The sequence below is a fragment of the Prosthecobacter sp. genome (assembly GCF_044227185.1).
Classification (GTDB): Bacteria; Verrucomicrobiota; Verrucomicrobiia; order Verrucomicrobiales; family Verrucomicrobiaceae; genus Prosthecobacter.
The window spans coordinates 57,672-109,885 of the sequence record NZ_JBGAFO010000020.1; the positions used below are offsets into that span (position 1 = coordinate 57,672).

Annotated in this window: 37 protein-coding genes (1 of these 37 only partly in view); 20 read left to right on the forward strand and 17 right to left on the reverse strand. The window is 62.0% G+C overall.

Features of this window, described 5'->3' with window-relative positions; genetic code table 11:
• From ACILSQ_RS30145 to ACILSQ_RS30160, 4 genes are all read right to left on the reverse strand, one after another.
• A protein-coding gene (locus ACILSQ_RS30145) for a DUF1549 and DUF1553 domain-containing protein (protein WP_395747420.1) crosses the window boundary here: on the reverse strand, positions 1-540 show its beginning. Its footprint begins 1,272 nt before the window's first position; the window shows 540 of its 1,812 coding nt (coding positions 1-540); it begins with the start codon at positions 538-540; the stop codon falls past the left edge of the window.
• 111 nt (positions 541-651) lie between these two features.
• Positions 652-1,476: an ankyrin repeat domain-containing protein gene (locus ACILSQ_RS30150; RefSeq protein WP_395747421.1), complete on the reverse strand. Its 825-nt coding sequence runs from the start codon at positions 1,474-1,476 to the stop codon at positions 652-654.
• 160 nt (positions 1,477-1,636) lie between these two features.
• Positions 1,637-2,278, reverse strand: coding sequence for an RNA polymerase sigma factor (locus ACILSQ_RS30155; protein ID WP_395747422.1), 642 nt, complete (start codon positions 2,276-2,278; stop codon positions 1,637-1,639).
• Between the two features lie 1,630 nt (positions 2,279-3,908).
• Entirely contained in the window at positions 3,909-4,790 is an 882-nt protein-coding gene (locus ACILSQ_RS30160) for an alpha/beta hydrolase fold domain-containing protein (protein ID WP_395747423.1), read from the reverse strand.
• A 152-nt stretch (positions 4,791-4,942) separates the two neighbouring features.
• Here ACILSQ_RS30160 and ACILSQ_RS30165 point away from each other — a divergent pair, with 152 nt between their 5' ends.
• The 3 genes from ACILSQ_RS30165 to ACILSQ_RS30175 all read left to right on the forward strand — a co-directional run bounded on the left by ACILSQ_RS30165 (position 4,943) and on the right by ACILSQ_RS30175 (position 9,103).
• Positions 4,943-5,377, forward strand: a complete 435-nt coding sequence (locus ACILSQ_RS30165) for a hypothetical protein (RefSeq protein ID WP_395747424.1) — start codon at positions 4,943-4,945, stop codon at positions 5,375-5,377.
• A 156-nt stretch (positions 5,378-5,533) separates the two neighbouring features.
• Positions 5,534-8,863 (forward strand): PAS domain-containing protein, encoded by a 3,330-nt coding sequence (locus ACILSQ_RS30170; protein WP_395747425.1) that lies wholly within the window; start codon positions 5,534-5,536, stop codon positions 8,861-8,863.
• A 72-nt stretch (positions 8,864-8,935) separates the two neighbouring features.
• Positions 8,936-9,103: a DUF1328 domain-containing protein gene (locus ACILSQ_RS30175; protein WP_395747426.1), complete on the forward strand. Its 168-nt coding sequence runs from the start codon at positions 8,936-8,938 to the stop codon at positions 9,101-9,103.
• 107 nt (positions 9,104-9,210) lie between these two features.
• On the opposite strand, the gene ACILSQ_RS30180 is transcribed toward ACILSQ_RS30175, so the two are convergent.
• The 7 genes from ACILSQ_RS30180 to ACILSQ_RS30210 all read right to left on the reverse strand — a co-directional run bounded on the left by ACILSQ_RS30180 (position 9,211) and on the right by ACILSQ_RS30210 (position 24,253).
• Complete coding sequence (locus ACILSQ_RS30180) at positions 9,211-9,825, reverse strand: NTP transferase domain-containing protein (RefSeq protein ID WP_395747427.1); 615 nt, start codon at positions 9,823-9,825, stop codon at positions 9,211-9,213.
• Positions 9,804-10,715 carry an XdhC family protein gene (locus ACILSQ_RS30185; RefSeq protein WP_395747428.1) on the reverse strand — a complete coding sequence of 304 codons (912 nt, stop codon included), beginning with the start codon at positions 10,713-10,715 and terminating at the stop codon, positions 9,804-9,806. Before ACILSQ_RS30185 ends, ACILSQ_RS30180 begins: the two co-directional genes overlap by 22 nt.
• Positions 10,712-12,925, reverse strand: a complete 2,214-nt coding sequence (gene paoC / locus ACILSQ_RS30190; RefSeq protein ID WP_395747429.1) for an aldehyde oxidoreductase molybdenum-binding subunit PaoC — start codon at positions 12,923-12,925, stop codon at positions 10,712-10,714. The genes ACILSQ_RS30185 and paoC overlap by 4 nt, the downstream gene beginning before the upstream one ends.
• A 1,813-nt stretch (positions 12,926-14,738) precedes the next feature.
• On the reverse strand, positions 14,739-19,766 hold the full coding sequence (locus tag ACILSQ_RS30195; RefSeq protein ID WP_395747430.1) for a hypothetical protein: 5,028 nt from the start codon (positions 19,764-19,766) through the stop codon (positions 14,739-14,741).
• Between the two features lie 488 nt (positions 19,767-20,254).
• On the reverse strand, positions 20,255-21,247 hold the full coding sequence (locus ACILSQ_RS30200; protein WP_395747431.1) for an FAD binding domain-containing protein: 993 nt from the start codon (positions 21,245-21,247) through the stop codon (positions 20,255-20,257).
• Positions 21,244-21,876, reverse strand: a complete 633-nt coding sequence (paoA, locus tag ACILSQ_RS30205) for an aldehyde dehydrogenase iron-sulfur subunit PaoA (protein WP_395747432.1) — start codon at positions 21,874-21,876, stop codon at positions 21,244-21,246. Before paoA ends, ACILSQ_RS30200 begins: the two co-directional genes overlap by 4 nt.
• Before the next feature lie 1,090 nt (positions 21,877-22,966).
• Entirely contained in the window at positions 22,967-24,253 is a 1,287-nt protein-coding gene (locus ACILSQ_RS30210) for a hypothetical protein (RefSeq protein WP_395747433.1), read from the reverse strand.
• Between the two features lie 297 nt (positions 24,254-24,550).
• Between ACILSQ_RS30210 and ACILSQ_RS30215 the strand changes: the two genes are divergently transcribed.
• Positions 24,551-25,942 (forward strand): NAD(+)/NADH kinase, encoded by a 1,392-nt coding sequence (locus ACILSQ_RS30215; protein ID WP_395747434.1) that lies wholly within the window; start codon positions 24,551-24,553, stop codon positions 25,940-25,942.
• Positions 25,939-26,787 (forward strand): MBL fold metallo-hydrolase, encoded by an 849-nt coding sequence (locus tag ACILSQ_RS30220; RefSeq protein WP_395747435.1) that lies wholly within the window; start codon positions 25,939-25,941, stop codon positions 26,785-26,787. Before ACILSQ_RS30215 ends, ACILSQ_RS30220 begins: the two co-directional genes overlap by 4 nt.
• A gap of 100 nt (positions 26,788-26,887) precedes the next feature.
• On the opposite strand, the gene ACILSQ_RS30225 is transcribed toward ACILSQ_RS30220, so the two are convergent.
• Positions 26,888-28,513, reverse strand: coding sequence for a phosphoethanolamine transferase (locus tag ACILSQ_RS30225; RefSeq protein WP_395747436.1), 1,626 nt, complete (start codon positions 28,511-28,513; stop codon positions 26,888-26,890).
• A gap of 1,091 nt (positions 28,514-29,604) precedes the next feature.
• On the opposite strand from ACILSQ_RS30225, the gene ACILSQ_RS30230 reads away from it, so the two are divergent.
• Positions 29,605-30,087: a hypothetical protein gene (locus ACILSQ_RS30230; RefSeq protein ID WP_395747437.1), complete on the forward strand. Its 483-nt coding sequence runs from the start codon at positions 29,605-29,607 to the stop codon at positions 30,085-30,087.
• Between the two features lie 58 nt (positions 30,088-30,145).
• Positions 30,146-30,976 carry an IS1 family transposase gene (locus ACILSQ_RS30235; RefSeq protein ID WP_395747438.1) on the forward strand — a complete coding sequence of 277 codons (831 nt, stop codon included), beginning with the start codon at positions 30,146-30,148 and terminating at the stop codon, positions 30,974-30,976.
• Between the two features lie 64 nt (positions 30,977-31,040).
• Here ACILSQ_RS30235 and ACILSQ_RS30240 read toward each other — a convergent pair whose 3' ends face one another.
• The 3 genes from ACILSQ_RS30240 to ACILSQ_RS30250 form a co-directional block, all read right to left on the reverse strand.
• Positions 31,041-31,481, reverse strand: a complete 441-nt coding sequence (locus tag ACILSQ_RS30240) for a rhodanese-like domain-containing protein (protein ID WP_395747439.1) — start codon at positions 31,479-31,481, stop codon at positions 31,041-31,043.
• A gap of 155 nt (positions 31,482-31,636) precedes the next feature.
• Positions 31,637-32,773 carry a transposase gene (locus ACILSQ_RS30245; protein ID WP_395747440.1) on the reverse strand — a complete coding sequence of 379 codons (1,137 nt, stop codon included), beginning with the start codon at positions 32,771-32,773 and terminating at the stop codon, positions 31,637-31,639.
• Positions 32,774-32,920: 147 nt separating this feature from the next.
• Positions 32,921-34,924, reverse strand: a complete 2,004-nt coding sequence (locus ACILSQ_RS30250; protein WP_395747441.1) for a phosphoethanolamine transferase — start codon at positions 34,922-34,924, stop codon at positions 32,921-32,923.
• A gap of 545 nt (positions 34,925-35,469) precedes the next feature.
• Between ACILSQ_RS30250 and ACILSQ_RS30255 the strand changes: the two genes are divergently transcribed.
• On the forward strand, positions 35,470-35,865 hold the full coding sequence (locus ACILSQ_RS30255; RefSeq protein ID WP_395747442.1) for a prepilin-type N-terminal cleavage/methylation domain-containing protein: 396 nt from the start codon (positions 35,470-35,472) through the stop codon (positions 35,863-35,865).
• Here ACILSQ_RS30255 and ACILSQ_RS30260 read toward each other — a convergent pair.
• A complete protein-coding gene (locus ACILSQ_RS30260; protein WP_395747443.1) occupies positions 35,862-36,071 on the reverse strand; it encodes a hypothetical protein in 210 nt (69 codons plus the stop codon). The two genes, ACILSQ_RS30255 and ACILSQ_RS30260, sit on opposite strands and share 4 nt — an antisense overlap.
• Here ACILSQ_RS30260 and ACILSQ_RS30265 point away from each other — a divergent pair.
• Genes ACILSQ_RS30265 through ACILSQ_RS30290 form a run of 6 tightly spaced genes read left to right on the forward strand, consistent with a single transcriptional unit; the run spans position 36,061 to position 43,173 of the window.
• Entirely contained in the window at positions 36,061-36,468 is a 408-nt protein-coding gene (locus ACILSQ_RS30265) for a hypothetical protein (RefSeq protein WP_395747444.1), read from the forward strand. The genes ACILSQ_RS30260 and ACILSQ_RS30265 overlap by 11 nt on opposite strands.
• Before the next feature lie 58 nt (positions 36,469-36,526).
• Entirely contained in the window at positions 36,527-36,934 is a 408-nt protein-coding gene (locus ACILSQ_RS30270) for a type IV pilin protein (RefSeq protein ID WP_395747445.1), read from the forward strand.
• Between the two features lie 22 nt (positions 36,935-36,956).
• Positions 36,957-37,481, forward strand: coding sequence for a type II secretion system protein (locus ACILSQ_RS30275; protein WP_395747446.1), 525 nt, complete (start codon positions 36,957-36,959; stop codon positions 37,479-37,481).
• Between the two features lie 17 nt (positions 37,482-37,498).
• Positions 37,499-39,673 (forward strand): GspE/PulE family protein, encoded by a 2,175-nt coding sequence (locus tag ACILSQ_RS30280; protein WP_395747447.1) that lies wholly within the window; start codon positions 37,499-37,501, stop codon positions 39,671-39,673.
• Between the two features lie 39 nt (positions 39,674-39,712).
• On the forward strand, positions 39,713-40,192 hold the full coding sequence (locus tag ACILSQ_RS30285) for a response regulator (RefSeq protein ID WP_395747448.1): 480 nt from the start codon (positions 39,713-39,715) through the stop codon (positions 40,190-40,192).
• A complete protein-coding gene (locus ACILSQ_RS30290; protein ID WP_395747449.1) occupies positions 40,189-43,173 on the forward strand; it encodes an ATP-binding protein in 2,985 nt (994 codons plus the stop codon). The genes ACILSQ_RS30285 and ACILSQ_RS30290 overlap by 4 nt, the downstream gene beginning before the upstream one ends.
• Before the next feature lie 213 nt (positions 43,174-43,386).
• On the opposite strand, the gene ACILSQ_RS30295 is transcribed toward ACILSQ_RS30290, so the two are convergent.
• Positions 43,387-43,644 (reverse strand): hypothetical protein, encoded by a 258-nt coding sequence (locus tag ACILSQ_RS30295; protein WP_395747450.1) that lies wholly within the window; start codon positions 43,642-43,644, stop codon positions 43,387-43,389.
• A gap of 440 nt (positions 43,645-44,084) precedes the next feature.
• Here ACILSQ_RS30295 and ACILSQ_RS30300 point away from each other — a divergent pair, with 440 nt between their 5' ends.
• The 6 genes from ACILSQ_RS30300 to ACILSQ_RS30325 form a co-directional block, all read left to right on the forward strand.
• Positions 44,085-44,675, forward strand: a complete 591-nt coding sequence (locus tag ACILSQ_RS30300; protein ID WP_395747451.1) for a L,D-transpeptidase — start codon at positions 44,085-44,087, stop codon at positions 44,673-44,675.
• Between the two features lie 297 nt (positions 44,676-44,972).
• A complete protein-coding gene (locus tag ACILSQ_RS30305) occupies positions 44,973-47,165 on the forward strand; it encodes a sulfatase-like hydrolase/transferase (protein ID WP_395747452.1) in 2,193 nt (730 codons plus the stop codon).
• Positions 47,162-47,566 (forward strand): GxxExxY protein, encoded by a 405-nt coding sequence (locus ACILSQ_RS30310; RefSeq protein WP_395747453.1) that lies wholly within the window; start codon positions 47,162-47,164, stop codon positions 47,564-47,566. The genes ACILSQ_RS30305 and ACILSQ_RS30310 overlap by 4 nt, the downstream gene beginning before the upstream one ends.
• Before the next feature lie 301 nt (positions 47,567-47,867).
• The gene (locus ACILSQ_RS30315; protein ID WP_395747454.1) at positions 47,868-50,360 is read left to right on the forward strand and encodes a DUF1549 domain-containing protein; all 2,493 of its coding nucleotides are present in this window, start codon (positions 47,868-47,870) and stop codon (positions 50,358-50,360) included.
• Between the two features lie 57 nt (positions 50,361-50,417).
• Positions 50,418-51,740, forward strand: coding sequence for a DUF1501 domain-containing protein (locus ACILSQ_RS30320; RefSeq protein ID WP_395747455.1), 1,323 nt, complete (start codon positions 50,418-50,420; stop codon positions 51,738-51,740).
• A 66-nt stretch (positions 51,741-51,806) separates the two neighbouring features.
• Positions 51,807-52,214: hypothetical protein (locus tag ACILSQ_RS30325; RefSeq protein ID WP_395747456.1), on the forward strand; the 408-nt coding region annotated here is incomplete at its 3' end.

A 52,214-nucleotide genomic window follows, 5' to 3' on the forward strand; every position in this document is an offset into this window, starting at 1 on the left:
CACAAAGGCATCATACGGCAGGTCCGCATTGAAGGCGGCGATCACCCAGTCGCGATAGCGCCACGCATTCGGATAAGCGAAGGACGAATTGTTCCCCACCTGGTGCGCCTGATCTTCCGCATACCGCGCCAGGTTCAGCCACATCGCCGCCATGCGCTCGCCAAAGGCCCGCCGGCTCAGCAGCCCGTCCACCAGCCGTGCGTAGGCATCCGCGCGCCTGTCATTCACAAACGCCTGCACCTCCTCCGGCGTCGGCGGCAGCCCGGTCAGATCAAAAGTCACCCGGCGGATCAGCGTGCGCGCATCCGCCTCGCGTGAAGGCGTCAGCTCCGCCGCCTCCAGGCTCGCCAGGATGAAATGATCCACCCGCTCCCGCGGCCACGCCGCATCCTTCACCTTCGGCAGCACCTGCGGCTTCGGCGGCACAAAGGACCAGTGCTGCCGCGCCTTCGCCCAGTCAATCGCCACGGGCTGTCCGGCCCGCGCGGTGGCGCAGAGCAGCAGCAGGCTGGCGGTGATTTTGAGGGGGACGTTTGGCACCCGGAGATTACGTTCGCAGACGGCGCGTTTTGCGCTGGAAGCAGTTTTTGTGGCTGGGCCCGCACCAGCCCAAAGCCCCTGCCGATGCTTTCTTGCCTCCCCCCTGGGCTTCTATTCCTTTCCGCCATGCTCCCGCAGGAGAGAAATGACCTCTTGCAGCCGCTTGATCTCGTCGCTGTCGCTGTTTGGGTCGTTGAGTTTCGCCCTTAACAGATCCTGCGCTTCGCCTAGCGGCGTTCTCTGCGCCGCATTCTTCGCATTCACATCCGCCTTGCTGTCCAGAAGAAAAGCCGCCGCTTGCCGGCTCCCGCACCTCGCAGCCAGGTGCAGGGGCTTGAAGTCCTTCCCGCCGTTCACATCTCCTCCCGCGTTGGCCAGCAGCTTCAGGATGGGCACGTTGTTGTCACGTGCGGCGTAGCACAGTGCCGTCATTCCCTCCGAGGATTGGGCGTTCACATCAGCCTTGTATCGCAGCAGCAGTTCGACGGCCTTGCTGAGGTCGCCGGCCGCCGCGGCCATCAGGGGAGTGAAACCAGCAAGGAGGCCTTCCGACCTCGCCTTGTTCGGGTCCGCACCAGCATCCAGGAGAATCCGGGCCACCTCCAGCCGCGCTGCGGATTTTTCTTCGTCCAGCGGTCCTGCTCTGCCTTTGAGCGTACGGGCGCCGAGCACCGCCACCATCAGCACGGACTGCCCCCGGAACGAGTCGTGAGCATTGGGGTTGGCACCTTTGAGCAGCAGCGCCTGGCAGGCCTCGCTGTCTGCCTCCGGCGCGGATACCAGCGCAATCAACGCCGCGGTCGGATCATCCGTTTTGCCAGCCTGCGCCTCTCGTTTCACCAGTCCGGCAGGGACTTGGCTGAAAGCGGCGCCCAGGCCCATGAGGCAAATGGCAGTCCAGGCGGCCTGCTTCAAAGAGGGTGAGCGTGTGATCATGATTTTGCATCCGCACAAGAAATGCAGACGGCTTCGCATTGGATGCCACGGGTCTGCACACTTTGTCGAGCCGAAAACCGCTTCGCGCCCCCGCACAAAAAAAGGCGTGAGCCCTTGCGGACTCACGCCTTTGATGAGGCGGGGGTTTGATGCGGTCAGATCACGCGGCCTCCAGCGTGTGGATGGCGCTGCGGGTGCGGAAGGTCTGCCGCAGCTTTTTCAGTCCCAGTTCCATCCGCGTCTTCACCGTGCCCAGCGGCGTGTGCGTCGCCTCGGCCACTTCGCGCTGGCTCATGCCTTGCAGGAAGGCCAGCTCGATCACCTGCTTCTGCGCGTCCGGCAGCAGCGTCAGGTGCTCTCCCAGCACCCGGCTCAGGTCCGCCTGCTCGCACTCCGCGGCGGAGTCCATGGTGAAGGTCTCTGTCTGCTGGATCGCCTCCTCCATGCGGTCCTTCGCACGGCAGTAGGACATCGAGCGGCGCAGGTGGTCGATCGCGCGGCGCTTGCCCAGCGTCATCAGCCAGGCCAGCGGCCGGCCCTTCAGCGGGGAGTAGTGGTCCGCGTGGCGCCACACTTCCAGGAAGCACTCCTGCACCACGTCCTCCGCACCGGCGTCATCATTGACGGTGCGCAGGATGGCGCTTTTCAGCAGGCGGCGGTAGCGCTGCATCAGTGTTTCCAGCGCCGCGGCATCCTGCTGCTGGATGGCGGCCATGAGGTCTTCGTCCGGCGGCTGCTGGCTGTCCGGATTGTGGATGATGGAGGTGTGGGACTCGGAGGATGAGGTGGTGTGGGTTTTCATAATGGGACTGTCATACAAAAGCAGTCCGCCATGCACAACCCGACCCCGCCCTGTCCGGCTGCTCAGGAAATGCCTGAGGCAAAATCTGAGCCATCAGGCGCTTCTATCAGTGCGTCACAAACACCATTCTCTGCTGAAAAGACGCCTCTGTCAGCACCCGCAAAGCCTCCGTCTTGAAGGTCCGAACGCGTTGAATGCCATAAAGTGGTATGAACGTCCATGGGCCGGCTCCAAAGTCCCCCGCCGCAAATCCCCTCTCCCCGTCGAGCGTGTGTTGGGTCTCAGCATCCTCCGGGGAGAGGCCGGGTGAGGGGCCGGAGCACTCCTCATCGCAGGGTGCATTTCGCAGGCAGGCTGGCTGGAATGGCTCCCCGTCGCCACAAAGCCCAACGCGGAGTCTGGTGCGAAACCACGATCAACCATCTTATGCCACCTGTTCTGGCACCTCAAAAATCAAAAATTGATGGCTCATCATTCGTCAATCAAGCACGCCCCACGCTCTCGAAAGCACATCCATCCGCGCAAAACGGAAAACCGCCGCACATCCGGGTTCTGTCCTTTCCCCACGGCCCATCCTGCGACACGCCCCTCCAGCCTCGTTTTCAACTGCCGATGGTCTTATCAAAACGCCCCACCGCGAACCTCCTCTCCCCGTCGAGCGCGTGTTGGGTCTCACCATCCTCCGGGGAGAGGCCGGGTGAGGGGCCGAGGGAGCCATCCGCACCTCTCCCCAAACCACCCTTGAAGCAACGGTTCTTCGACATGGAAAAGAGAAACGCATGACACCTCCGATTGAGTTCCAATCCAGAGCGCCCCACCGCGAACCTCCTCTCCCCGTCGAGCGCGTGTTGGGTCTCACCATCCTCCGGGGAGAGGCCGGGTGAGGGGCCGGAGCACTTCTCTTCATAAGATGCACTTCGCAGGCAGGAATGACACCCAGTTAAAGGCATGCCTCATGAGATTCCGCATCTCCCATCGCATCGCATCGCATTTTGAACCGCGGAATCTCCCTTTGCCGCTATCCCTCTCAATCTCATTTCAGCCCTGAAGGGGCTGCGGAGCATAGCTTCGCAGACAGGCTGGCAGGCTGGAATGACACCCAGTTAAAGGCATGCCTCATGAGATTCCGCATCTCCCATCGCATCGCATTTTGAACCGCGGAATCTCCCTTTGCCGCTATCCCTCTCAATCTCATTTCAGCCCCGAAAGGGCTGCGGAGCATAGCCCAGGGTCAGCCGAGCCTGAGCGAGGCGACCCTGGGTCCCCGCAAGCAGATCGAAAAGCAAACCCAGCGCTTCGCCGCAGTCTTCCGGGCACCAGCAGCGTCCGCAAAACCCTCCGCCGCACGCTTGCCGGCAGGAGCACCGGAAACCACGATCAACCATCTTATGCCATGTGTTCCGGCACATCAGCAATCAAAAATCGATGGCTCATCAGCGTGTTCTCCGAAGCTCGTAGAGCGAAGGATGAATCGTCAATCGAGCACGCCCCACCTCCCGAAAGCACATCCATCCGCGCAAAACGGAAAACCGCCGGACATCCGGGTTCTGTCGATATTTTCCCAGACCGCGCGCCATTGCAGCACAGCATGCACACACCACCTCACACCGCGCCTCTCTCTCTCTCTCGCTCACCTCTTCAGGTTCACCTGAAAAAACCGCGACACTTCCGCGAACTGCGTGTTATCCAGACGAAACCAGTGCCGCTTTCCCGGCACCACGATGAACTGCGTCTCCACGCCCACATCCGTCAGCGCCAGAAACAGCCGCTCGCTCTGCTCCAGCGGCACCACGCCGTCAAACTCACCGTGAATGATCAGGAACGGCGGCAGTGCCCGGCTGATGTAGTTGAGCGGGCTCGCATTCACCGCCACATCCAGCTTTTGATCCGCGGGCCCGCCCAGAAATTTGTCCACCAGGCTCAGCCTCCCCGGTTTCGAATAGAGCTGCGCCAGCTCCACCATGTCCGTCGGCGCATACAGCGCGCACACCGCGCGGATGCGTGACTTTCCCTCCGCCGCGGCCAGCATCGCCGCGAGCTGCCCGCCGGAGGATTCACCGCTGGCTCCCATGCGCGTGCTGTCGATGCCGTAGCGCGCCCCGTTGTCCCGCAGCCACTGCGCCGCGGCGCGGCAGTCTTCCAGTTGCGCGGGATACACCGCGGTGTGGCTCATGCGGTACTGCACGGAGGCCACCGCGATGCCCGCGGTCGTCAGATCCCGCACATTCACATGGTAGCCCTTGCTGCCAAAGCTCCAGCCCCCGCCAAAGAACCACAGCACCACCGGCGCGGGCTTGCTCTGCCTCGGCACATAAATGTCCATGCGCAGCTTGTGCCCCCCCGGCGCCGCGAATACCACATCCCGGTATATTTTCTCTCCCGGCCTCTCCGGCCCGTAGGTGGCGCACCCGGCCGCCAGCAGCGCCGCGCACACACAGCACCACCGGCCCAGCCGCCTCATGGCTTCTCCGGTGGCGGAAATCAGCGGGAAGGCAGGCGCGCGCGAGGTCATGGTTTGACCAGATAACGCAGCGCGGGAATGCGAACAGCGTCTTTTTTTCGTTTTCTAAAAAGCATCCGGCGGCAGCCTGACTCCTGCGCCAGACCCGCCCCAAAAAACACCGCCGGAGCATCCGCCGCGCCCATCGCTTTCGTTCTCATGGCATGAACGAAAGCCATCATCCAGCATGGCGCTGCATTCCATCCGGCTACCTTCTGCCACCCGCGCAGGAGGTCGTCTGGGGCTGGGGCGGGGACGCCGTGCGCCAGGTCCTCTATCACGATGAGTATCCCTTCACCGGCGGCCACTGGACGGATCTCACCGGCCGCCGTGTGGACACCATCTCCCACTGGATGCCGCTGGCGGAAAATCCCGACCAGCCTCCCCGCCCGCCGGACGTCTGGTCCTCCCGCCATGACGGCCTCTCAGATCCGCCGCAGGATGCCGCGTTTGTGTGGGCCTTCATCGGTGATGACCCGCCCCGCCGCGCCCAGTACATGGACGATCACTGGCTCGATCTCGACGGCCATCCTCTGGACGCCCGCGGCCTGAAGTGGCTCCGCGAGCTCGAGTTCTCCGATCCCGCGCGCCACCCCTGAAAAAAAGAGACGCTGCCGCACGCGCCCCTTCGTGGTTTCTTACGTCCAAACAATGGCCACAGGCGTCATAAGCACTGTTCCCGCCGCTGCGCACTTTTCCCTTGAACCTGAAGGAGCGGCTGGGCTAAAACTCATGCCATCACGCCTTCTGCTTCCATGAGCGCCCGAGTCCTGTCCCAGCCAGATGCTGAGGGGGCGGTGCCTGCCAATGCCTCCTTTTTCGCCGCCCTCATCGATCAGGCGCCCGGCGGCGTGTATGTGGTGGATGACCAGTTCCGTCTGGCCCTGGTGAACGCCGTGGCGCGGCATGTGTTTGCTCCGGTGGAGCCCGTGATCGGCCGTGACTTCGCCGAAGTGGTGCGGGAGCTTCGCGGCGCGGAGCGCAGCGTGCATCTGGAGCGCATTTTCCGCCACACCTTGGCGACCGGTGAGCGCTACATCTCCCCCGGTGCCGAGACCTCCATGGGCCGCAGCTACGAGTGGGAGGTCCAGCGGGTGACCATCCCCGGCGGCGGGCACGGCGTGGCATGCTATTTCACGGACGCCACCGCCCGCGAGCGCGCCCGCACCGACACCCTGCATGAGATTTCCGCCCTCCGCCTGCTGCAGGACTTGAGCGTCAGGCTCTTCCAGCAGGACCATGTCGCCGAGCTCCATCAGCAGATTTTGGACACCGCCGTCGCGATCATGGCCTCGGACATGGCCAGCATGCAGATGTATGATCCCGCGCAGGAGGAGCTCAGGCTGCTGGCCTGGCGTGGTTTTCATCCGCTGTCTGCGGAGCACTGGGCCTCCGTGAGCATTCGTTCGCACACCAGTTGCGGGCAGGCGGGCAGCCAGAGCCTGCGCATCCTGGTGCCGGATGTGGAGGACTGCCCCTCTCTCCACGGCACCGCGGATCTGCACGAGTTCCGCCGCTCGGGCATCCGCGCCTGCCAGTCCACTCCGCTGCTCTCACGCACCGGCAGGCTGCTGGGCATGGTCTCCACCCACTGGCGGCAGCCGCATGAGCCCGCTGAGCATGACCTGCGTCTGTTTGATCTCCTCGCGCGGCAGGCGGCGGACATCATCGAGCGCACCCAGGCCGAGGAAAACCTCCGCGCCAGCGAAAACTTCAACCGCAGCATCGTGGAAAGCAGCCGTGACTGCATCAAGGTGCTCGATCTCGAAGGCCGTCTCATCTCCATGTCCCGCCGTGGGCAGGAGATGCTCGGCATTGAAGATTTCGAGCCCTTCGTCGGCACCTCATGGGTGGACCTTTGGGAGGGCGCTGAGCGCGAGGCCGCCCGCGCGGCGGTGGAAAAAGCAGCCGGCGGTGGCATTGCCCGCATGGTCGGCCGCACGCGCAACCGGCGCGGGGACACGAAGTGGTTTGACGTGGCCATCTCCCCCATCCCGGATGCCAGCGGCGTGGCGCAGCGGCTCCTGGCCAGCTCACGGGACATCACCGAGCGCCGCCGCCTGGAGCTGGACGCACAGTTTCTCGCGGAAGTCGGCCAGGACCTTTCCTCACTGGGCAGTGTGGAGGAGATCATGCGCGACGTCGGGGCCAGGCTGGGCGCCCACATGGGCCTCTCCCTCTGCAACTTCGTCAACATCGACGACGAGGCGGGTGAATGCGAAGTGGTGCATGCCTGGCACCGCCCGGATGTCCCCAGCTCTCTCGGCAGGTATAAGCTCGCCGATTATCTCTCCTCACATTATCAGAACACCCTGCGCGCCGGGGATCCCTTCATCGTTTCTGACACCGGCAATGATTCCCGCACTGACGCGGCTGCCTATGAGCGGCTGAAGATGAAGGCCTTTGTCTGCATGCCCCTGGTGCAGGACGGCGTGTGGCGCTTCACTCTGAACATCCACCACTCCGAACCCCATGACTGGCGGCCGGAGGAGGTGGAGCTGCTGCGCGAGCTCACCACCCGCATCTGGACCCGCCTGGAGCGCATCCGCATCGAGTCCGCCCTGCATGAAAGCGAGGCGCGCTTCCGCACGATGGCCAATGCCATCACCCAGCTCGCCTGGATGGCCCGCCCGGACGGCCACATCTTCTGGTACAACCAGCGCTGGTACGACTACACCGGCAGGACGCCGGAAGAGATGGAGGGCTGGGGCTGGCAGAGCGTGCATGACCCCGAGGTGCTGCCCAGGGTGCTGGAGCGCTGGGGCTCCAGCGTGGCCAGCGGCGAACCCTTTGACATGACCTTCCCCCTCCGCGGCGCGGACGGCATCTTCCGCCCCTTCCTCACCCGGATCATTCCCCAGAAGGACGAGGCCGGACGCGTGGTGCTCTGGTTTGGCACCAACACGGATGTCAGCGAATTCAAGCGCATCGAGGCCGCCCTGGCAGACCGCGTGGCGGACCTCGCCCGCGCCGACCGCAGCAAGGATGAGTTCCTCGCCATGCTGGCGCATGAGCTGCGCAACCCCCTCGCCCCCCTGCGCAATGCCACGGAGCTCCTGCAAACCCCCGGCATCAGCCCGGAGGAGCGCACCCAGGCCCTCCACATCATCAGCCGTCAGATCGACAACATGACGCGCATGATCGAGGACCTGCTCGATGTGGCGCGCATCACGGAAGGCCGCATCGAGCTCCGGCGCGAGCCCGTGGCCCTGGAGAACATCCTCACCGCCGCCACCAGCCTGCTGCGCTCCACCTGCTCCGCCCACGGCCAGGAGCTCACGCTCACGCTGCCGAAGCAGCCCATCTTTCTGGAGGGCGATGCCACCCGCCTGGAGCAGGTGTTTGGCAATCTCCTCAGCAACGCCTGCAAATACAGCGGCGAAGGCTCCCGCATCTCCATCACCGCGGAGCGCGTCACCGCCGCCCACGGGCCGGAGGTGGTCGTGCGTGTGCGCGATGACGGCCACGGCATCGCCCCCGAACTGCTGCCGCATGTCTTTGATTTGTTTGTGCAGGCCAGCCGCGCCCTGGACCGCACGCACGGCGGCCTGGGCATCGGCCTCAGCCTGGTGCAGCGCCTGGTGCGCCTGCACGGTGGCAGCGTGGAGGCCCACAGCGCGGGCATCGGCCATGGCAGTGAGTTTGTGGTGCGCCTCCCCGTGCTCATCACCGCTCCTGTTCCGGCCTCCTCTTTTGCGAAATCCGACACACAAGAGACACCTCAGCGCATGCTGATCGTGGACGACAACATGGACTCCGCACGCAGCCTCGCCTCTCTCCAAAGCCGCCGCGGGCATGACACCCGCATCGTCTTCACCGGCCCGGACGCTCTCGCTGCCGCGGCGGAGTTCGCGCCCGACGTCGTGCTGCTGGACATCGGCCTGCCGGGCATGGATGGCTTTGAAGTGGCGCGCCACCTCCGTGGCATGCCGGAGATGAACGGCAGCCTGCTCATCGCCATGAGCGGCTACGGCAGCCCCAATGATCGCGCCGCGGCGGCGGAGGCCGGCTTTGATGAATACCTCGTCAAACCTCTCGACCTCGAAGTTCTGCGCCAGCGCCTGCAGCAGCGCGGCCTCGTGTAGGCCCCCCTGCGCCAAAGCAGGCACGGCCGGACTCCGCTTTGCATGCGAATCTAGGGTAACCCAATTAATCTTATGTTATCCTACACCTTCACCTTCCTCATCATTGCGCTTATTGCGGCTGCGCTCGGTTTCTCCGGCGTCGCCGGCACCGCCGCCTGGATCGCCCACGTTTGTTTCGTGGTCTTCCTCGTGCTCTTCCTCATCTCGCTGGTTTCAGGCCGCCGCCCGCCGGTCGTCTGACGAAGCGGGTTTCATCACTGGTTCGGTTATGAAAATGCGGAAGCCGCGCCGGGGAGACCAGGCGCGGCTTTTTGCTTTGCCGGAGGCATTCCTGCGGCAATCGGTGATCATTGAACCATCGACGCTGCCTGGCCGACCGGATCGGCCGAAGCTTGCCAGGCTTTCATGTCTTGTGGCGTGTCGAGATCCAGCGCTCCGGCGGGAAAGTCAATGGACGCCACGCGCGTGGGATCTCCATGGATGAGCGTCTTGGCGCCGTGCTCGTCAGGAAGGGCGTTCAATTCAGCGAAACAGGACGCAGCAAAGAGCGCGGGGATGCCGAGGGTGTCAGCATAGCGTGAAGCCACGATGGGCAGCATGGTTTGAAGATGTGTCTCGATGAGTGAGCGCACGATGCTGCTGGTGACGGCAGGCTGATCGCAGGTGAGGAGGATGATGGCGCTCGCGGGCTGGATGGTGCGCAGTCCGAGCCGGATGGAGGTGCCCATGCCGCGCTCCCAGTGCTCATTGTACACCAGCAGGGGCTCCAGAGGTGACACGGCACGCTGCACCTCCTCCTGCGCATGACCGGTGACAACGCAGACGCAGTCACAGCCTCCTTCCTGCGCGGCGCGCACGGCGTGGCATACGAGTGCCGCACCGCGCACCTGAAGGAGCTGCTTCGTCCTTCCCATGCGGGTGGAGCCGCCGGCGGCGAGGACTATGCCGCTGATGCGGTGCATGGGGCGAGTGCGGCTGGCAGCACCTGATGGATGGGAGCAGTACGATGGCGGAGCTGCTGCGCGGTGCCGCCTCTGAAGACGCTTTGAATTTCCGCAATGATGGACAGGGCGATCTCCTCCGGACTTTCTGCGCCTAGATGCAACCCAGCGGGTGCAAAGACACCATCATGCAACTCGGTGCCACTGTGGAGGACGTCGAAAAGGATGTCGTCGCGGCGGCGGCGGGAGCCGATGAGGCCGATGTAGGGGAGATCGGAGGGGAGGAGGTGGCGGAGGGCGGCGCAGTCGCGGCCGAAGTTGTGGGTGGCGATGACGACGGCGGTGCGGGCATCGAGGAGATCTGAGGGGAATGGTGTGGAATCACACTGCAGGACGTTCCAGCCGAGGAGGGCGGCGTGGGCGCGGAGGGCGGCGGTGTCGGGGCCGTCTCCGATCAAAATGAGGCGCAAAACGGGCTCAATTTCGTGCACAAAAGAGCTGAGTTGTGTGTCGGATTCGGCAATGCGGGTACCGGATGCATCTCCGTGCACGATGGTTTCGAGGCGGCAGGGCTGGCGGAGGGTGAAGGATTCGCGGAGGGCGTGCATGACGCCGGCGGGGGCGACTTCGATGAAAATCTGGATGGTGCCGGAGCAGCCGAAGCGGAGGCGGGTGTCGAAGGTGAGGAGGCGGGGGTGGCCGGTGCGGAGGACGGTGCGGGAGGCGGCGATGACCTCCTCCTCGATGCAGCCGGCGCTGACGCCGCCGGCGGAGTGGCCGGAGGCGCTGATGAGCATGCGGGCGCCGGGGCGGCGGTAGCTGGAGCCCTGGGCGGCGACGAGGGTGGCGAGGGCGAGGGGCTGGCCGTTGCGGGCGTCCCAGAAGCGGATGAGTTCGCGGATTTCCTTCATGAGACGGCGGGGAGGTGGTCGATGAGCTTGTCGAGGGTGATGGGGTAGTCGCGGACGCGGATGCCGGTGGCGTTGTGGATGGCGTTGGCGATGGCGGCGGCGACGCCGCAGATGCCGAGTTCGGCGACGCCTTTGGCCTTCATGGGGGAGGACTGAGGGTCGGCTTCATCGAGGAAGATGACTTCGAGGTGGGGGATGTCGGCGTGGACGGGGACTTCGTAGCCGGCGAGGTCGTGATTGACAAAGAAGCCCTGGGTGGTGTCCACGACGAGGTCTTCCATGAGAGCGGCGCCGACGCCCATGGTCATGGCGCCGATGACCTGGCTGCGGGCGGTCTTGGGATTGAGGATGCGGCCGCAGGCGCAGACGGAGAGCATGCGGCGGACGCGGGTGACGCCGGTGTAGAGGTCGACGCCGACTTCGACGAAGTGGGCGCCGAAGGTGGACTGCTGGGCTTTTTTGGCGAGGTCGCCGTATTCGATGTGGTCTTCGGCGGTGAGGCCTTCGTCTCCGGCGAGCTCGGCGAGGGACCAGCTTTTGGAGCCGGCGGCGACGCGGCCGTCTTCGAAGGCGAGGTCTTCGGGTTTGACGCCGGCTTTCTGGGCGAGCATTTCGCGGAGCTTGACGCAGGCGGCATAGACGCCGGCGGTGGAGTTGTTGCCGCCGAACTGGCCGCCGGAGCCGCAGGAGGTGGGAAAGGAGGAGTCGCCGAGGCGGACGATGACGGTTTCGGGGGCGACGCCGAGCATCTCTGCGGCGGTCTGGCCGATGATGGTGTAGCTGCCGGTGCCGATGTCGGTCATGTCGGTCTCGACGGTGACGATGCCGCGTTTGTCCACTTTGACGCGGGCGGCGGATTTCATGGGGAGGTTGTTGCGGAAGGCGGCGGCGACGCCCATGCCGATGAGCCAGCGGCCGTCGTGGGCCTGGGCGGGGGCGGCTTTGCGTTTGTCCCAGCCGAAGCGTGTGGCGCCGGTGCGGAGGCATTCGACGAGGTGGCGCTGGGAGAAGGGGCGCTGGGGTTTTTCGGGATCGACCTGGGTGTCGTTGAGGATGCGGAATTCGACGGGGTCGAGGCGGAGTTTTTCGGCCATTTCATCGATGGCGATTTCGAGGGCCATCATGCCGGGGGCTTCGCCGGGGGCGCGCATGGAGTTGCCTTCGGGGAGGTCGAGGGTGGCGAGGCGCATGGAGGTCATGCGGCCGGCGCCGGCGTAGAGGAGGCGGGTCTGGGCGACGGCGGTTTCGGGGTCGCCTTCGGGGAGATTGCCGGACCAGCTTTCGTGGGCGATGGCGGTGAGCCTGCCGTCCTGGGTGGCGCCGAGGCGGATGCGCTGGATGGTGGCGGGGCGGTGGGTGGTGTTGTTCATCATCAAAGAGCGCTGGAGGGCGACTTTGAGGGGGCGCTTGATGGCGCGGGCGCCGAGGGCGGCGAGGAGGACATCGGCACGGAGGAAGAGCTTGCCGCCGAAGCCGCCGCCGATGTAGGGGGAGAGGATGTGGATGTTGTCCTTGGGGATGCCGAGGGTTTTGGCGAGGTCGGTGTGGGCCCAGCCGACCATCTGGCTGGAGGTCCAGACGGTGAGCTTGTCGCCGTCCCAGGCGGCGGTGGAGGCGTGGGGCTCCATCATGGCGTGGGACTGGTCGGGGGTGGTGTAGGTGGCGTCGAGCTTGACGGGGGCGGCGGCGAAGGCGCTGTCGAAGTCGCCCGCGGCGGTGTCGGCTTCTCCGGCGATGCCGGGCTCGGGTTTGACGGCGGTGTCTTTGGCGGCGGCGAGGTCGAAGGCGCCTTTGGTGAAGGCGTACTTGATGTTGATCAATTGCGCGGCGGCGCGTGCTTCTTCGAAGGTTTCGGCGACGACGAGGGCGAGGGCCTGGTGGTAGTGGGTGATCTCGGGCCCGCCGAGGAGGGGGGCGATGTTGTGCTGGCCTTTGTCGAGCTTGCCGGCGTTTTCGGCGGTGATGATGGTGAGGACGCCGGGCGCGGTTTTGGCGGCGGCGAGATCCATGCTGATGAGGCGGCCTTTGGCGATGCCGGCGCCGATGATCCAGCCGTAGGCGGGGTTCTTCACCGCGTCATCGCCATGACGCTCGTAGGCGTAGGGTGCGGTGCCGGTGGTTTTGCGGGGGCCATCGAGGCGGTCCACGGGTTTCCCGACGACGGTGAGGTTGTCGATGGGATTGGTGGTGGCGGGGGTGTCGAACTTCATGGCCGGGATCGCATGCGGAACGGAGAGTGCTGACTGGCTAGCTAAGGAGGCGCTTCTCTGTTTCGGGGGATCGCGGCGGGGCGGATGGGTGGTTTGTGTCAGGGAGGAGGATGAGGGGAGGGTGAGGGGAGGGGGGGAGCTGGATGCTGGCGGCGGGATTTATGATTTACGATTTATGATTTATGATTTGCCGCGGGCGGAGGGCGTGGGGGGGGATTTGTTCTCTGTTCTCTGTTCTCGGTTCTCTGTTCTCGGTTCTCGGTTCTCGGTTCTCGGTTGGGGGGCGCTTTTTCGCGAAGGGGGGGACGGGAGGGTTTGTGGCGCGGTTGGCGGGAGGGGCGGGGAAAGGGCAGAAAGAATGGGGGAAAAGATTTTTTCTGGAGGGGGAAAGTGGGATTTATGGCGGGTCTTTTTCGGGAGGCTGGAACGTTGCAGAGGTTTGCAGGAGGGACCGGAGGTTGGACCACGGATGGCACGGATTGACACGGATGTCAGAACAGAAGGGGGCCGGAGGTTGGACCACGGGATACACGGACGGGGATCGGAGGTGAGGGTGTGGTGGATGCGGGGGGGAGGGACGTTCGAGTTTGAGGCAGAGGAGCAGTGAGGCAGAGGGGAGCGGGAGGGGAATGAGGTGCTGTTTGGGTGCGTGCTGCAGGGAGGCTCATGAGGTTGAACCGCAGAGAATGGACGGACGCAGAGAAATCCACCGAATCGCGGTGCTGTGATTTAATGTTTCCTCTTTGCTTCAGGTTTTGCGAGCTGGTGAATCAGACCCGGTGGGAGCAGGGTGATGCGGAGGGGAAGGGACTTTCGATTTTGCCGCAGAGGGAGGAGGGATTTATGATTTACGATTTATGATTTATGATTTGGAGGATGAGAGAGAGGGGGATTTGAACCACGGAATACGCGGAATACACGGAAGGTCCGGAGAGGCACCTGTGGAGGTGGAGACGAAGGGGTGAATGTGGACTCAGCAGGGTGGTTGGGGTGCGCTGAGATTGGATCAGACCCCTTGGGCGCAGAGGGGTTCGGCTTGGGTGGGGAGGGTTTTGAGGGCTTCTTCCTTTTTTCCCTGGAGGTCGGGTGGGTGTCCGTGGTGGTTGAGGAAGTGCTTGAGGAGATTTTGGTATGCGTTTGATCTTGATGCGGGTGCCTTGACGGAGGGGACAGTCGATGGAGGTGCGCTTTTTGTTTGTCCCTCATGCATGAGTTTTTTTGTCAAGAATTCGTCCACGGATGACATTTCCTCCGCTTCAGAGCTGCGGTGTGGATTTGTCCAGTGCTTCCTTGGTGTCGGCTTTGCGTGATCGGGACGTTCCCGGGTTTACGATCTGGTGAATTAGACAAAGAAGAAAAAACCCACTTTGCCCCGCTTGTGCGGCTAGCTAAGCAGACCCTAGACAATTTATATGTTCTTAAGAACAGTTGTATTAAACCGAGGTCAAAAATGAAAAAATATGATTCATCAGGTCCACTTTCGGCCCGGGCTCGATTTATCAGGTAAAGCCTTATCGGCAAATCAGGTTTCGCCCCGATGTAACAAAATAAACTCGCTAAATTTATGGCACGTAAAAAGTACCCATCTCGAAAGCGTTGGACGGCAGAACAACATCGGCGTTATGCAGAGACTTTGGGACTCTTTTTGCCACGCATCATTCGCTCTCTGGCGGTGCTCGTCCTAGCCCTCGCTACAATAGGCGATGGTTTAGGCGCAGAAAGGGTTATCGGTGCAATCCTGACGTATTTTCGCTCATTCTTTGGCTAACGGGTGCAAGTGCTCGTTTTTCTCGCAAATCCGGATCCTTTGATTTTACCTGTAAATCTCTTCCAATCGCTGCGTGAGCTGCCTAGCTTGTGCCCAGCCGGCTTCGACGAACAGGTCAAGGACGTTAAGTAGTGCAGCGAGACATTCCGATTCATTGACATCGGAACCTTTGAAAATCTCCCTGTGGTCGGCGAGGGCACGCTGAACGAACTTTACCACATCACCTACTGCGATGGGGTCGTACTGATATCCGGCAGCCGAACTGGAGATGATTGCATTGGTCGCAATAAGAAAGACATCGTGAGGGGCACATGGGAGAAGGTGGAAAAGTGTCTCGACGATGTGATGGGCTGTATGCGGATGGATCTCTGCTGCCAATGCACGGAAAAGGTCGGAAGACTCCTTCCAAAAACGCTTTTTTTGTGTTTCTGTAAGATTATCTTTATCTTGACTCTGCCGGTGAGCAAAGGCCCCGCTGGCAAAATAGAGCTGCATTGCGATGTCATCTATCAAATGAGATGTGCGGTTAATGGCCTCTTGAACGGACTGCAAATTTGAATTTTCGGATTGCCCTAGTGAATGGAGTTGTCTCCAGTGCTCACGATGTTGCTGAAGCTTGGACTGGGCAGACGACAACAGTCTTCCAAAGATGCTCCAAGTGCGTCGCCGGGCGGTCTCCTCTGACTCTACGACTTTCACGGCATCACCAGCAGTAAGCCAGCCTCCGGATCGGCATGTATGTAACTGAGATCCAATCGCGATGCTGGCTCGGATGCTATCACAATCATTGATGAGATCGGACACAAAGGTGTTGCTCTCTTCATCTCCAGTTTTAAGAAAGTGAAAGAGATGTACTGTGGCCAGTTGTTTATGAATGTGATCTTGATCTGGGGCGTGTTTAATCGCACGCTTAGCTATACGTGAAAGCCTCGATTTTGCCTCGTGTGGACTTGCATAAATCAGTTCGTTTAACGAAGTTACAATAGCTTCCAGAACGAAAAATTTATCCTCATGAAGAATGAATTTGTCCATGAGCTGCCACATCAATTCAGATTCTGAGCGTTCGAGAACGAAAAGCCGCTGGCCCATGTTACAACGGAGTGCGCTTGATTTGTCTCTGCACAACTTGAGCAAGGCCTTCTTTGTAAGGGCATCGGCTCTTCCGAGGTGATCGCAGAGATGCACTAGGCCACTGGCGGCATCGAGCCGAGGCGCAGGCCACCCGTAGTTGCCATTCTCTTCGGCCTCGCTTTCTTCGCCAGCAATGGGCGAGGGATCGGTGGAGGCCTTCAGCAAGATTCTCCGCAGCGTTTTCCACCGAGCATCATTCGAGGACCAATCCGCATGTTGAGTGATTTTTTCACAGGCTCCAACTAAACGTCCCCATACGTCACGCTCCATTTCGATATTCTTAGAATTGCGCTGACGCAAAGTACGAACGCCACTTACAATGCGGAACCAATTCTGTTCAATTACATCAGCGGTGAGATTGTCATCAAAGATCTTGAGTCCTTCGCGAAGACGAAAAAACTTAGCATTAACAGGGTCTTTCAAACTAATGCCCTGACTTTCAATGAATTCTTCGTCCGAAATATTGCGGGATGTGAATGTGAAGCTCGACGATTCGCGATTCTCTGGCAGCGCTGAATGTTCTGATCGTTGGATTCTCAAAGCCCGCACTTCAGCTAAAGCGATGTGGGCCTCGTCGAGAGAACCAAGTAGTTTGTTCTGCGCATGCACTAGCCTATTTGGAATCGGTTGCCGAGACTCGCCATCGGCCAGACGTGCAATTAGAGGTAGATCGAGAATTAGTTTTTCCAAGCGTTCGCGTTGTTCAATGTCGCCAACGCTGTGAAGGGATTTAAAAAGAAGAATGCCTCCGAACCGGTAGTCAGGATGTGTGAAAAATAACGGCTCCGTCAGCATCGGTTCCAGTGTCCGACCCAAGGTGAAAGGATACTTAGCCCCCACTTCCATGAATATCTTCCACATCAGAGAGGTGTGGTTTTTGGAAATGAACCGGTCGAGTGCCGCGCCGAGATTAACCTCTTCTCCCGCTGCTGCCCACTCATTCAATAGGGCTTTGAAACGGGAAAGTATCTGACTCTCTGCATTTCCGCCAGAGCCACGATAAATATGATCATGATCTTCGATGAGATTGCCCGCTATGCCGCGAAAGTGAAAACTTGCCATGACAACGACGCCTTTTCCACGTTGTTCGCGGCGCCGGCGCACGATTGCATTCCATGCGATGCATGCAATGTCAGTCATTAAAGAGACATCATTTCCGTTCCGATATTCGTAATACGTTGCGAGTGAATAGCGGATGCTATTCCAGTTGTCGCTGGTCTGCATGCTCATCGGCATGATGGCACCACCGAAGTCTTGCCACTCTCCTGATTTTGGCTCTGCCGAAAAAGCTGCTTCGTACAGGCGCAAAATCACGATGCGTCCTTCCTCGCTGAGATGCTTGAGTTGGTTGGCGAAATCAAAAAGCTCCCAATGAGGAAAATGAATCAAGCGTTGTGGAGTGAGGAGGGATAATAAGGCGGCCTCCGCCTCCAAAGGAACGACTTTGAAGGTCCGACAAAGAGCCTCAATCGCGACACTCGCGGCGTGCCGCCAACCATTTGCAACTTCTTTAGCTACATGATGTGCCAGCATATTACGCGCGCCTAAATTTAGCTCGCGCAAATCGGCGATGGGGAGACTGCTGCTTATCGCATTCAGCCGTGCGAGAATGTGAGCAAGAGGCGTTTCGAGCGAAGGTCTTTCTGGAAGGAGGACGGACAGCTTTGCAGCCAAAACACACCACGCTCCGCCACCTGAGCGGACCGTTGCATCATCGGCATCCTGCAATCCCGACGACATATGGCGAAGAGCTTTTTCCGCGGGGGAGTCGCCATTTGAGGCACTCTGAATAGCTGTAAAAAGTGGAAGCAAATCGGCGAACGTGGCTATCCGTCTAGACGCGAGAATTGGTGCAAGGATGCGGGTGATTCCATGCAATTGCGCTACGCTTTCCATCTGCAACGCGCATGCCCAAAAGCCGTCGCGACCGTCCGGTCCATCCCAGAGCTCCTCCAGGGCAAAGAGAAAACTCTGACGGTAAAAGACCGGTAGCAAAGGATTGCGCATTGCGTACTCGGAGAATCGATCAGAAACGGTAGGTATTAACGAGCGCGCGATGGCGTAATCGTGGAGCAGGTGGTGGGAGAATCGGAGCTGATCTTCGCCGGTTGGACTGCCCTGCCGCAGAATAGGAGACTGAAGTATTCCACGACTCCGAAGATCATCAATGGCATCTATTCCAGGTGCGTCCAAGGAAACCTCCTGTGTCGAGAGGGCCATGCTTCGAAATTCCGTCATTTGACGACAAAGGGATTGAAGCGCGATTTTACGGTGGCTCGCTCCGGAGCCATCGAGCACCCGTGATTTCCAAAATCTCCTCAATAGAATCGCCGGACTGCTCCAATCCGCGAGCCGAAGGGCTGAAACTCCGTTTCTCAAAAGCTCCGAGGCAAGCCGCAAAAAGAATGGGGAGCGATGAATCCCTCCAGCGCGGATATTATTTCGTGCACTGGCAATGAAAGGACCGATGTCGGGTATTTTCGCTCCGAGCTCGTCAAGATTGGTCTCCGCCAAACCTGTCACATGAAAGTGCGAGACGCCTGAGAACTCGCTTGAGGAGTAACCAGGAACTCCAATACCGGGAAAGGACTCTCTTAGCTCACGTCCATGCTTCAGATCGAACTCACGAACGCTGGCCACCACAGACCAACCCGCCGACCCCTGCTGCACATCTTGAAGTAGGCGGCGTAATAATCTTTGAGTGTCGACATCACGCACCGCATCCAGTGCGTCAGTTATCAGGACGCCCTTTGCTCCATCGGGCCAATGTGCTAGTACGTCGTCGATCGCATGGGCTAGTCCCGGTATATTCGCCGAAGCTTTCCAATCGCGCCCAAATACTTCTTCGGCCAGAAGCAAGACGACAGGAAATCCGTCCTTGATTAGTGCCTCTGTTAAAGGGTGAATCAGGCCGCTTTTTCCGCATCCAGGCTCGCCAGTGACGAGTAAGTGCCCCTGCTTTGCAGCCGCAATCATTGCTACCAGTTCCGCAGTTCGATTTATATGAATTTCAGTTTGCGCAAATCGAAGCAGCGTATGGTCTTTAAGGCGGTCGAGGTTGCGTGCTGTAATGCGTTGCAGAAGGCCAATATCGTCAGCGAAGCCGGGTGTGATTTTCAGCTTCAGTCCCGTAAAAGCGAGCGTGTGGCGGAGAGATGCGGCAGTTGATCGCAAGCCCTGCCGGTTGGCTCGGTTAAAATGGAGTTCTAGCTTTTCCCATATTTTCCTCGAATCGTTTGGCTTGAGGGCCAATGAACCACGAATTGTTTCTTCCGCAGTGTCTTGATGTTGGAGACCGGACCCAAAGTCGAAGACCTCGACATAAATCATTCCAATCAATTCGGTTAGCGCTCCTTCTTCCGGCGTCTTTTTGGCGATTGTTTTCCAATCACGATTCATCTGCTTAACCAAAAGTTTCATTGCCTCCGCTTCTTTGGCTGGCCGACGGCGAAGGAAGTCTTTCATGTTGACACTGGCATCTGCTCGAAAAGCATTCAGCACTTTGCGCAAGGTTTGAGTCATTCCACTGCCAGCCGATGAGGGCACGGCCCACATAAATCTGCTTCCGGTGCGTTGTGTCGTAGCGAGCTGATGAAACTGCCGCACAAAAGAAGCTACGACTTCAGTAAAGGCCGGACTTTTTCGCGTGATGGCAATCTTTCCTGCGCGATGCTTTGCGGATATATAGATTTTGGTTTGATGTTCACCACGCAGCGTGACTACCACATCGTCAACCGACTCAGCGTCCTGCATCGTGATTGCGATAATTTCTCCGCCATCTATGCCTTCCCAAAGTAAGCAGCCATCTCCGCCGAGCATTTTGGTTGCGATGAAGGCGGCAACCTGTGATTCGTAGCCTACACCGACGGCTGTCGCGCGCCCTCCAAACCTAGGGGCATGTCGTTTGCTTGAGGCTCGCTTGCTGGATGCTTTTCGTGCCATGTAGGATTTCCCCTATCCAAGCGGGGAATGATTTGGATGGCAAGAGGTGAAGGGGGAGGGGATTTATGATTTACGATTTATGATTTATGATTTGCGGAGGGGGAGGGGGAGTGTGGGGGGCAGCCTGTGAGGTGAGGCGGCTAGGCGCGGGAGACGGCAAACAGCCAGGCAAGCGTCTTTTGGCTTTCGAGGTTTTTAGGACGGCGTACTTTTTTCGGCGCCTGAGATGCAATAGACCCGGAACTTCGGACCCGGCGCAGCGGTTCCCTACCTGGCGGTGGGCGAGGCGCGGGGTGGGGGACAAGCGGGGAGGGCTTGTGCTAAGGGGGCGCTGGGTGGCCGGAACCGGCTTCCTTCTTTGCCAAGGCTACGAAGGGCGAGAAAGCCGGTACTACACTACTCAGAGGCTGCCGGGAGGCGCAGAGGGGCCCAATCGGGACGGGTTGTGCTACGGGGCTCTAGTTGCGGCGCAACTGGGCTACTTGGGGCTAGGGGCGGGGGCCTTTGACGTCTTCGAGGATGGAGGCGAGGGCGCGTTCGACGAGCTTGAGTTTGAAGGCGTTCTGGGGGGTGGGGCGGGCGCCGGCGAGGAGGCGGGTGGTGACGGCTTTGGCGCCCTGGGGGAGGTCTGCCTCTGCGGCTTCGACGCGCCAGGGGATGTGGGCGATGCCGCCGATGGCGATGCGGCCGCGGCCGTCTGGCTGGATGACGGCGGCGATGGAGACGAGGGCGAATGCGTAGGAGGCGCGGTCGCGGATTTTGAGGTAGACGTGGCGGCCGCCGAGGGGGGGAGGGAGGGTGACGGAGGTGATGAGCTCGCCGGGGAGGAGGGTGGTCTCGAGATGGGGCTCGTTGTCGGGGAGTCGATGGAACTCGCCGATGGGGATGTGGCGGGGGGTGCCGTCTGGCTGGAGGGTGTGGACGGTGGCGTCGAGGAGGCGGAGGGCGACGGCCATGTCGCTGGGGTGGGTGGCGATGCAGGAGTCGCTGACGCCGATGATGGCGTGCTGGCGGCTGTAGCCGTGGAGGGCGCCGCAGCCGGTGCCAGGGGTGCGTTTGTTGCAGGGCTGGTCGGTATCGTAGAAGTAGGGGCAGCGGGTGCGCTGGAGGAGGTTTCCGGCGGTGGTGGCCATGTTGCGGATCTGGGGGCTGGCGCCGGCGACGATGGCGCGGGCGAGGACGGCGTAGTCGCTGCGGACGCGGGGATCTGCGGCGAGATCGGTATTGCGGACGAGGGCGCCGATTTTGAGGCCGCCGTTTTCGGTGTCTTGGATTTGGTCGAGGCCGAGGGTGGGGCTGGTGACATCGATGAGGTGGGCGGGGGTCTCGATCTGGAGCTTCATGAGATCGAGGAGATTGGTGCCGCCGGCGATGAATTTGGTGGTGCCGGGGGGCTGGTGCTGGGGGGCTGCGGCGGCGGATGCGGCGGTGGCGACGGCTTCTGCGGGGGTGGTGGGGCGGTGGTAGGTGAAGGATTTCATAGGACGCCCTCTTTTTCGACTTCGGTGATGGCGTCGGCGATGTTGGAGTAGGCGCCGCAGCGGCAGATGTTTCCACTCATGCGTTCGCGCATTTCGGCGGGGGTGAACTGGGGGAGGGCGGCGAGGTCTTCGGTGGCGTGGCTGGGGACGCCGGCGCGGAGCTCGTGGAGCATGGCGAGGGCGGAGCAGATCTGGCCGGGGGTGCAGTAGCCGCACTGGAAGCCGTCGTGCTTGACGAAGGCGGCCTGGAGGGGGTGCATTTTTTCGGGGGTGCCGAGGCCTTCGATGGTGGTGATGTGGCGGCCCTGCTGCATGATGGCGAGGGCGAGGCAGGAGACGACGCGGCGGCCATCGACGAGGACGGTGCAGGCGCCGCACTGGCCCTGATCGCAGCCTTTTTTGCTGCCGGTGAGGTGGAGGTGCTCGCGGAGGGCATCGAGCAGGGTGGTGCGGGTGTCGAGCTCGAGGTCGGCGGGCTGTTCATTGACGGTGAAGGAGAGCTTCACGGTGGTGCCGGGGCCGGTGTGGGGTTCGGGGCCGAGGTGTGCGGGGGGCGTGGGCTGCTGGGCGTGGGAGCTCTGGCCGGGGAGGAGCTGGGAGCCGAGGATGCCGGCGGTGCAGGCGCTCATGTGGGTGACGAATTCGCGTCGCGTGGGCCCCGGTGAGTCTTCCCGGGGCGGTGTGCGGGGAAGGGGGGCAGGTTTGGGAGCGTGGCTGTCGTCGGGAGTCATGGAGCAGCGCGCCTTGCGGGCGCTCCTCTGATTCGGGGGACGGAGAGGAGGCGGATGGGCGCCGCGGGTCAGGACATGGCCTGAGCGTGGAGTGGGGGAGGCTTATGAGTTGCGGGTGATGATTTAGGATTTGGGGGAGAGGGCGCTGGGGCGTGGGCGGGGGAGAAGGGGCAGAAAAATTGGGGGCAGAAAGATTTTCCGGAAGGCTGAAGACGGGGGTGAGGGGGTATTTATGATTTGGGGGAGAGGGGAAGGCTGAGGGAGACGATGAGACAATGAGATGGGGAGACATTGAGATGGGGGAGACAATGAGATGGGGAGGAGGTGGCCGTTCTTCGCTAAAGCTTCGTAGGGCTGGCTGGAAGGCGGGGGGAATAGGTCGGTAGGGCTGACGGGGACTATGGTTTGAAGGTGGCGAGGTGGGGACGTTCGGCGGCGGCTTGGGGACAAGCGGGCTTACCTTGCGCTGGGTGGGGAGGGTGGCGTGAAGCGCTGAGCGGGTGGGCGCGGAGTGGGAGGGGCTGGCGGAGCGCCGCTCAGAGGACTGAGCGGGCCACTTTACTGCGTGGTGGTGCGGGTCCGTGGGCTGGCACTCACGGCTATTTTTGGGCCGGCCCTCCGGGCTTGCGGAGGGAGGGGGCGGGTGGCGTGAAGCGCTGAGCGGGTGGGCGCGGAGTGGGAGGGGCTGGCGGAGCGCCGCTCAGGGGACTGAGCGGGCCACTTTACTGCGTGTTGGTGCGGGTCCGTGGGCTGGCACTCACGGCTATTTTTGGGCCGGCCCTCCGGGCTTGCGGAGGGAGGGGGAGGGTGGCGTGAAGCGCTGAGCGGGTGGGCGCGGAGTGGGAGGGGCTGGCGGAGCGCCGCTCAGGGGACTGAGCGGGCCACTTTACTGGCGTTTCTCGCGATGCCCCGTGGCGTCTTTTGACGTGGGGTTGGCGATGTTTTAAGGGGCTCCAGTTGCGGCGCGACTGGGCAACTTTTTGCTTCGCTACTTGGTGGTGGCGATGGGGGTGATGCCGAGGTCGCGGGCGTCGGGGATGGAGATGATCTGGATGTCTGGGTCGGCAGAGTCGGAGTCGTCTTCGAGCTGGGTTTTGTATTTGGTTAAGCTGGCGTTGCCGACTTTGACGGCGGCGGTGAAGGTTTTGTAGGAGGCTTTGAATTCGTCGAGCTTGGCTTTTTGGGTGAGGTGGGGGATTTCTTCGACGGCTTTGATGGTGTTGTTTCCGAGGAGGGTGGTCTCGAGGCCGATGCGTTTGGGGTTTTTGCCGCCGCTGAGGTCGAAGGCGAGGAAGCAGTGGCCGGGGATCATGACGAGATAGGAGGTGATGCCGATCTTGCTGAGGACGGAGGCCATGAGGACGGTGCCGTCAACGCAGTTGGCCTGGGTGGCGCGGATGGAGTCGTCGATGAAACGGACGGTCTGGGAGACGACGTATTTGCTGGGGGTGGTGCGGGAGATGTCGCTGTATTTGATGCCGCGGCGCTGGAGGGCGTTCCAGACGGCGAAGACTTGCATCATGACGGCCTTGGGGTCGTCGTCCTGGTAGCCGTCGAAGTCGGAGACGAGGCCGCTTTTGAGGGCTTCCTGGAGGATGAGGTCGATCTCGGGGTGGTTTTCATTCACGTAGGCGGCGAAGAGCCAGGAGAAGTCGTCGAAGTCGGTGCCGTCTTCGTCCCATTTGACGTAGAACATGCAGTCGTTGAGGGAGCGGAGGGTGTAGGTCTCGGTGTCTGGGGGTATGGGGGTGCCATTGATGGTGGCGCTGAAGGTGACATTGACGGGGCGCTGCTGGCGGACTTTGAGGAGGGCGTCGTAGTCCCAGATGGCTTTGGGGAAGATGCGGGCTTCGCCGGCTTTGGTGGTGCGGGTGAGGGTGCCGTGCCAGGTGGAGGGCTTCAGGTAGCCTTCGATGGCGATGGTGACTTCGACGCGGGCGTTTTTGGGGAGGCCGGTGAGATCGACGGCGAGCCAGCCGTTTTCATCGCCGTAGATGGGGATGTCTTTTTTCTTGGGCTTGGGGTCGGTGGTGGTTTTTTTGTCTTCGGCGATCTGGTCGTCGCCGTTCCAGTCGACGGTGGCGGTGGAGATGATGGCGCTGGGGTAGAGGTCCTGCTCGGTGTAGGACCAGGGGTCGAGGGTGATGGAGGTGGCTGCGAGGGCGGCCTTGCTTTTACCTTTGCCCTTATCCTTGTCTTTGCCGGGACCGGTGAGATCGAATGAGAAAGCAGCCGTGGAAGCGAGAACGAGGAGCAGGCAGGCGAATGATTTCATGGACGCGGGGGACTGAAAACTGGGAATTGAAAACTGAAAATTGGAAATTGATTGGCGAAGGGGGGCTCGGGCCGAGGGGGGGCGCAAGGGAGTTGGTTCTGGGGGCCGATTTTAACACAGGGCTGCCCGGGGGGGCTGCGAAAATTTCCTTCCCGGGTAAAGATTTGGCGGGGCAGGGCTTCTGCCGACCGCCTGAGGTCTGGAGCGCGCAGTGGGGGAGCGGAAGAATGCGCCGGGAACTCATGCGTTCACCCGAGCTCCTTGTTGCACTCGCGGCGTCCCCCGCCACGGTGCGCCATGCCCAAGCGGATCGCGATTTTTGGAGGCAGTTTTAATCCCCCAGGGAAGCACCATGCGGCGATCGCGGTGCGGCTGGCGCAGGAGTTTGACGAGGTGCGGGTGATCCCGTGCGGCCCGCGGCCGGACAAGCCGGAGGCGGACAACAGCGTGCCTTCGGTGTACCGGGCGGCGCTGGCGGACCTGGTGTTTGGCGGGCTGGCGGGGGTGACGGTGGATTTGTCTGATTTTGAGCAGGAGACTTTCACGCGGAATCACGAGCTGCAGCGGCGCTGGGAGGGGGACGGGGAGCTGTGGCATGTGGTGGGGGCGGACCTGGTGGTGGGAGGGGCGAAGGGGGAGTCGCTGATCCAGCGGGTGTGGGCGAAGGGAGGGGAGCTGTGGGAGCAGGCGAATTTCGCGGTGCTGAAGCGGCCGGGCTATGTGCTGGAGCCGGGGGATGTGCCGCCGCGCGGGCGGGTGGTGGAGATGGTGGTGGAGGGATCGAGCACGGAGATCCGGGAGCGGCTGAGCCATGGGAAATGTGTGCGGGAGCTGGTGCCGCCGCGGGCGGAGGCGTACCTGGCGCGCTATGGGCTGTACCGTGCGCCGGTGCCGGGGACGTGGGCGCGGGGGACGCTGGAGGGGGTGCGGTTTTTCCTGCAGGCGGATGCGGCGAACCCGAAGGCGCGAGAGCTGACGGCGCTGCTGGACGGGCGGCATGTGGGCGCGGAGGAGGCGGGGTTTATCAATGTGATCGGCGGGGACGGGGCGATGCTGAGGAGCATCCGCGAGCACTGGCGGAAGAGGCTGCCGTTTTTCGGGGTGAATGCGGGGCACCTGGGGTTTTTGCTGAACGGGCCGGAGCAGGTGATGGCGCAGGAGTTTCCACCGAGTGATGTGATCTTCCGGCAGATGCCGATGCTGTTTCTGGAGTTTGAGGATGAGGAGGGGCGGAGGCACCCGGCGCATGGGTTTAATGATTCGTGGCTGGAGCGGGCGACGAGCCAGTCGGCGTGGCTGGAGATCACGGTGAACCATGTGCGGCGGATCCCGAAGCTGGTGTGCGACGGGGCGCTGGTGGCGACGGCGGCGGGATCGACGGCGTATGCGCGGAGCATGGGGGCGCCGCCGCTGCTGGCGGACACGCCGGCGTGGCTGCTGGTGGGCTCGAACGTGCTGCAGCCGAGCCACTGGCGGAGCGCGCTGCTTTCGCCGGACACGACGGTGGAGATCCGGAACATCGACCCGAAGCACCGGCCCGTGCAGGCGTATGTGGACGGGCTGAGCATGGGGCGGGTGGTGGCGCTGCATGCGCGGCTCTCGCGCGCGGCGGCGGCGGAGCTGGTCTTCTGCGCGAGCCACGACATGGCGGAGAAGATCGCGGCGATTCAATTTGGCGCGTCCTTATGATCCCGGCTTTCCAGAAGGATGAGGCGCTGCTGGCGGACATGGCGGGGGCCTCAAGGGATGAGGAGACGCTGCATGTGTGGTGGCTGGGGCAGAGCGGCTTTCTGGTGCAGTGGGCGGGGGAGCGGCTGCTGTTTGACCCGTATCTCTCGGATTCGCTGACGGAGAAGTATGCGGCGACGGACAAGCCGCATGTGCGGATGACGGAGCGGTGCGTGGAGCCGGGGCGGCTGACGGGGATCGCGCGGGTGACGGCGAGCCATGTGCACACGGATCATCTGGATGGTGCGACGCTGGCGCCGCTGGCGAGGGCAAACGCGGGGTGCCGGCTGTACCTGCCGCATCCGATCATTGAGGAGGCGCGGAAGCGGGCGGGGAATGAGGATGTGGTGTATTGTGGTATGAGCGACGGGGAGGTGTACACCGAGGGGCGCTGGGAGGTGCGGGGTGTGATCGCGAAGCACAACGAGGTGGTGCGGGATGAGGCGGGGCGGGCGCACTGCATCGGGTTCATTGTGAAGTGCGGGCCGTTTACGATCTACCACAGCGGGGACACGCTGTGGCATGACGACATCGTGCGCGCGGTGCGGGAGCATGCGTGCGACGTGATGCTGCTGCCGATCAACGGGAACCGGCCGGAGCGGCGGGTGGCGGGGAACCTGAACGGGACGGAGGCGGCGGCGCTGGCGAAGGCGGGCGGCGCGGGGCTGGTGGTGCCGTGCCACTACGAGATGTTTGAATTTAACACGGAGACGCCGGAGGAGTTTGCGGGGGCGTGCGAGAGGCTGGACCAGCCATACCGCGTGATGCGGTGCGGAGAGCGGCTGGAGATAAAGAAGGCGGGGTGAGGGAGGTTTCCAGATCCAGAGGGAGGCGGGAGGCCCCGCTCTGCTGACAGGCCGGAGGCGTGTCCTCCGGGAAGAGGGGAAGCAGAGGGAGGCGGGAGGCCTATTCTCCGCCAGTCACGAGCTGCGGGGTGGTTTCCGGCGACTGCGGTGGCAGGGAGCGGGCCGCCTCTCTCCGGGCGGGGAACTGCTTGTCGTAGTCAACCATGACTCCACGGGGGCTGCAGACGATGCGTGCTCCGGGGGTGAATTGGGCGGAGGCCGCGCTCCAGTCCTTCTTAAAGCCCGGGCATGACAAGCCGCCCATGTCGAGAAGGGTGTGGAAGGTGCAGGAGGCGCTGAAAGGTGTGGTGTGATTGGTTTCCAAAGAACTGACCTTTTCAGGGTGTGCCTGCGTGTAGAGCGGAGAGAGCCACATCAGCATGGGAACTTCCACGACCTGCGGGCTCACGGTGCCGTGCATGAATTTGCCGAAGATTGATTTGGAGGTGTTTTCACCATGGTCTGAGAGATAGCACAGCCAAGAGGAGGCCTGGGATTGTTTCAGCTCGTTGATGAGAGCATCAAGGAGGACATCCGTGGCGCAGATGGTGTTGTCATAGGAGTTCTGCACGATCTGGAGGTCCTCTGGAGATGTCTCCAGTCCGCTGAGCAGGCGCAGCATGGTGTCTCTGACGGCCTTGTTGTCCGCCGGGAAGCGGGCCATGTCGGGAGGGTAGCGCGCAGGGTAGGGGCCATGGCTGCCGATGGTATGAAGCACCACGAGCACCTTGGGCTCATTTCGGTGGAGGATGTCGTGTACAAGCGGCAGCAGATCGGCGTCATGGGCGGCGCGATAAGCCCCTTTTCCAACCGCATCGAATTTTCCGCCCAGAAAGACGGCTTCGTCGGCTTCTGCGGAGAAAAGAGAGGTGAGGGTGTCAAAGGTGCCATGCTTTTTCTGAGCGGAGAGCCAGTAGATGCGAAACCCCGCCTTCTTGTAGGCTGAGATGATGCTGGCCTGGCGTGTGGCTTCGAGCACCCGGCCGGGCGGTGTGGCGGTGAGAATGGCCGGGACAGCCATGAGAGTCATGGTGGCCGTGCAGGAGACGTCGCTGAAGCGCAGAAGGCCGGGGGTTTTCTCCAGGAGAGGAGTCGTGGGGCGTTCGTAGCCATAGAGTCCGAAGCAGCTCTTGGTGGCGCTTTCTCCGATGACGAGCATGTGAACCTGACGGTGAGATTCGTTCAGAAAGGCCGGCTCCTGGGTGATGGGCAGGTGGTCTGCGAGGTTTTTGCGATCCTGAACCCGGGAGCGCAGGTCGAAGGCCTCATGAGCACAGCACAGAGTGGAGTATGGAAACGTGTTCATGAGGCTCATCTCGATCTGCGCGATGCAGTGTGAGCGCCCCCCCTGGAGAAAGTCACCGGCAGGTGTCACAAGCAGTGAGGCGAGAATCAGACACCGGCCCACAGGCCCAAGGCGCAGGTCCGCAGGCACACGTTTGCGCAGAACCCAGACGTACAAGGCGGCCAGAAGCAGGGTGCCTGCCGCGGCATAGATGATGTACGCCTGAAAGACAGACAGCTCAGCCTGGTTGGATTCGATCAACGCCAGCAGCAAAAAGGTGCTGGGCAGACTGAGAAGGGCGTACAGGGAGATGAGGCAGGCCGGTACCAGCAGGACAAATGGAGATGCCAGCCAGAGCATGAGACGAACGCGCAGCCCAAAGACGCAGGGCAGGAGGGGCAAAGCGAGACCAACGAACCATAACTTCAGAACAGGCCAGCTAAAAGCGGGCACCAAAGCGGCGATCAGGTTGGGAAGATTGATCAAATTGACCGCTAAAAACACCGCGAACCACGCACGCCGGTCTGCAAGTGAGGGGTGGCTCAGTCCGCTTTTATTATCAATATCCATATATTTTATAATATTCACATAAAGTTAATGTTATCAAATGAATGTTGGCGGTAGGGAGCAGCCGAACTCCAAGCGGATGGATTGTGGAACCGGGATTAACGACGGAGGCCAGTGGCGAAAGGGGCGCTGTTTTTTGGCAAAGGAATTTCTTGGCAAAGGAATGGCCGGAGATTTGAGGCGTAGTTAGTCAGAAGGTCTGCGAGTGGGGACGAGGAGGCGCTTTTGCGCGCATGCAAGTGCTGGGGCGCGCCAAAGTCCTCGCAGTCGGGCGGTTTGGCAGAGGGGGCGGTGAATTATGAAGCACTTTCGACGCCAAACACGAACGACGGTAATGGTATAGTTTGAAAATTGGCCCGGTTGCACATGCTTGAGCGGTCTGGTATGCTGGGGAATGGCCAAAAATCCAAAACGCCCCCGCGATCCGAGCCAGCTAGCCGCCTTCATCGTCCAGATGAGCACGGGGGAATTGCCACCTGAGGTAAGACCGGAGAAGAATGCGGCGGCGGTTGAGCTGGGTCGCCTAGGGGGCCTCAAGGGAGGCAAGGCGAGAGCGGAGAGCATGACGCCTGAGAAACGCAAAGAGGTTGCCCAAAGGGCGGCGGCTAAACGGTGGTCCAAGAAAAAAGGTTAAGGCCCCCAAGTTCCGCTTGCAAGGGTTGAGGGAATCGGCATGATACGTTCCATCAGAAGGACGATAGCGCAGCGATGATGGCTTAGCCTAGCACTAGCGCGCTTTAGAAATCCCCTGTGTCAGCCCAAGTTTAGAAGGCAAAGGAACTGACACAGGGGCCGAAGGCACCTTTCAATGCTCGTGTGGTGAAACCGGTAAACACAGGCGTCTTTAAAACGCCCTCTTCGCGGATTGTGGGTTCGAGTCCCACCACGGGCACATTTTCACTGTTAATTTTCAAATTGCAACGTTTATGTCTAACACCATTGAAGTCCTCTCTGCGGACAGCATGAAGAATCAGTATTGGGGGCAATATAAAACGCTCGCCACCCTGCTAAATGAAACCCTTGGCGTTCTTCGCGCCCTGAAGGCGGAAGGGGTTCCAGCAGATGTCCCCACTGGCCCCATCGCCGTAACCGAACCGGTCAAACCAATGGTGTCCAACTCTACCGCCGCTGACCTTCTGTCTCGCTATCGGGCCAAACCAACGCAGTTCAAAACCAAAACGCTGAGTGATCTTGTGCGTGATGCCGCTTCAACAATCCGCACCCGGATAACCGCCCCTGGAATTGTCTCTTACATTCGTGGTGTGGACCCATCTCGCGAAATTAATATGAGCAGTCTGAGCGCCTTAATCTCCCAAATCTCCCGGGAAGAGGACTGGAAGCTTGTGGAAAAGGGAATGGGTGGACAGCCAAACGTTTATGCCTTGGCGGAAGTTGACCCCTTAAGCTAAGCCATTCAAAGTGTACCTTATGCTTGACCGTTAAAGCAGTATATTGCAATGTTCAGCCATGAACAAGCTGAGCACCGAAGAACGCCGCCGAGTGGTTGCATGCCTAGTTGAAGGAAACTCCCTTTGCGCCACAACCCGCATGACGGGCGTTCATCGCACCACGGTCATGAAGCTGCTGAATGACCTCGGCGCGGCATGCCAAGCCTTTCAGGACGTGACTCTGCGCAAGCTGAACGCCAAAGTGGTTCAATGCGATGAAATCTGGAGCTTCGTGGGCTGCAAAGAAAAGAACGCCACCGTAGCAAAGGAGATCGAAGGGCAGGGTGATTGCTGGACTTGGGTAGGTATGGACGCCGAGAGCAAGCTGGTTTGCGCTTGGCTGGTCGGTTCCCGCGATGCTGACTCCGCTGCCGAGTTCATGAATGACCTTGCCTCACGCCTTGCTCATCGCGTCCAGCTTACCACGGACGGACACCGCGCCTACTTGACTGCCGTAGAGGACGCCTTTGGACGTGAAATTGATTATGCCATGTTGGTGAAGCAATACGGCAACGCCCCGAATACGCCAGCGGGCCGTTACAGCCCCGCTGAATGCACGGGCATCAAAAAAGTGTCCATCACTGGTGCGCCTGACAAGTCCCTCGTCTCCACGTCCTACATTGAACGCCAGAACCTCACCATGCGGATGAGCATGCGCCGCTTTACCCGCCTCACGAATGCGTTTTCCAAAAAGATCGAGAACCACATGGCGGCAATCAGCCTGCACTACATGCACTACAACTTCGCCCGCATCCATCAGAGCCTTCGCGTGACTCCTTCCATGGCCGCTGGCCTGTCAGATCACGTCTGGAGTCTAGAGGGAATTATCGCTCTCTTGGGCGACAAATGAAACTATACCACTACCCAAACGACCTACGGCCCCAGGTGTCGCACGTCTGGAGAAACCCAGGGCTTCAGCGGGCGATGGCCTGGCCGGAGGCGGTCCAGGCGTTGAAGCCGCCTTTGAGGAGGAGGAGGTTTTTGAAGCCGAGCTTGTGCATTTCAATGGCAATGAGCTGGGCGCGGCCGCCGATGGCGCAGTGGACGATGCAGGGCTTGGATTTGTCGAGCTTGGCGAGGGCATCGAGGGTCTGCTGGCCGTGGAAGTAGTCGTGGTGGAGGGAATTGAGGATGTAGCCTCGGGTGTGGCGCTCGTCCTCGGTGCGGACGTCGATGATGACGGTGTCCGGGTGGTCAACGAGCTGGCGGGTGACTTGCTCGGGGGAGATCTCGTGCACTTCCGGGGGGACGACCGTGGCGGGCGGCAGGATGGGGCTGCCGGGGGGCTCCGCTGTGAGGGCCGAGGTGGCGAGCAGCGCGAGGGTGAGGAGCGCGGGCATGAGGTGGGAGGTCATGTGAGGCGGAAATGTGGCGTCACTGAGGCGAGTTGGCGAGCGGAAGTCGTGGGGCTCGGGTGTCGCAAGGGAGGGAGGGGGCGAGGCGCTGGGGGCGGGAGGATTGATGAGCGGAAGGCTCGGTGAGATGGGCGCGGGGATTGAGACGAGAGGATTTATGACAGGGGGCGGAGGCGGAGCTGGCGGAGGGAGTAGAAGGGAGAAGAGGACTGCGGGATGCGTTTGGCGCCGTGTTTGCGGCGGGGGCCGAAGTGATCGCGCTGGGTGGTGAAGATGTCTTCGACGAAGGCCTTGCTGCCGAGGACGAGGCCATCGGTGAAGTAGCGGACGCGCAGGCGGATCAGCTCGGCGGGAGTGAGTGTGCCTTTGGCGGCGAGGACGGCGCGGGCGGAGGCGGGGGTGATGCCGGGGCGGAGGACGTTTTCGTTTTGGGCATCGCGCACTTCGCGGCCTTCATCGTGGAGCAGGCAGCGGTAGGCTTCCGCGGCGCCGGCGCTCTTCCAACCGTCCACGGGTTTGCCGAGGGCTTTGCAGAGACCGCGCTGGGCTCTGCGGCTGCCGCTCAAGGCCTCCGCGTAGCCGCACCAGCGGTAGTCCTTGGGGTCTTTGACGAGGCCGGCGCGGACGGGGTTGAGATCGATGTAGGCGGCCATGGTGCGCAGGGGCTCGCCTTTGCCTTCGACGAGGACGCTTTTGAAGCGGTCCATCCAGAGGGTGCCGCGGCGGGAGTGGCGTTTGTTGTACCAGCGGCTGAAGCGTTCTTTGATTTCTTTGACGAAGAGGGAGAGATCGCAGAAGCGTTTTTTGATGGCTTCGATGCGCTGGGTGGCGAGGATGGTCAGGCCGCGGGAGCGGAGATCGGAGAGTTCGTCGCGGAGGAGGCCGAGGTAGGCGCGGCTGTAGAGGGTGGAGAGGTGATCGAAGAGTTTTGTTTCGCCGTGAGGGCCGTCGAAGCGCTGGAGCCAGGTCTGGCGATGGGGGACCTCGGCGAGAAGGTGGAAGTGATTGCCCATGATGCAGTAGGTCACGACTTTGATGCCGGAGAATTCAGCCATGCGCCAGATGACGCGGCGGAGGGCTTCTTTTTCGACGTCGTCGAAATGCACCTCGCCGCCGCAGGTGCGGGACATGACGTGGTAGCAGTAGGATTCGAGGGGACCTTTGCCGAGGATGCGATGCCTGCCGCCGGACCAGGAACGCGCGGCGGGGTAGAGGCCGGTTTTGGCGTTGACGCCGACGAGCTGCTCTTCGAGCGGGGGATGCTGGGGATGAGAGGGTTGGGCGGGATTCATGGGGTGGATTGTGGAGGGGAACGGGGGAACAGCAACAACTAAATGCCTGGCATTGTTTAAGGGAGCTGCGGCGGGGCTGGTGCGAAGGGAGGGGGCGGGTTTGAGGGATGTGTGGCGGTCAGTCAGGGTGGGTGGGGGTGGTGGCGATTATTGGCTTTGGGTTGGCGGGGGGCGGGGGTGGGATGGGGGTGGGGGAAGTGGGGGACGAGGAGGTGGTGGTGTTGGTGGACGAGGAGGAGGTGGTGGGGGTGGAGGTGTTGGTGGACGAGGGGGAGGTGGTGTTGGTGGACGAGGGGGAGGTGGTGGGGGTGGACGAGGAGGAGGTGGAGGTGGAGGTGGAGGTGGAGGTGGCGGGGGCGAGGAGGAGGTGGTGGAGGTGGTGGAGGTGGTGGAGGTGGTGGAGGTGGTGGAGGTGGTGGTGGGCGAGGGGGGGAATTTTTGGTCGTAGTTGGTTAGGATGCCGCGGGGGTCGCAGACGAGGCGGGGGCCGGGGGCGAAGTGGGGGGAGGCGGGGCTCCATTGGGGATTGAAGCCGGGGCAGGTGAGGCCGGCCATGTCGAGGAGGGTGTGGAAGGTGCAGGAGGCGCTGAAGGGGGTGTTGAGGTGGGTTTTCAGGGCGGCGACTTTGGCGGGGTGGGTCTGCTCATACTGAGGGGAAACCCACATGAGCATGGGGATCTCGACGACCTGACGGCTGATCATGCCGTGCATGAATTTGCCGAGGAGGGCTTTGGAGGTGTTTTCGCCGTGGTCGGAGACGTAGCAGAGCCAGGAGGAGGCTTTGAGCTGGCGGAGGTCGTTGATGAGGTTGGCGAGGAGGAAGTCGGTGGCGCAGATGGTGTTGTCATAGGAGTTCTGGGCGAGGGCGTAGTCCTGGGGATCGGTGACGGTGCCGGAGGCGATGCGGAGGAGGGCGTCCATGACGGCCTGCTTTTCGGCGGGGAAGCGGGTCATCTTGGCGGGGTAGCGGGAGGGGTAGGGGCCGTGGCTGCCGATGGTGTGGAGGACGAAGAGGACCTTGGGCTCCTGGCGCTGAAGGACGCCGCGGACGAGGGGGAGGAGACTGATGTCTGTGGCGCCTTCGTAGGCGCCGACGCCGTCGACGTCGAACTTGCCGCCTTTGAAGACGGATTCGTCGGCGTCCGCGGAGAAGATGGAGGTGAGGGTGTCAAAGGTGCCGTGCTTTCTCTGGGCGGAGAGCCAGTAGATGCGGAAGCCGGCTTTCTTATAGGCGGTGAGGAGGCTGGCCTGGCGGGTGGCTTCGAGGACTTTGCCGGGAGGGGCGGCGGTGATGAGGGAGGGGACGGCGAGGAGGGTGATGGTGGCGGTGCTGGTGACGTCGCGGAAGGGGAGGAGGCCGGGGGTGCGATCGAGGAGGGGGGTGGTCTCGCGCTCGTAACCGTAGAGGCTGAAGCAGCTTTTGGTGGCGCTTTCGCCGATGACGAGCATGTGGACCTGGCGCTGCTGATCCTCGCGGAATTCCGGGGCCTGGGTGATGGCGAGGTTTTGGAGGATTTCCTGGCGGTTCTGGACGCGGGCGCGGAGATCGAAGGCTTCGAAGGCCCCGTAAAAGGTGGAGCAGGGGAAGGTGGAGAGGCAGCGCTGCTGGATGCCAGCGAGGCTGACGGTGCGGCCCTGGGAGAGGAGGTCTGAGAGCGGGGGGAGCAGGAGAGTGGCGAAGACGAGGGTGCGGGCGGCGGGGCCGAGACGGAAGGAGGCGGGGACGCGGTTTTTGACGAACCAGGTGTAGAGGGCGAGGAGGAGGAGGGTGCCGAGGGCGCTGCAAATGACCTGGGCCTGAAGGGCGGCGAGCTCGGCCTGATTGGTCTCCAGCAGGGCGAGGAAGAGGAAGGTGGTGGGGAGGTTTTGAATGGAGACGAGGCAGGCGAGGCAGCCGGGGACGAGGAGGAGCAGGGGAAGCGCGAGCCAGAGCATGAGGCGGACGCGGAGGCCGAGGGCACAGGCGAGGAGGGTGAGGGCGATGCTGAAGAGCCAGAGCTTGACGGAGACCCAGGCAAGGGTGGGGATGAAGCAGGCGATGAGATTGGGGAGATTGATCAAATTGACCGCGAGGAAGATGGAGATCCAGATGCGGTAGTCTCGGGCGGCTTCCGGGAGGAGGCGGTTTTTGAAGAGGTGTTTAAAATTCATATTATTTAATAAATACCATAATATGAAGGTGGGCAAATTGGATTTGGTGGAGGGTGCTGGTTGCTGGATGCTGGATGCTGGATGCTAGATGCTAGATGCTGGATGCTAGATGCTAGATGCTGGATGCTGGATGCTAGATGCTGGATGCTGGATGCTAGATGCTAGATGCTGGATGCTGGATGCTGGATGCTGGATGCTGGATGCTGGATGCTGGATGCTGGATGTCGTTTCGGGGGAGCTGGGGGGAGATGGCGGGCGGTGGGGTCTATGATGAGGGTGTGAAGGGTGGCGCTGCGGGGGAATAAAGGTGCGGCGTAAGAGGGGAAGAGGGGCTGAAGAGATCTTTTTGAACCGAAAAAAAGAGCCGCAGGAAAGGTGGAGAAGATGGTTTTTACGAAGATAAAATGCTGAAATTGTAAAATTTATGAAAAAAGTCATTGAATATATTTTCAGAACAAACTACAATTTCCATAATTCGAGGTTGAACGGTTTCCACAAGCTGATCAACCCGAAGCAAACACCAACAGCCAAACACACAACACACTATGAAAAACATCAAGCTCAACACCTCCCGCAAAGCTGGCTTCAGCCTTGTGGAAATGCTCGTCGTCATCGCCATCATCGGCATCATCGCCGCGATCGCGATTCCGAACATCGGCAACCTGAACGACAGCGCCCGTGACGCCGCCGCCAAGCGCAACGCGCAGACGGTCTCCTCCGTGCTCAACGCCGCGATCGCCGCTGGCGTGGACACCACCGGCTGGACGACCTCCACGCTGCTGGCCAAGGCTCAGACGGGTGTGACGCCTACCACGGGCGCCTTCTCCGGCAAGCTGTTCACCTCCGGCCCGATCAACGACACGGAAGAATCCAAGGTGGCCAGCTACCTGACCTGGGACGACGGCAACAAGCAGGTGAAGTACGATCCGGGCACCTACTAATACTGGTGCTGACGCGCCCGGCGCTGGGGATTGAACTCAGTTTCGGACGATTCACGTCCGCCGGGGAGGTGACTCCCCGGCGGTTTTTTTTCGAGAGGAAACAAGGCGCTGGTTATGAAGATGACAATTCGCAAGCAGGGAAGGTCAGGATTCAGCTTTGTTGAGGCGATTTTTACGATCGCCATCATCGGGATCATGTCGTCCATCGTGGTGGCGGCGATCTCGAATGCGTCGCGTGATGCACACCGGGTGCTGGCGCGGCAGCAGCAGGCGTCAGTGCAGAGTGCGTTGACGGCCTGGGTGATGGCGCAGATGAGGGTGGGAAGCACGGCGCAGTTCCGAAGCCTGGAAAGCGTGCGCACGACCTACAATGCGCTGCCGACGAGCCTGTCCCGCTTCAACCTGCTGATACCCAACGCCTCCTCTCCGGACCCGAGCCTGCGGGCGGGGTTTCTAGACCAGACGACGGCGGACCACTTTGCGGACTACACGACGAATGCGAACCAACTTCAAACCGCGGCGCTGGATAATGCGCAGCAGTACCTGACGCTGCCTGACTGGCAGACCGGAGATTTTCCCCATGTGGACCTGGTCAATGAATGACGCGGGTCCGCCCTTTTTTTTCCCAGCCCCTTCCTACTGAACTGAACTGAGCTTTCCGATGCACACAGGGTCCCACCAGGCATTTCTTTTTCTGCGCCGCGGCTTTTCGCTGGTGGAGATGATGGCGTGTGTGTCGATCATCGGGATCATCGCCTTCATGGCGATCCCGTCTGTGACGCGGATGCGCGGTGACAGCGAGAGGAACCTGGCGATCGCACGGGCGGAGTCGCTCAACCTGGCGCAGGCGAGCTTCATCCAGGTGCGGGGGCGCACGCAGGCGGCGCTGGACTGGGCGGCGGCGTCTTCTTCAGATTCAAAATACGCGCTGTTGCGGCCCTACCTGAGCTTCGCGGAGACGTCGCTGAGCGCGTACGTGCCGTCCGGCTACACGGTGACTTTTCCGCCATCCATCACATCCATGACGAAGGTCGGGCTGACGAGCCCGACGGGAGTCATCTACTACTGACTGCTGACACGCCAATCCGGCAATGACCACCGCAATCCATCGAGGAAGACTCACCGCCTTTCTGCCCCCAGGCAGGGAGGGCGGCTTTTCCATGTCTGAGATGGTGATGGTGATCTGCATCCTGGGGGTGCTGGCGGGGATCGTGGTGCAGTCGTTCGGGCAGTTTATGAGCGGGTCGAAGGATGCGGCGGCGGCGGCGCGGCAGGAGATGCTGAACCAGGGGCTGTACCGGTTTGCGCAGCAGAACTATGAGATGATCTTCACGCCGATGGACGGGTCCACGGCGGATGAGCTGGTGGTGCTGAGGACGCTGCAATACCGGGATCCCAACATCAACCGTGCGCAGCCGGGGTCTCCGTTTGTGGACCCGAGGTACAATCCGATTTCATCCAGCGACGTGGGCGAGTACCGCCTGCGCTGGAAGGGGAAACTGTATGAACTGCTCAAACCGGGGCAGAGCGGCACGGGGATGCTGATGAATTTCGAAGGCTCGGACTTCACGACGGCATTTGTTTTCCCGCCGAACTTCCAAATGGCGGGACGCTGATCCTGCAAAGCAAAACCATGGCCGCCACCCTCCAGATCCCAACGAACCCGCCAGCGCCAAAATCCTTTGGTGCTGCGAGTAATCCGCCAAACACGATAGTTGAGGCGAGGCAGACGGCGATCCTGGCGATTCAGTCGATCGAGGGTCTGGCGCTGCAGCATGGGATGCTGCCGGTGACGCTGCTGCGGGAGAGCTGCTCTCCGGATGCGGAGCGGCTGATCCGGAAGCTGGGGCGGGTGCCGTATGTGGCGGACCCGTGGCTGCCGGTGACGACGATCGGGCCGCTGCTGGTGATGGCGCACCACAACCCGCGTGCGGGAGACCTGTGGGGCGTGCCGCACTTTCTGACGATCCGGGTGCTGATCACGCAGGAGCAGTACCAGAACACGCGGAAGGACCTGGTGCAGAGGTTTGGGCAGATGCCGATCTCGCAGTCAAACGCGATGGAGCAACTGCAGCCGCAGGTGTTTGCGGACGTGGGGCTGGACGGGACCTTTCAGTGGCTGCTGGAGCACTACCCGTACGAGCCGGCGGAGATCACGAAGCTGAAGGGGTTTTACGAGGCGCAGAAGGGCAAGGCGGAGACGCTGACGATCACGCATTTCAACGTGGTGCAGCGGAACATGGGCATAGCGCTGCAGCACCTGGTGAGCGGATGCCGGACGCTGGTGTACAGCGCGACGGAGGCGCCGCGGCAGACGTTTTTCCCGATCCCGCTGCTGGAGCGGCACAATGTGTACCCGCTGTACATCGGCAAGCAGGTGGTGTTTCTGCTGAGCGAGAGCAGCGACTGCTATGCGTTTGAAGACGAGTGGCTGTCGATGGGGAACCCCTCGGTGAAGATCGTGCCGGTGCTGGCGGACCTGGCGAGCATCCGAGACGCGATCAACCGCGCGGGGGCGACGTTTGACCCGAGCGCGGTGGCCTCCGTGGAGGGAGCCACGCTTTCGGTGGCGGACGATGCGAGCGTTGTCGAAATCTCGCCGGAGGACATGGCGCGGGTGAATCCGCAGAATCCGAACCATGAGCCGGAGCAGCTGGTGCAGTGGGCGCTGTTTACGGCGATCCGCTGCCGTGCCTCTGACTTGCACCTGGAGAAGTTTTACAGCTTCACGCGGTTCCGCGCGCGCATGGACGGGACGATGAAGACGATCATGACGGCGCCGGAGAGCCAGCTGAACCGTTACGTGGCGCTGCTGAAGAACTACGCGGGGATGAGCCAGAACAGGCAGGAGTGCCAGGACGGGCGCATGGCGCTTTCGATCGGGCGGCGGCGGGTGGATGTTCGTGTGGCGGCGGTGCCGACGCGGCGTGAGTTCCAGAAGGTGATCATGCGTTTCCTGGACAAGCAGGACGGGGTGAAGCGGCTTTCAGACTTCAATCTTTCGCAGCGGCAGATCGACATCCTCACACGCACGATGCAGCGTGACCAGGGCCTGGTGCTGGTGACGGGGCCGACGGGCTCCGGTAAAACGACGACGCTGTATGCGCTGCTGAACAGCGTGAACGACGAGAGCGTGAACATCCAGACGATTGAGGACCCGATCGAATACGAGATCGAGGGGATCAACCAGACGCAGACGAACAACGCGCGGGGGCTGGACTTTGCGAACGGACTGCGCGCCCTGCTGCGCGCTGACCCGGACATCATCCTGATCGGTGAGTCGCGTGATGCGGAGACGGCGGGCGCGGCGGTGAACGCCTCGCTGACGGGCCACCTGGTGCTGACGACGCTGCACGCGAATGACTCGCTGCGCGCGGTGTCGCGACTGCTGTCGATGGGGGTGGAGAAATACCTGCTGGCGGACTCTCTGGCGCTGAGCCAGGCGCAGCGGCTGGCGCGGAGGCTGTGCACGTACTGCAAGCAGCCGATGCAGGCGCCGCAGGATGTGCAGGAGCTGCTGGCGAAGCAGGCGGTGATCACGCAGCCGATCACGACGCCGATCTACACCGCGAGGGGATGCGACGAGTGCCACGGGACGGGCTATGCGGGCCGGGTGGCGCTGATGGAGCTGTGCGAGGTGAACCACGAACTGCGGGACCTGGTGGAGGAAGGAGCGCCGCTGAGCGCGATGCGCGCGGCGGCATTTAAGAACGGCTTCCGCTCCCTCTACCAGGAAGGCCTGCAGCAGGTCATCGGCGGGCACACATCGCTCGATGAAATCAAATGTCTCAGCTACACCGCCATGTGAGGCGGGGAAAATTTTCAAACTACCAACACTTCCAACACCATGTCTCTTACAACGCAGCTTCTGCCCCGTGATTTTGCCGCGCGAGCGATCGCGCGAGTGCTGATCATTGATGACGAACCCCACGTGCTGGCGGTGGGGAAGGCCGTGCTGGAGGCGCATGGATTTGAGGCGGTGGCGTGCCGCAGCGGGGAGGAGGCGCTGGAGCTGGTGAGAAAGGGCATGGAGGAGGGGCAGCGCTTTACGGCGGCGATCCTGGACCTGACGATGCCGGGAGGGGCCTCGGGCTTTGAGGTGCTGGAGTGGCTGAGGGCCTGCGACCCGCGGCTGCCGGTGATCGCGTGCAGCGGCTACTTCCAGGAAGATGTGAAGGACCTGTGCCAGGCGATCGGCTTTGTGGATGTGCTGCACAAGCCCTTCAACCTGGAGAGCCTGTGCCTGGCGGTGAGACGGGCGATGGTGCAGGAGAGCGACGCTGCAGAGCCGGGGTACTCGGCCCTTAAACCCGGCATGGCATCATGAAGTTTCACTTCCAGATCGCCAACCGCTTCACGCTGCTGGGAATGTTTGCCGTGCTGGTGGGCGCGGGTGCGACGGCGGCCGGCTTCATGTGGCAGGAGTTCATCACGCTGCGGTTTGTGCAGAGCTCGTACCTGGGCGCGGTGGCGCTGGCGGGGCAGATGGAGCTGAACCGGCAGGCGCTGAGCGAAGGGGAGCTGACGGGAGTGGCGCCGCTGAACTGGGAGAATGAAACGCGGATGCGGATGAGGCTGCAGACGGTGGACATCCCGCCGGCGCTGCAGAACCTGGGGCTGCAGGTGGAGGTGGTGGCGCCGCGGCAGACGACGGGAGGCGGAGCGCCGCCGATGGCGAAGTCGCCGCCGATCGCGATCATCCCTGTGTGCCAGAACTGCGTGGTGGAGGAGCCGTCTCCGGCGCACATGGACAACCTGATCTACCGGGTGATGGCGGGGAGCACGCTGGTGATGGATGACACGAGCGACAGCCGGAACCTGGAGATCAACGGAGATGACCACTGGCTGATCAGCGCGGCGCCGCTGTACTCGCGCAGCGGGCATGTGGCGGGGGCGTTCATCGCGCGGCAGCCGCTGGTGCAACTGCGGCATCTTTTCAACTCGCAGAGGCTGACGGTGCCGATCCTGGGCGCGTGCGCGGGGCTGGCGCTGGCGGTACTAAGCTTTTATGTCATCGGGCGGCGGATCACGAAGAAGACGCATGCGCTGATCAACGCCTTCCGGGCGATGAGGTCCGGAAACCTGAATGTGCGGGTGCCGGCGAGCGGGAGCGATGACCTGGACCTGGTGCAGGAGGAGTTTAACACGATGATCTCCCACGTGCAGGAGGAGGACCAGAGGAAGCACACGCTGCTGGTGGAGTATGAGGCGGCGAAGCGGCAGGCGGAGACGGCGACCGCGGCGAAGGGGAGCTTTCTGGCGAACATGAGCCATGAGATCCGTACGCCGATGAACGGGATCATCGGCACGACGAGCCTGCTGATCGAGATGGGGCTGGACCCGGAGCAGGAAGAGCTGATCCGCATGATCCGGAGCAGCGGTGAATCACTGCTGCATGTGATCAATGACATCCTGGACTTTTCCAAGCTGGAGTCCGCGAAGATGGACATGGAGAAGCTGCCGGTGGACATCGAGAAACTGCTGGGAGAGACGACGGATGTGTTTTCGCACAAGGCGGCGGAGAAGAACATCGAGCTGAATGTGCACATCGACACGGCGCTGCCGCGGAAGATTCTGGGAGACTTCCAGCGGATCAAACAGATCCTGGTGAACCTGGTGGGGAATGCGATCAAGTTTACGGAGAAGGGGGAGATCCTCATGCTGGTGCGGCAGGTCTCGCGGCAGACGCCGCAGGGTGACAAGACGCTGCTGCATTTCTCGGTGAGGGACACGGGGATCGGGATTCCGCCGGAAAAGATCGGGCAGTTGTTTCAGGCCTTCAACCAGGCGGACACCTCGACGACGCGGAAGTACGGCGGCACAGGCCTGGGGCTGGCGATCTGCAAGAAGCTGGTGAAGATGATGGAAGGAGAGATCAGCGTGGTGAGCGAGGAGGGGAAGGGATCTGACTTTTTCTTTGAACTGCCGCTGGTGGTGGCGCCGGATGACGAAAGCCGTGACGAAGAGCTGGCGTGGATGGATGTGGTGAAGGGGCGGCCGGTGGCGGTGTACAGCGCGCACCCGACGACGCTGCAGGTGCTGAACCAGCCGCTGATGCAGTGGGGGATGACCGTGCGGCTGCTGCGCGACCGGTCTCTGACGGAGCTGGATGCGGTGATCGAGGAAGCGGGGCTGTTCATCCTGGATGTGTCCGGGCTGCGGCATGAGGAGGCGGTGGTGATGCTGAACGCGGCGGCGATGCGCGGGACGGCGATCATCACGATCATGTCGATCACGAGCGCGAAGCTGGACCGTGAGAAGTTCAGCCCGCCGCCGGGGAGCCGGCACACGCGGCTTTCCAAGCCGATCAAACGGCGCGAGCTGCTGCGGGCGATGGCGGAGCTGTACCGCATGCCGCGACGGGTGATTTTGAGCCCCATCGTGACGCCGGCGGCGCCAGCGCCTGCGGGACGGCCCGCGACGACGCCTGTGGCGGCGGTGCCGGGGCCGGTGCTGCGGCCGATCACCACGCCGGTGCAACAGCAGCAGCAGCCTGCGTATTTCCAAGGAATGCAACCGCAGCCGCAGCCGCAACCGATGGCGCAGCCGCAAATGCAATCGCCACTGCAACCGCAGGCGATGACGCCGGCGCAGCCTTTGGCGCAGGCCCAGCCGCAATCGCAACCGCAACCGCAACCGCAGGTGATGGTGGTGAACGTGCAGCCGCCGGCCCAGGGGCAGGGGCAGGCGATGATACAGCCGATGGCGACGATGCAGGCGATGGTACCACCGATGGTATCGACCTTCGAATCTCCCTCCGTGCTGGAGACGCCGGCACCGCCGCCGATGTCTGACTCAGGGGCTGCGCGCGCCGCGGCGGGGGGGCATGACATTCACGTGTCTCATGCGACGAACCGGGCGATCGCGAAGGCGGCGAAGGCCGAGGCGGACAACTTTGCGAGCCAGAATCCGGCGCACATTTTGCTGGTGGAGGACCAGCCGCTGAACCAGAAGATCGCGACGATGCTGCTGCAACGGCTGGGGTATGTGCGGATGGACATTGCCAACAACGGCGAGGAGGCGGTGAGCATGGTGGCGCAGGGTGGCTATGACATTGTCTTCATGGACCTGCAGATGCCGGTGATGGGCGGAGTGGAGGCGACGCGGCGCATCCGGGGGAATTTCCAACTGAAGCACCAGCCGGCGATCATTGCCATGACGGGCCATGCCCTCACGGGAGTGAAGGAGGAGTGCCGGGAGTGCGGGATGAATGCGTTTTTGACGAAGCCGGTCTCGCTGGATGACTTCCGGCGCGTGATCCCGCCGGCGCTTTCGGTGGAGGCGTCGCAGGTGCCGATGAGTTTTTGAGGGGCGGCGGATGGGGGATCGGAGGGCTGGGGAGCAGAAGGAGGAGAGAACGAGGCGTTTGAGGCTCGGGGCGCGATGGGGTGGGGGCGTTAAATAATGCCAGGCATTTAGTCGCATGAGCGGCGGGTTGTGAGAGGGGGATGCCGGTCAGGCTGCTGAAATTCAGAGTGTTAGGTGGGGGTGCGGAGTTGTTGGAGGGTGGGGGAGGCAGTTTTATTTTGGCGCGTGCGCGCGTTTTGGGGCGGGGCGGCGGTGGGTTTTTGGGGAGGGAACTGGGGTGGTGATAACTAGGCGATCGTGGGGGACTCTGGGGGTGGGAGTGAAAGTATAATGCCATTCTTGCCAGGCATTTTTTAGCTGGGTGAGGGTGGCGGGAGCTGCTTGTACATAATGCCAGGCATTATTTGAGGTTGGAGTGGTTTGTGGAGGATATTGGAAGGTGTATTTGGCGCTTGAGATGTTGATTTTCATTCGATTATGGTGGTGATGCTTTTTTGGTGGGGGAATGGGGAGATGGGGGACGGAGTGGCGCGTGGGACTAGGGTAGGAGGGGGAGGGGGTGGGGGAGGGGTGGCGTGGGGGGAGGAGTGTGTGGGGGATGGGGGAGGGAGGGGATGGGGGATGAAGCGGGGCTTGAAGGGTGGGGGCATCTCTCTGAGTATGAGGGGACATGAATGCGATGCGCTGCTTGATTCTCGCGGGAGCATGCCTGTTTGCGGGGTGTGCTGAAACGCGGACGAAAATGGATGACATCTGGCGGGTGGTGGATCCGCCGGGGCATTCGCGTTCGCATCGCGAGCATTATTATCCGAATGAGCGGACGACGGGGCTGCGGCTGCCGCAGGGGGACTGAACGCTGAAAATGCGGAATGAGTGCGAGAGGGACAGATCTTGTGGCGAGGCTCTGCCGGATGGGGCTGGTGCCTGGGCTTGTGCTGGGGCTGGCGGCGTGCGGGCATGGGAGGCGGCCGACGGCGGCGGCTGTGGCGGTGGTGCCGCAACCGACTGGGCCGGCGGCGCAGCGGGTGGTGATCAGCGTGGCGGAGCAGATGATGGTGACGTTTGAGGGGGGGAAGCCGAGGCGGATGTTCCGGGTGAGCACTTCGAGGTTTGGCACGGGGGGAAAGCGGGGGACGTACCTGACGCCGCTGGGGCGGCTGGAGGTGGTGGAAATCGTGGGACAGGGGCTGCCGGTGGGGGCGCGACTGAAGGCGCGGCAGCATACGGGGGAGATCGTGCCGGTGAATGCGCCGGGGCGGGACCCGATCGTGACGCGTGTGGTGCGGCTGCGCGGGCTGGAGCGGCACAATGCGTGGACGCTGGAGCGGGCGATCTACATTCACGGTACGCCGGAGGAGTGGAAGCTGAAGACGCCGGCGTCGTATGGGTGCATCCGCATGGGGTCGGCGGACATCATCGCGCTGTGCCAGTGGCTGAAGGCGGGGACGCGGGTGGATGTGGTGGCGGGGAAGCTGCCGGCGCCGGATAAGCTGCCGGAGTGAGGGGGGGCTGGATGCTGGATGCTGGATGCTGGATGCTGGATGCTGGATGCTGGATGCTGGATGCTGGATGCTGGATTTGGCGGGGAGGGAGGATTGCAGAAGTCAAAGTCAATAGTGGATGAGTTGTTGGTCGTGAGTCTGCTAGCTTCTGGGGATCCTGGGTGGGCGTGATTGACGATTGATGAACAAGGATTTTTGATTTTTGAAGTGCCGATCCTGCGGAGAGGGGAGGATGAGGGGGCGAGAGATAGTGGTGGAGAGGCGCGGGTAGCTGTGTAAGGTGATTTCCCCATCCGCATGCCGCCTCCTTCCCTGAAACGACGCCATATTTTGAAAATTGTCGCGCTGACCGTGTTCGGGACGCTGCTGGCGTGGTACCTGAGCGCGATCCTGAGTTTTGCGGCGAACTCGTATGGGTTTAACAACCGGTTCTCGGAGGTGGCGCTGCAGCATCACTGGTGGTACCTGGTATGGAGCAATCTGGTGGTGCTGAAGGGCTACCTGCTGGTGGCGGCGGGGTACGTGGTGCTGATCTACCCGCTGGTGCGGCTGTGGGGGAAGGTGCGGGTGTTTGCGCGCTGGGGCGTGGTGTGGCGCACGCTGGTGTTTGCGGGGCTGCTGTACGGGTTTTTCATTTTCAAGCTGATGCTGGAGAAGCCATACTTCGGCGACTACAGCTACCTGCTGGGGTGGTATGATGCGCTGGGACGGGTGTGCGGCACGGGGGTGCAGGACGCGGTGCACGGGCTGATCACGCGGGTGTTTCCAGTGGCGGCGCTGGTGGCGGCGGCGGGGTTTTATCTGTTTGAGCTGCGGCGGTGGTTCACGCGGGCGGCGCGGCCGCTGCTGTTTAGCTGCGCGGCGGTGGCGGGGCTGCTGGGGCTGTTTGTGGTGAGCGGCTACGGGGTGAGCCGTGTGCCGGATGCGGGGGAGCTGGCGGGCGGGAGAAAGCGGCCGAAGAACATTGTGATTCTGGGCTCGGACTCGCTGCGGGCGGATCATCTGTCATGCAACGGCTACCACCGCATGACGTCTCCAAACATCGACCGCCTCGCGGCGAAGGGGGTGAACTTTGAGAAGTGCCTGACGCCGATCGCCTCGACGCTGGAGTCGCTGACGAGCATGTATTCTTCGCAGTATCCGCACACGCATGGGGTGCGGCACATGTTTCCGAGCCGTGAGATGGTGAACCGGGCGAACCGGGAGGCGCCGTCGCTGGGGGCGGAGCTGCAGAGGGAGGGCTATGACACGGCGGTGATCGGCGACTGGTGCGCGTGCGGGTTCAATGAGCTGCCGATGGGCTTCAAGAACGTGATCGTTTCGGACTTTGACAACTTCCGGGTGTACATGAGCGAGGTGGTGTTTCTGCATCACCAGATCCTGCCGCTGTTTTTTGACAACCGGGTGGGGCACATGCTGTTTCCGAAGCTGAAGTCGTTCGCGAACTACATGACGCCGGAGGTGGTGACGGACCAGGTGATCGACCGGATCCGGCAGCGGGCGGGGGACCGGCAGCCGTTTCTGCTGTTTGGCTACTACTCCTGCACGCACCTGCCGTACAAGACGCCGACGCATTATGCGAGGCTGTGGACGGATCCGAAGTATGACGGGCCGCACAAGCATGAGCTGGCGCTGAATGTGGACGAGTTCATCGGCGGGACGGACATCAATGAGAAGTGGAGCAAGCTGCCGCCCGCGGAGGTGGCGCAGATCACGGCGCTGTATGACGGCTGTGTGCGGATGTTTGATGATTCGGTGGGGCGGGTGGTGGCGGAGCTGGAGAAGCAGGGGCTGATGGAGGACACGATCATCCTGATCACGGGAGACCATGGGGACGACTTGTTTGAGCCAAACTGCACCTTTGGGCATGGCACGACTTTTAATGGCGGTGACCAGGCGAACCATGTGCCGGCGATCCTGCATGTGCCGGGGCTGGAGAAGCCGCAGCGGCATGCGGAGCTGGTGCGGACGCTGGACTTTGCGCCGACGCTGGTGGAGCTGGTGGGTGCGCCGGCGCAGCCGCGCTTTGAGGGGACGAGTCTGGCGCCGGTGATCCGCGGGGAGAAGAAGAGCCTGGGGCTGGCCTACTTTGGCGAGACGAGCTACCTGTTTTTCCGCCGGACGATTCCGGGGGAGGAGCCGCTTTTCATCCCGCCGATGGATGAGACGACGTTCATCGATCCGGACTTCGACTTCCACTTTGTGCTGAAGGACAAATTTCAGGATGCGGTGCTGAAGACGAAGGAGCACTGCGTGCGGACGGAGCGCTTCAAATACATCCGGACGCCGGGGGTGAAGCACTCCATCGAGCGGCTGTTTGATGTGCGGGCGGACCCGCACTGCGAGCATGATGTGAAGGCGCGGCACCCGGAGGTGAAGGCGCGGCTGTCTGCGGCGATGGACGAGTGGCTGACCACGCACAAGCAGAGCACGACGACGGAGATCTACGGCATCCTGGGAGAGGATGCGCTGCAACCGACGGCCCCATGAACGCCGCTGATCTGCCGCATCTGGTGATAGGCGCGTGCATGAACGTGCACCGAGCGCTGGGCGCGGGCCTGACGCGGGATGCGTATGAAGAGTGCCTGGCGATCGAGCTGCGGGAGCTTGAGTTTGATTTCAAACGGCAGGTGGCGCTGGAGTTTGAGTACCATGGGCGGCGCGTGACGACGGCGACGCGGCTGGACTTTGTGATCGGTGAGTCGGTGCTGCTGCTGGTGCGGGCGCAGGAGGAGATCACGCGGCTGGAGCAGCAGGAGCTGGAGGCGAAGGTGAGGCTGGGGCGGTTTGAGACGGGGCTGATGGTGAACTTCAATGTCACCACGCTGCGGAAGGGGATTCACCAGGTGATGGTGAAGAGGAAGGGGGAGGGCGGGGAGAGGGGGCGGTGATGCTGTGATGTGGCGATGCCGGGAGGAAAGGGGGCTGGTTTTTGGCAAGGGCAGTGACTGTGGGGCAAGGGAATGGAGCGAGATTTGGACCGCCCGTTATATATAGCGATCCGCGAAACTCATTTTCCCTGGCGGAGTTGGCGGGCCCGCGGGGGGGAGGAAAGGGGGGCGGGAAGGTGCGAGGCGGGGACGGGAACCGTAGGCCCGGAGGGGATGGATGATGCCCGAATCAGCCGTAGGCATTATGCAAGGATTGTGAACGAATGTGAAAAAGTTGTGCTTCTGGCACGTTTGTTCGATCATGAAGAAACTCCTCACTCTTCCATTTTTTGCCCTGGTTTCCCTGTCTTCCGCCCAGGCGGCGGGCCAGGTGGAGACGGCCGCGGCCGCCAAGCAGATCGATGCGGTGCTGGCCAAGGACTGGGCGGCCAACAAGCTCAAGGGAAACCCGCAAACGGATGACGCCACCTTTGTGCGGCGCATCTACCTGGACGTCATCGGGCGCATCCCGACGACGCGTGAGACGGAGGAGTTTCTGAACTCCAAGGACGCGAACAAGCGGGCGAAGCTGATCGACAAGCTGCTGGCTTCCGAGGCGTATGTGCAGCACTTTTTCAACTATTGGGCGGATGTGCTGCGGGTGACGAGCAACGGGCAGCAGACCGGCGCCATCACCGGCGCGGCGTATGCGAACTTTGTGAAGGACAGCCTGCGCAAAAACCAGCCGTATGATGAATTTGTGCGGGAGATGGTGGCGGCGCAGGGGAAGGCGTGGGACAACGGGGCGATAGGCTACTACATGCGCGACCGCGGGATGCCGCTGGACAACATGGCGAACACGGTGCGGGTGTTTCTGGGGACGCGCATCGAGTGCGCGCAGTGCCACAACCACCCCTTTGACAAGTGGACGCAGATGCAGTTTTTCAAGATGGCGGCCTTCACCTACGGGGTGCAGACGCAGGACTACGGCGGCGACACGATGAGCGGGGTGAGCGACCTGCTGCGCGAGAAGGAGAACGAGATCCGCGCGGCGATCAAGGAGCCGCAGAAGCCGCAGCGGCCGAACATCAACGGCAAGATGGCGAAGGAGGAGCGGGAGAAGCTGCAGAACAACTACCTGGCCGAGTACAAGAAGTATGAGGCGGAAATGAAGGAAGTGAACAAGAAGCGCGAGGAGGCGCGGCAGAAGCTGCGCAAGGAGCAGCGCGGCTACCAGGAGGCGATGCAGGATGTGCGCGACAACCTGCGCTACACCTCCGTGAGCACGCGGGACCGCAAGCCGGCGCTGCCGCATGACTACCAGTACAGCGACGCGAAGCCGAAGTCCCTGGTGGAGCCGGGCACGATGATGGGGCATGAGTGCATCACGCAGAACGGCGAGACGCCGCTGCAGGCGTATGCGCGCTGGATGACGAGCCCGGAAAATCCGCGCTTCACCACGGTGATCGCGAACCGGCTGTGGAAGCGGGTGTTTGGGCTGGCGCTGATCGAGCCGCTGGACGAGCTGATGGACACCACGGTGCCGATGATTCCGGAGATGGAGAAGAGCCTGGAGAAGCTGGTGGTGGACATGAAGTATGACATGAAGGGGGTGCTGCGCGTGCTGTACAACACGAAGGCCTACCAGGCGCAGGTGACGCGCGAGGAGCATGCGCCGGGCACGGTGTACCACTTCACGGGGCCGCTGCTGCGCCGGATGAGCGCGGAGCAGATGTGGGACTCGTTTGTGACGCTGATCAATCCGAGCCCGGACATGATCAGCCAGACAAACCGCGATGCGATGGAGCAGCGCATCCTGCAGGCGAAGAAGATCGCAGACGGGGTGGAGGCCCTCTCTCCCGAAGAGGCGCTGGAAGGGCTGAAGAAGGCGGCGAACATCTACAGCAAGAACCGCGAGCGCACGGATGCGCAGCAGAAGCTGTTTGCCGAAGCCCGGACGGCCATGAAGGCGGCGAAGGAAGAGGCCGAGGCGCTGCCGGAAGGCCCCGCCAAGGTGGCGGCGATGGCGAAGGCGGACGAGCTGAAGAAGAAGGCGGACGCGATCCGCACGGAGGTGAACCGCATTCAGAACGAAGGGCGCCGCGTGACGTATGCCGAGGTGATCAACCCCGGGCAGAAGAAGCTGTATGAGAAGGTGACGGGCAAGCCGTACCAGACGGTGTCGCTGACGAAGAACGGCGGCGGCGACTCCGCGCCGGCAATGATGAGCGGCGGCGGTGAAATGATGATGATGATGACGGCGAGCGGCGCGAAGGTGGAAAAGGTGATCATCCCCGGCTATGACCGCAAGGAGCTGACGAAGGAGGAGCAGAAGGCGGTGGCGCAGAAGATCCACGACGCCTATGCGGAGGAGGCGGACTTCTTTGGCATCAAGGACGAGAAGGAGCGCAAGGCCTACATCGCCAAGCGTGCGAGCGTGAGCCGTGACACGCTGCGTGCCGCGGAGCTGGAGAGCCCGGCCCCGCGCGGCCACTACCTGCGCGAGTTCGGCCAGAGCGACCGCGAGACGATCGAGAACGCGAACAATGACGCGAGCGTGCCGCAGGCGCTGGCGATGATGAACGGCAGCCTGCTGCCGCAGATCACGAACCCCTACAGCCAGCTCATGCTCACCGTGAGAAAGGCGCCGTATCCGGATGAGAAGGTGGACGCCATCTACATGACGCTGCTGTCCCGCAAGCCCACGGCTGCCGAGAAGGCGGTGTGGCTGAAGGCGCAGGACGGCGGCCTGACGAGCATGGAGGACCTGGTGTTCAGCCTGCTGAACACGCAGCAGTTCATTTTCATTCAGTAAGACATTCAGCAAGACTCGACACGACAGGACAAACCCAACAACACACGCGCACCTCCCATGAAACAGGAACTCGCCAGCAAACTCGTCCGCTCGGGTGAAATCACCCGGCGTGATTTCGCCGCCAAAACCGCCAGCTCCCTCCTGGGAGTGGGGCTGCTCGGCCACTCGCTCACCAGCAAATCCTTCGCCGCGTTTGAGGGGTCCTCAAAGCTGAAGCAGGCTGCGACGGCGAAGAACGTGATCTATTTGTACATGAGCGGCGGCCAGTCGCACATGGACACCTGGGATCCGAAGGAAGGCGTGGAGACGGCGGGCCCGACGAAGCCGATCAAGACGAGCGCGGATGGCGTGCGCATCTCCGAGTACCTGCCGCTGACGGCGCAGCAGATGCACCACGGCACGGTGATCAACTCGCTGACCTCCACGCAGGGCGCGCACGAGCAGGGGAACTACATGATGCACACGAGCTATGAGATGCGCGGAACGATCCGGCATCCCGCGATGGGCGCGTGGCTGAATGTCTTCCAAGGCGGCGGCAACAGCACCCTGCCAAACTTTGTGTTCATCGGCAATGACAGCCGCCACCCCGGCGCGGGCTTCTTCCCCGCCGCGCAGGCGCCGCTGTTTGTGAGCAATCCGGAGAACGGGCTGAAGAACATCAAGAACGGCAGCCCGGAGGAGAAATTCCAGGCGCGCATGAAGCTGGCGGACGAGCTGGACAAGGACTTCCGCGCCACCTTCCCGCACCGCAATGTGAAGGCCTATGCCGACATGTATGACGACGCCATCGCGATGATGAAGTCTGAAGACCTGAAGGCCTTTGACCTGAGCCAGGAGCCGGGCGACCTGCGCGCGGCCTACGGCAAGGAGGCTTTCGGCCAGGGTTGCCTTCTGGCCCGCCGTCTGGTGGAGCGCGGTGTGCGCTTCGTGGAAGTCTCCCTCGGCGGCTGGGACACGCACAACGCCAACTTTGTGGCCGTGCCTGACCGCTGCGAAACCCTGGACAAGGGCCTGGCGACGCTGATCTCCGACCTGCACAACCGCGGGCTGCTGGAAGAAACGCTGATCGTTCTGACCTCTGAGTTCGGCCGCACGCCGGACATCAACCAGAACGCGGGCCGTGACCACTATCCGAAGGCTTTCTCCGGCGTCATGTTTGGCGGCGGCGTGAAGGGCGGCTACACCTACGGCAAGACCGACAAGGAAGGCCGTGAGGTGGTGGAAGACAAGGTGAAGATCATGGACTTCAACGCCTCCATCGCCTACGCGCTGGGCCTGCCGCTGGACCAGGTGATCTACAGCCCCTTGTTTGTGCGCCCGGCAGGGCGCACTCACTTGGCGGTTCAAGTCCGCCGCACACCCGGCAAGGGGAAGTGCTAGCCGAAAGACAGGGGCGTCAGCCGCGAGGCTGGGTCCGAAGGAAGTCAGAAGCAAAACGCTACACCGATGAACAAGAACCTCATACAAGGCACCACGATGGAGACAAGGCGGCAAATATCGCTGAAGTCCGATTCTTGCCCGGAGAGTCGTGTTGTAAATGAGGCGGTGATGAGCGTGGAGGTGAGTGTGTCATACCCGGGGAGATCTGGGAGCCTGCTCCAAGAAGAGCTACCGCTGCCGAGAGGCGGCGGGAAGGGAACCCAGAAGTCAGCAGAAAGCATAGTAGCAGCCACTCTACGCTGCGAAGGCCCGAAGAGAGAAGAGAAGACCACCTCTGTCATGTCGATGGAGCCAGGAGTCGCAGCAACGGAGCCTGAGATGGCCCCAGCAGCCCACCGGGGAGGCGTGCGGAACACGCCGGGCCGCGGGACTGCCGCGACAAAGCCCGCGGTCGTGACGGACCCAGGTGAGTCC

Coding starts and splice junctions, on each gene's coding strand:
- ACILSQ_RS30270 (WP_395747445.1), top strand. CDS start 36,527: ATGCACACAGGGTCCCACCAGGCATTTCTTTTTCTGCGCCGCGGCTTT.
- ACILSQ_RS30200 (WP_395747431.1), bottom strand. CDS start 21,247: ATGAAATCCTTCACCTACCACCGCCCCACCACCCCCGCAGAAGCCGTC.
- ACILSQ_RS30305 (WP_395747452.1), top strand. CDS start 44,973: ATGCCGCCTCCTTCCCTGAAACGACGCCATATTTTGAAAATTGTCGCG.
- ACILSQ_RS30265 (WP_395747444.1), top strand. CDS start 36,061: ATGTCGTCCATCGTGGTGGCGGCGATCTCGAATGCGTCGCGTGATGCA.
- ACILSQ_RS30300 (WP_395747451.1), top strand. CDS start 44,085: ATGGGGCTGGTGCCTGGGCTTGTGCTGGGGCTGGCGGCGTGCGGGCAT.
- ACILSQ_RS30315 (WP_395747454.1), top strand. CDS start 47,868: ATGAAGAAACTCCTCACTCTTCCATTTTTTGCCCTGGTTTCCCTGTCT.
- ACILSQ_RS30185 (WP_395747428.1), bottom strand. CDS start 10,715: ATGAAGGAAATCCGCGAACTCATCCGCTTCTGGGACGCCCGCAACGGC.
- ACILSQ_RS30230 (WP_395747437.1), top strand. CDS start 29,605: ATGTCTAACACCATTGAAGTCCTCTCTGCGGACAGCATGAAGAATCAG.
- ACILSQ_RS30175 (WP_395747426.1), top strand. CDS start 8,936: ATGTTATCCTACACCTTCACCTTCCTCATCATTGCGCTTATTGCGGCT.
- ACILSQ_RS30235 (WP_395747438.1), top strand. CDS start 30,146: ATGAACAAGCTGAGCACCGAAGAACGCCGCCGAGTGGTTGCATGCCTA.
- ACILSQ_RS30280 (WP_395747447.1), top strand. CDS start 37,499: ATGGCCGCCACCCTCCAGATCCCAACGAACCCGCCAGCGCCAAAATCC.
- ACILSQ_RS30210 (WP_395747433.1), bottom strand. CDS start 24,253: ATGAAATCATTCGCCTGCCTGCTCCTCGTTCTCGCTTCCACGGCTGCT.
- ACILSQ_RS30255 (WP_395747442.1), top strand. CDS start 35,470: ATGAAAAACATCAAGCTCAACACCTCCCGCAAAGCTGGCTTCAGCCTT.
- ACILSQ_RS30260 (WP_395747443.1), bottom strand. CDS start 36,071: ATGGACGACATGATCCCGATGATGGCGATCGTAAAAATCGCCTCAACA.
- ACILSQ_RS30220 (WP_395747435.1), top strand. CDS start 25,939: ATGATCCCGGCTTTCCAGAAGGATGAGGCGCTGCTGGCGGACATGGCG.
- ACILSQ_RS30245 (WP_395747440.1), bottom strand. CDS start 32,773: ATGAATCCCGCCCAACCCTCTCATCCCCAGCATCCCCCGCTCGAAGAG.
- ACILSQ_RS30180 (WP_395747427.1), bottom strand. CDS start 9,825: ATGCACCGCATCAGCGGCATAGTCCTCGCCGCCGGCGGCTCCACCCGC.
- ACILSQ_RS30165 (WP_395747424.1), top strand. CDS start 4,943: ATGAACGAAAGCCATCATCCAGCATGGCGCTGCATTCCATCCGGCTAC.
- ACILSQ_RS30170 (WP_395747425.1), top strand. CDS start 5,534: ATGAGCGCCCGAGTCCTGTCCCAGCCAGATGCTGAGGGGGCGGTGCCT.
- paoA (WP_395747432.1), bottom strand. CDS start 21,876: ATGAGCGCCTGCACCGCCGGCATCCTCGGCTCCCAGCTCCTCCCCGGC.
- ACILSQ_RS30250 (WP_395747441.1), bottom strand. CDS start 34,924: ATGAATTTTAAACACCTCTTCAAAAACCGCCTCCTCCCGGAAGCCGCC.
- ACILSQ_RS30290 (WP_395747449.1), top strand. CDS start 40,189: ATGAAGTTTCACTTCCAGATCGCCAACCGCTTCACGCTGCTGGGAATG.
- ACILSQ_RS30295 (WP_395747450.1), bottom strand. CDS start 43,644: ATGAAAATCAACATCTCAAGCGCCAAATACACCTTCCAATATCCTCCA.
- ACILSQ_RS30150 (WP_395747421.1), bottom strand. CDS start 1,476: ATGATCACACGCTCACCCTCTTTGAAGCAGGCCGCCTGGACTGCCATT.
- ACILSQ_RS30310 (WP_395747453.1), top strand. CDS start 47,162: ATGAACGCCGCTGATCTGCCGCATCTGGTGATAGGCGCGTGCATGAAC.
- ACILSQ_RS30195 (WP_395747430.1), bottom strand. CDS start 19,766: ATGGCACGAAAAGCATCCAGCAAGCGAGCCTCAAGCAAACGACATGCC.
- ACILSQ_RS30275 (WP_395747446.1), top strand. CDS start 36,957: ATGACCACCGCAATCCATCGAGGAAGACTCACCGCCTTTCTGCCCCCA.
- ACILSQ_RS30285 (WP_395747448.1), top strand. CDS start 39,713: ATGTCTCTTACAACGCAGCTTCTGCCCCGTGATTTTGCCGCGCGAGCG.
- ACILSQ_RS30160 (WP_395747423.1), bottom strand. CDS start 4,790: ATGACCTCGCGCGCGCCTGCCTTCCCGCTGATTTCCGCCACCGGAGAA.
- ACILSQ_RS30215 (WP_395747434.1), top strand. CDS start 24,551: ATGCCCAAGCGGATCGCGATTTTTGGAGGCAGTTTTAATCCCCCAGGG.
- ACILSQ_RS30320 (WP_395747455.1), top strand. CDS start 50,418: ATGAAACAGGAACTCGCCAGCAAACTCGTCCGCTCGGGTGAAATCACC.
- ACILSQ_RS30240 (WP_395747439.1), bottom strand. CDS start 31,481: ATGACCTCCCACCTCATGCCCGCGCTCCTCACCCTCGCGCTGCTCGCC.
- ACILSQ_RS30155 (WP_395747422.1), bottom strand. CDS start 2,278: ATGAAAACCCACACCACCTCATCCTCCGAGTCCCACACCTCCATCATC.
- paoC (WP_395747429.1), bottom strand. CDS start 12,925: ATGAAGTTCGACACCCCCGCCACCACCAATCCCATCGACAACCTCACC.